Annotated in this window: 51 protein-coding genes (1 of these 51 running past the window's edge); 38 read left to right on the top strand and 13 right to left on the bottom strand. The window is 63.9% G+C overall.

The window, feature by feature from the left end:
- Nucleotides 1-834, top strand: partial view of an SAM hydrolase/SAM-dependent halogenase family protein gene (locus IGS58_RS20585; protein ID WP_230522542.1) — the 3' portion only. The gene continues 90 nt to the left of window position 1, outside the view; the window shows 834 of its 924 coding nt (coding positions 91-924); the start codon falls outside the window, past its left edge; its stop codon occupies nt 832-834.
- A 237-nt stretch (nt 835-1,071) separates the two neighbouring features.
- The gene (locus IGS58_RS20580) at nt 1,072-1,419 is read left to right on the top strand and encodes a hypothetical protein (protein ID WP_230522541.1); all 348 of its coding nucleotides are present in this window, start codon (nt 1,072-1,074) and stop codon (nt 1,417-1,419) included.
- A gap of 92 nt (nt 1,420-1,511) precedes the next feature.
- Here IGS58_RS20580 and IGS58_RS20575 read toward each other — a convergent pair whose 3' ends face one another.
- The 3 genes from IGS58_RS20575 to IGS58_RS20565 all read right to left on the bottom strand — a co-directional run bounded on the left by IGS58_RS20575 (nt 1,512) and on the right by IGS58_RS20565 (nt 6,578).
- Complete coding sequence (locus tag IGS58_RS20575) at nt 1,512-4,733, bottom strand: efflux RND transporter permease subunit (protein WP_070259737.1); 3,222 nt, start codon at nt 4,731-4,733, stop codon at nt 1,512-1,514.
- Between the two features lie 3 nt (nt 4,734-4,736).
- Complete coding sequence (locus IGS58_RS20570) at nt 4,737-5,912, bottom strand: efflux RND transporter periplasmic adaptor subunit (protein ID WP_034785107.1); 1,176 nt, start codon at nt 5,910-5,912, stop codon at nt 4,737-4,739.
- Nucleotides 5,913-6,152: 240 nt separating this feature from the next.
- Nucleotides 6,153-6,578 carry a divergent PAP2 family protein gene (locus IGS58_RS20565; RefSeq protein ID WP_034785408.1) on the bottom strand — a complete coding sequence of 142 codons (426 nt, stop codon included), beginning with the start codon at nt 6,576-6,578 and terminating at the stop codon, nt 6,153-6,155.
- Nucleotides 6,579-6,826: 248 nt separating this feature from the next.
- On the opposite strand from IGS58_RS20565, the gene IGS58_RS20560 reads away from it, so the two are divergent.
- The 11 genes from IGS58_RS20560 (at nt 6,827) to IGS58_RS20510 (ending at nt 17,218) form a co-directional block, all read left to right on the top strand.
- Nucleotides 6,827-7,909, top strand: a complete 1,083-nt coding sequence (locus tag IGS58_RS20560) for a DUF475 domain-containing protein (RefSeq protein WP_230522540.1) — start codon at nt 6,827-6,829, stop codon at nt 7,907-7,909.
- 100 nt (nt 7,910-8,009) lie between these two features.
- Nucleotides 8,010-8,585, top strand: a complete 576-nt coding sequence (locus IGS58_RS20555) for a TerD family protein (RefSeq protein ID WP_034759261.1) — start codon at nt 8,010-8,012, stop codon at nt 8,583-8,585.
- Between the two features lie 64 nt (nt 8,586-8,649).
- Entirely contained in the window at nt 8,650-9,366 is a 717-nt protein-coding gene (locus IGS58_RS20550) for a TIGR00266 family protein (protein WP_035826041.1), read from the top strand.
- 260 nt (nt 9,367-9,626) lie between these two features.
- The gene (locus IGS58_RS20545; protein ID WP_230522539.1) at nt 9,627-10,616 is read left to right on the top strand and encodes an ATP-grasp domain-containing protein; all 990 of its coding nucleotides are present in this window, start codon (nt 9,627-9,629) and stop codon (nt 10,614-10,616) included.
- Nucleotides 10,613-11,770: a phosphoribosyltransferase domain-containing protein gene (locus IGS58_RS20540; RefSeq protein WP_070259731.1), complete on the top strand. Its 1,158-nt coding sequence runs from the start codon at nt 10,613-10,615 to the stop codon at nt 11,768-11,770. Before IGS58_RS20545 ends, IGS58_RS20540 begins: the two co-directional genes overlap by 4 nt.
- The gene (locus IGS58_RS20535; RefSeq protein ID WP_070259729.1) at nt 11,748-12,500 is read left to right on the top strand and encodes an HAD family hydrolase; all 753 of its coding nucleotides are present in this window, start codon (nt 11,748-11,750) and stop codon (nt 12,498-12,500) included. The genes IGS58_RS20540 and IGS58_RS20535 overlap by 23 nt, the downstream gene beginning before the upstream one ends.
- Nucleotides 12,497-13,603 (top strand): cysteine protease StiP family protein, encoded by a 1,107-nt coding sequence (locus IGS58_RS20530; protein ID WP_230522538.1) that lies wholly within the window; start codon nt 12,497-12,499, stop codon nt 13,601-13,603. Before IGS58_RS20535 ends, IGS58_RS20530 begins: the two co-directional genes overlap by 4 nt.
- Complete coding sequence (locus tag IGS58_RS20525) at nt 13,596-14,591, top strand: HpcH/HpaI aldolase/citrate lyase family protein (RefSeq protein ID WP_034785095.1); 996 nt, start codon at nt 13,596-13,598, stop codon at nt 14,589-14,591. Before IGS58_RS20530 ends, IGS58_RS20525 begins: the two co-directional genes overlap by 8 nt.
- Nucleotides 14,588-15,838: a TerD family protein gene (locus tag IGS58_RS20520; RefSeq protein ID WP_230522537.1), complete on the top strand. Its 1,251-nt coding sequence runs from the start codon at nt 14,588-14,590 to the stop codon at nt 15,836-15,838. The genes IGS58_RS20525 and IGS58_RS20520 overlap by 4 nt, the downstream gene beginning before the upstream one ends.
- Before the next feature lie 24 nt (nt 15,839-15,862).
- Complete coding sequence (locus tag IGS58_RS20515; RefSeq protein ID WP_070259721.1) at nt 15,863-16,237, top strand: hypothetical protein; 375 nt, start codon at nt 15,863-15,865, stop codon at nt 16,235-16,237.
- Nucleotides 16,238-16,498: 261 nt separating this feature from the next.
- On the top strand, nt 16,499-17,218 hold the full coding sequence (locus IGS58_RS20510; protein ID WP_230522536.1) for a hypothetical protein: 720 nt from the start codon (nt 16,499-16,501) through the stop codon (nt 17,216-17,218).
- A gap of 316 nt (nt 17,219-17,534) precedes the next feature.
- Here the strand turns inward: IGS58_RS20510 and IGS58_RS20505 are convergent, their stop codons facing one another.
- Nucleotides 17,535-19,976 carry a hypothetical protein gene (locus IGS58_RS20505; protein ID WP_230522535.1) on the bottom strand — a complete coding sequence of 814 codons (2,442 nt, stop codon included), beginning with the start codon at nt 19,974-19,976 and terminating at the stop codon, nt 17,535-17,537.
- A gap of 125 nt (nt 19,977-20,101) precedes the next feature.
- Entirely contained in the window at nt 20,102-21,115 is a 1,014-nt protein-coding gene (locus tag IGS58_RS20500; RefSeq protein ID WP_230522534.1) for a serine/threonine protein kinase, read from the bottom strand.
- A gap of 102 nt (nt 21,116-21,217) precedes the next feature.
- Here IGS58_RS20500 and IGS58_RS20495 point away from each other — a divergent pair, with 102 nt between their 5' ends.
- The 6 genes from IGS58_RS20495 to IGS58_RS20470 all read left to right on the top strand — a co-directional run bounded on the left by IGS58_RS20495 (nt 21,218) and on the right by IGS58_RS20470 (nt 27,520).
- Entirely contained in the window at nt 21,218-21,916 is a 699-nt protein-coding gene (locus IGS58_RS20495; RefSeq protein ID WP_034785080.1) for a UPF0149 family protein, read from the top strand.
- 78 nt (nt 21,917-21,994) lie between these two features.
- Nucleotides 21,995-22,915, top strand: a complete 921-nt coding sequence (locus IGS58_RS20490; RefSeq protein WP_034785078.1) for a LysR family transcriptional regulator — start codon at nt 21,995-21,997, stop codon at nt 22,913-22,915.
- A 116-nt stretch (nt 22,916-23,031) separates the two neighbouring features.
- Nucleotides 23,032-24,555 carry an MFS transporter gene (locus tag IGS58_RS20485; protein ID WP_034785076.1) on the top strand — a complete coding sequence of 508 codons (1,524 nt, stop codon included), beginning with the start codon at nt 23,032-23,034 and terminating at the stop codon, nt 24,553-24,555.
- Nucleotides 24,556-24,582: 27 nt separating this feature from the next.
- Nucleotides 24,583-25,653: an HlyD family secretion protein gene (locus IGS58_RS20480; RefSeq protein ID WP_034785075.1), complete on the top strand. Its 1,071-nt coding sequence runs from the start codon at nt 24,583-24,585 to the stop codon at nt 25,651-25,653.
- Entirely contained in the window at nt 25,650-27,089 is a 1,440-nt protein-coding gene (locus IGS58_RS20475) for an efflux transporter outer membrane subunit (protein ID WP_230522533.1), read from the top strand. Before IGS58_RS20480 ends, IGS58_RS20475 begins: the two co-directional genes overlap by 4 nt.
- The gene (locus IGS58_RS20470; protein ID WP_230522532.1) at nt 27,086-27,520 is read left to right on the top strand and encodes a hypothetical protein; all 435 of its coding nucleotides are present in this window, start codon (nt 27,086-27,088) and stop codon (nt 27,518-27,520) included. Before IGS58_RS20475 ends, IGS58_RS20470 begins: the two co-directional genes overlap by 4 nt.
- A gap of 29 nt (nt 27,521-27,549) precedes the next feature.
- Here the strand turns inward: IGS58_RS20470 and IGS58_RS20465 are convergent, their stop codons facing one another.
- The 5 genes from IGS58_RS20465 to IGS58_RS20445 form a co-directional block, all read right to left on the bottom strand.
- A complete protein-coding gene (locus tag IGS58_RS20465; RefSeq protein ID WP_070259763.1) occupies nt 27,550-28,338 on the bottom strand; it encodes an ATP-binding cassette domain-containing protein in 789 nt (262 codons plus the stop codon).
- 8 nt (nt 28,339-28,346) lie between these two features.
- Complete coding sequence (locus IGS58_RS20460) at nt 28,347-29,399, bottom strand: FecCD family ABC transporter permease (RefSeq protein ID WP_230522531.1); 1,053 nt, start codon at nt 29,397-29,399, stop codon at nt 28,347-28,349.
- The gene (locus tag IGS58_RS20455; RefSeq protein WP_230522530.1) at nt 29,396-30,322 is read right to left on the bottom strand and encodes a heme/hemin ABC transporter substrate-binding protein; all 927 of its coding nucleotides are present in this window, start codon (nt 30,320-30,322) and stop codon (nt 29,396-29,398) included. Before IGS58_RS20455 ends, IGS58_RS20460 begins: the two co-directional genes overlap by 4 nt.
- The gene (locus IGS58_RS20450) at nt 30,310-31,395 is read right to left on the bottom strand and encodes a hemin-degrading factor (protein WP_230522773.1); all 1,086 of its coding nucleotides are present in this window, start codon (nt 31,393-31,395) and stop codon (nt 30,310-30,312) included. Before IGS58_RS20450 ends, IGS58_RS20455 begins: the two co-directional genes overlap by 13 nt.
- 203 nt (nt 31,396-31,598) lie before the next feature.
- Nucleotides 31,599-32,498, bottom strand: a complete 900-nt coding sequence (locus IGS58_RS20445) for a DMT family transporter (RefSeq protein WP_230522529.1) — start codon at nt 32,496-32,498, stop codon at nt 31,599-31,601.
- A gap of 230 nt (nt 32,499-32,728) precedes the next feature.
- Here IGS58_RS20445 and gcvA point away from each other — a divergent pair, with 230 nt between their 5' ends.
- Nucleotides 32,729-33,673: a transcriptional regulator GcvA gene (gcvA, locus tag IGS58_RS20440; protein WP_070259700.1), complete on the top strand. Its 945-nt coding sequence runs from the start codon at nt 32,729-32,731 to the stop codon at nt 33,671-33,673.
- Entirely contained in the window at nt 33,670-34,014 is a 345-nt protein-coding gene (locus tag IGS58_RS20435; RefSeq protein WP_230522528.1) for a hypothetical protein, read from the top strand. Before gcvA ends, IGS58_RS20435 begins: the two co-directional genes overlap by 4 nt.
- 138 nt (nt 34,015-34,152) lie before the next feature.
- Here the strand turns inward: IGS58_RS20435 and orn are convergent, their stop codons facing one another.
- Nucleotides 34,153-34,749, bottom strand: coding sequence for an oligoribonuclease (gene orn / locus IGS58_RS20430; RefSeq protein ID WP_170846480.1), 597 nt, complete (start codon nt 34,747-34,749; stop codon nt 34,153-34,155).
- A gap of 56 nt (nt 34,750-34,805) precedes the next feature.
- On the opposite strand from orn, the gene IGS58_RS20425 reads away from it, so the two are divergent.
- The 15 genes from IGS58_RS20425 to ppnP all read left to right on the top strand — a co-directional run bounded on the left by IGS58_RS20425 (nt 34,806) and on the right by ppnP (nt 52,770).
- Complete coding sequence (locus IGS58_RS20425; protein WP_034785061.1) at nt 34,806-36,086, top strand: M48 family metallopeptidase; 1,281 nt, start codon at nt 34,806-34,808, stop codon at nt 36,084-36,086.
- A complete protein-coding gene (locus IGS58_RS20420; RefSeq protein ID WP_070259695.1) occupies nt 36,083-36,448 on the top strand; it encodes a 4a-hydroxytetrahydrobiopterin dehydratase in 366 nt (121 codons plus the stop codon). The genes IGS58_RS20425 and IGS58_RS20420 overlap by 4 nt, the downstream gene beginning before the upstream one ends.
- A complete protein-coding gene (gene rsgA, locus IGS58_RS20415; protein ID WP_058051032.1) occupies nt 36,445-37,350 on the top strand; it encodes a ribosome small subunit-dependent GTPase A in 906 nt (301 codons plus the stop codon). Before IGS58_RS20420 ends, rsgA begins: the two co-directional genes overlap by 4 nt.
- A gap of 281 nt (nt 37,351-37,631) precedes the next feature.
- The gene (locus tag IGS58_RS20410; RefSeq protein ID WP_070259691.1) at nt 37,632-38,048 is read left to right on the top strand and encodes a hypothetical protein; all 417 of its coding nucleotides are present in this window, start codon (nt 37,632-37,634) and stop codon (nt 38,046-38,048) included.
- Nucleotides 38,049-38,278: 230 nt separating this feature from the next.
- On the top strand, nt 38,279-41,134 hold the full coding sequence (locus tag IGS58_RS20405) for an ATP-binding protein (RefSeq protein WP_070259688.1): 2,856 nt from the start codon (nt 38,279-38,281) through the stop codon (nt 41,132-41,134).
- A gap of 285 nt (nt 41,135-41,419) precedes the next feature.
- Entirely contained in the window at nt 41,420-42,340 is a 921-nt protein-coding gene (gene argF, locus IGS58_RS20400; RefSeq protein WP_034785055.1) for an ornithine carbamoyltransferase, read from the top strand.
- A 69-nt stretch (nt 42,341-42,409) separates the two neighbouring features.
- Nucleotides 42,410-43,645 carry an argininosuccinate synthase gene (locus IGS58_RS20395; protein WP_034759383.1) on the top strand — a complete coding sequence of 412 codons (1,236 nt, stop codon included), beginning with the start codon at nt 42,410-42,412 and terminating at the stop codon, nt 43,643-43,645.
- 186 nt (nt 43,646-43,831) lie between these two features.
- Nucleotides 43,832-45,643, top strand: coding sequence for a methyl-accepting chemotaxis protein (locus tag IGS58_RS20390; RefSeq protein WP_230522527.1), 1,812 nt, complete (start codon nt 43,832-43,834; stop codon nt 45,641-45,643).
- Between the two features lie 4 nt (nt 45,644-45,647).
- Nucleotides 45,648-46,103, top strand: coding sequence for a chemotaxis protein CheW (locus IGS58_RS20385; RefSeq protein WP_070259684.1), 456 nt, complete (start codon nt 45,648-45,650; stop codon nt 46,101-46,103).
- A complete protein-coding gene (locus IGS58_RS20380) occupies nt 46,100-47,350 on the top strand; it encodes a CheR family methyltransferase (RefSeq protein ID WP_230522526.1) in 1,251 nt (416 codons plus the stop codon). Before IGS58_RS20385 ends, IGS58_RS20380 begins: the two co-directional genes overlap by 4 nt.
- A 9-nt stretch (nt 47,351-47,359) precedes the next feature.
- Entirely contained in the window at nt 47,360-48,046 is a 687-nt protein-coding gene (locus IGS58_RS20375; protein ID WP_070259679.1) for a chemotaxis protein CheW, read from the top strand.
- Nucleotides 48,043-50,331 carry a hybrid sensor histidine kinase/response regulator gene (locus IGS58_RS20370; protein ID WP_070259677.1) on the top strand — a complete coding sequence of 763 codons (2,289 nt, stop codon included), beginning with the start codon at nt 48,043-48,045 and terminating at the stop codon, nt 50,329-50,331. The genes IGS58_RS20375 and IGS58_RS20370 overlap by 4 nt, the downstream gene beginning before the upstream one ends.
- Nucleotides 50,332-50,341: 10 nt before the next feature.
- Entirely contained in the window at nt 50,342-51,394 is a 1,053-nt protein-coding gene (cheB, locus tag IGS58_RS20365; protein WP_070259761.1) for a chemotaxis-specific protein-glutamate methyltransferase CheB, read from the top strand.
- Between the two features lie 10 nt (nt 51,395-51,404).
- A complete protein-coding gene (locus tag IGS58_RS20360; protein WP_052140376.1) occupies nt 51,405-52,430 on the top strand; it encodes a diguanylate cyclase in 1,026 nt (341 codons plus the stop codon).
- A 25-nt stretch (nt 52,431-52,455) separates the two neighbouring features.
- Nucleotides 52,456-52,770 carry a pyrimidine/purine nucleoside phosphorylase gene (gene ppnP / locus IGS58_RS20355; protein WP_099390254.1) on the top strand — a complete coding sequence of 105 codons (315 nt, stop codon included), beginning with the start codon at nt 52,456-52,458 and terminating at the stop codon, nt 52,768-52,770.
- Nucleotides 52,771-52,845: 75 nt separating this feature from the next.
- Here ppnP and murB read toward each other — a convergent pair whose 3' ends face one another.
- Entirely contained in the window at nt 52,846-53,874 is a 1,029-nt protein-coding gene (gene murB, locus IGS58_RS20350; RefSeq protein ID WP_070259675.1) for a UDP-N-acetylmuramate dehydrogenase, read from the bottom strand.
- Nucleotides 53,875-54,059: 185 nt separating this feature from the next.
- Between murB and IGS58_RS20345 the strand changes: the two genes are divergently transcribed.
- Both IGS58_RS20345 and IGS58_RS20340 read left to right on the top strand, forming a co-directional pair.
- Entirely contained in the window at nt 54,060-54,545 is a 486-nt protein-coding gene (locus IGS58_RS20345; protein ID WP_034759416.1) for a YajQ family cyclic di-GMP-binding protein, read from the top strand.
- 183 nt (nt 54,546-54,728) lie between these two features.
- Nucleotides 54,729-55,994 carry a nitronate monooxygenase gene (locus tag IGS58_RS20340; protein WP_230522525.1) on the top strand — a complete coding sequence of 422 codons (1,266 nt, stop codon included), beginning with the start codon at nt 54,729-54,731 and terminating at the stop codon, nt 55,992-55,994.
- Nucleotides 55,995-56,048: 54 nt separating this feature from the next.
- On the opposite strand, the gene IGS58_RS20335 is transcribed toward IGS58_RS20340, so the two are convergent.
- A complete protein-coding gene (locus IGS58_RS20335; protein ID WP_230522771.1) occupies nt 56,049-57,347 on the bottom strand; it encodes a leucine-rich repeat-containing protein kinase family protein in 1,299 nt (432 codons plus the stop codon).
- Between the last annotated feature and the right edge of the window lie 177 nt (nt 57,348-57,524).

Here is a 57,524-nt window from a genome sequence, read left to right as displayed (position 1 = left end):
CTGATGACGGACTTCGGCACGGCCGACGGTGCCGTGTCGGCCATGCATGGCGTCGCCTATGGCGTCGATCCCCAGCTCACCATTTCGGACCTGACGCACCAGATTCCCGACTACGACATCTGGCTGGGCGCCTACCGTTTGTACCAGACGGCCAATTACTGGCCGCAAGGCACGGTGTTCGTGTCCGTCATCGACCCGGGCGTGGGCACGGCGCGCAAGTCGGTGGTGCTGAAAACCAAGGGTGGACGCTATTTCGTGGGGCCGGACAATGGCCTGTTCACCCTGATCGCCGAGCGCGATGGCGTGGCGGAACTGCGTGAAATCGATGAAAAGGTCAATCGCCTGGCGGGTTCCGCCGAATCGTACACCTTCCATGGCCGCGACGTGTACGCGTATGTCGGTGCGCGCCTGGCCTCGGGCGCCATCAGCTATGAACAGGTGGGTCCGCAATTGCCGAGCGAATCCGTGGTGAAGATCGCGTATCAAAAACCTGTACGCGACGGCAATACCATCCGCGGCATCGTGCCCGTGCTGGACGTCAAATATGGCAATGTGTGGACGAATATCCCGAAATCCCTGCTCGACGAATTGCAGGTGAAACTGCACGATCCGCTGCAAGTGCGCATCTTGCACAAGGGCAAACAAGTGGCCAAGGTCACGGCGCCATTCGAACACACGTTTGGCGGCGTCGCCAAGGGCAAGCCGCTCGTCTACCTGAACAGCCTGCTCGACGTGGCTGTCGCCATCAGCCAGGGTGACTTTGCTGCCAAGCACCACGTCGAGTCGGGCGTGGATTGGGAAGTGGAAGTGAGCAAGGCCCCTGCCGCCAAATAAACGCTCCTTACGCGGTCAGGGCATCCCGTCCTGGCCCACCTCATATCCCTTCCGGATTTGCGCTGCGTCAAACGCAGCGCGCTCCCCGCCCCCGCCAGCACGGCGCCTGTGCAAGTCCGGTGAACCTGTGCCGGCCCGCCTACTCTAAACCTTGCAAGCGATGCCAGCCTTGTTCCAGATACGCAATCTGGCGAGGCATGCGTTTCCACGACAGTCTTACACTGAAAAGGAACAATCATGACGGCTCCACTCCTGACTACCAGCAAGCTCGTCCTTGGCAGCGCCATCGTCTGCGCGCTGCTGGGCGGTTGCAACAAGCGCAATGACACCAGCACCACTGCCACGCCCGCCGCCACCGAACCGGCAACGCCGCCCGCCACCAGCGGCACGTCCGGCACCACGGGCACGACCAACCCGGACGCCACCACGCCAGCCATGCCAGGAACCACGCCTGGCATGACACCGGGCACCACCACCAACCCCGATGGCACGACCACGCCGCCATCCACCACACCGCCCCCCAACGGCACGACACCGGGAACAGGCACGGGCACAGGGACCACGCCGCCGCCACGCAACAGTTAGCCCCCTGGCCAGACGGGCGGGCAAAAAAAAGAGCCTTCCGCGGAAGGCTCTTGAAATACCACGGCGCAGCGCAAGCTGGCCTTGGCCCGGTATTACTTTTGCAGGCTGACCGACGTCGCTTTCGGCGTGCGGCGTCCCATCAGGAACAGCACGGCCTTTTTCAGCATGCGGTAGACGAAGCGCACCAGCAGCAAGGTCAGCACGCATTCGAGCAAGGTCAATATCATGGCCACGGCTACGGGCATGCGCGCGGCGCGGCGGTGGAACTTGGCCACGGCGCCATCGCGGGCGATCTCGATGCTGTCATAGAAGGTCGGCACGACCAGCAGGGTCAAAATCGTCGAGGTGATGGTGCCGCCGATGATGGCGATCGCCAATGGACGGTAGAACTCGCCACCCTCGCCCAGGCCCAGCGCCACGGGGAACATGCCCGCGATCAGCGCGAACGTCGTCATCAGGATGGGACGCAGACGCATGCGGCCCGCATACATCAGCGCGTCTTCGCGGCCATGGCCCTCTTCCTCGCGCTTGCGCGCCGCGTCCAGCAGCAGGATGGCGTTCTTGGCGACCAGGCCCATCAGCATGATGATGCCGATAAAGCTCATCAGGTTGAGGGTGTTGTTCGTGATCACCAGCGCCACCACCACGCCGATCAGACTCAGCGGCAAGGACATCATCACGGCCACCGGCGCCGTAAATGAACCAAACTGCATCACCAGGATCAAATACATCAGGCCGATACCCATCACCAGCGCGATCAGCATTTCCGTGAACAGCTCTTGCTGGTCCTGGCCAGCGCCGCCCAGCGCCAGGCCATAGCCGGGCGGGAAGTCGATGGAGTTGGCCAGCTTCATGGCGTCGCTCGTCACTTCGCCGTTCGAGCGACCTTGCGCATTGGCCGACACGGTGATCGTGCGCTTGCCATTCTTGTGCTCAATGCCGGACGGGCCCTTGCCCATGGTAATGGTAGCGATCTGGTCGAGCGGCACCATTTGCGACGTGCCCGTCACGCTGATCGGCAGGCGCTCGATGTTTTCCGATGCCACGCGGTCATCGGGATGCAGGCGCACGGCCACGTCGCGCGTCTCGCCCGTCGGATCGACCCAGTCGCCCACTTCCACGCCGGCGAATGCCACGCGCAACGATTGCGCCGCATCATTGACGGAAATACCCATCGAGTTGGCCAGGCCGCGATTGAGCTCGATCTGCAGCTCGTTCTTCGGATCTTGCTCGGACAGGCCCACGTCGACGGCGCCAGGAATGGCGCGCAGCTTGTCCATGTAGGCGTTCGTGATCTCCATGAGTTTGCGCGAATCCGGACCCGTGAATTCCACCTGGATCGGCTTTTGCGAACCATTGCTCAAGTCATCCTGCACCACGTATTCGGCGCCCACCAGGCGCGACATCTTCTCGCGCAGCTCGACGGCGATTTCCTTGGCCGAACGCTTGCGGGTGTTGCGCTTGCCGATGTCGACATATACCCGTCCGCCGCCGGCATTGATGGAGCTGTTGGTATCCTTGGTTTCAGGCAAGGTACGCGCCAGCACGGCCGCCGCTTCCAGTTTCAAACGCGAATACTCGATGCTGCTCGACGATGGCGTGCGCACATTGATCATCAGGTTGCCCGAATCGGATGCCGGCAAGAAACTCGTGCCGCCATGCGTAGAGTGCAGGACAATGGCGCCCACCAGGCTGCCGAAGGCGATGACGGCCATCCAGCGGCGGTGATGCAGAGCCCAGGCGATCACGCGGCCATAGCGGTCGGCCTGATGGTCGAACCAGTGGTTGAATTTTTCCAGCACGCGGCCGATGCCCTTTTTCGGCGCCGAGTGTTCCTCGACCGGGTCGCCCCAGTAGGCCGACAGCATCGGGTCGAGCGTAAACGAGATGCCCAGGCTGACGAGCACCGAGCACGTCACCGTCAAGGCGAATGGACGGAACCATTCGCCAGAGATGCCGGGCATGAAGGCCACGGGAATGAAGACGGCGATGATGGAGAAGGTCGTGGCGGCCACGGCCATGCCGATCTCGGCCGTGCCTTCCAGCGCGGCCGTGCGGCGGTCCTTGCCCATCTGCATGTGGCGCACGATATTTTCGCGCACGACGATGGCGTCATCGATCAGCACGCCGATGGCCAGCGACAGGCCCAGCAAGGTCATGAAGTTCAGGGTAAAGCCGCACAGCCACACGGCAATGAAGGCGGCAATCACGGACGTCGGCAGGCTCAGCGCCGTGATCAGGGTCGAACGCCACGAATTCAGGAAGGCGTAGACGACGAAAATCGTCAGCACGGCGCCCAGCACCAGCGATTCGATCACGTTGTTCAGGCTATGCTGGGCGTTTTCGCCGCCGTCGCGCGTCACTTGCAGGATCGTGCCTTTCGGCAAGGTCTTGTTGATTTCCGCCACCATGTCGCGGATCTTGTTGGCCACGCTGACGGTGGACGCGTCGCGCACGCGGGTGATCGAAATGCCCACGTTCGGCTTGCCGCTGCGCATGCTCAGGCTATTGACTTCGGCAAAGCCATCTTCGATGGTGGCCACTTGCGCCAGGCGCACGATTTCCTCGCCACGCCGCTTGATCACCACTTTCTCGAAGTCGCTTGGAGATTCGATGCGGCCCACCAGACGGATGCTTTTCTCGTCCAGGATACCGCGCACCTTGCCCACGGGCGCATTCGTGTTCTGGTTACGCAAGGCGGTGACGACATCGCTGACGGACACATTGTATTCACGCAATTTCTCCGCCCGCAGCAGCACGGACAGCTCGCGTTTCAGCGAACCGCCCACATTGACCAGCGCCACGCCATCGACGGTGCGGAAGCGGTCCGACAGCACGTCTTCGGCCAGGCGCGAAATTTCCGCATGGCTTTGCGTATTCGACGACAGCGCCAGTTGCATGATGGGCTCGGCAGCCGGGTCGATGCGCTGCAAGATAGGCTCGCGCATTTCCGTCGGCAACTTGTAGCGCACGGCGGCAATCGCATTGCGGATATTGTCGGATGCTTCGATCAGGTTGGTATTGAAGGAAAACTTCAGGAAGATACTGGCCGAACCTTCATTTGAATCGCTGTTGACTTCGGTCACGCCGGAAATGCTTTGCAAGGACTTTTCCAGGCGGTTCACCACTTCGCGCTCGACCGTGTCGGGCGATGCGCCAGGGTAAGGGATGCTGACGACGATGAAGGGCACTTCGACGTCCGGGTTCTGGTTGACGCGCAGTTTCTTGAGCGCCAGCAAGCCGACGCACATCATGGCCAGGATCAGGACGATGGTGGCGGTGGGCCGCTTGATACTGAAATCGGAAAGGAACATGGCTTAGTTTCCTTTACCGGCAACGGCGGTGCTGCTGCTGGCCACGGCGGCGGCTGGCACGGCCTTGGCGGCCGTCAATTCCACTTTCTGACCATCCTTGAAGGTCGAGCCCGGCGTGCGCAGCACGGTGTCGCCGCTGGCCAGGCCGCTTTGCACTTCCCACTGGCCCGTGCGCACGTCGCGCGCGCCGATGCGCAAGTTGACTTTATGCAAAGCCTTGTCCTTGACCTTCCACGTGTAGGTCACGTCGCCCGCCTTCACCAGGGCCGAATCGGGGATCATCAGCGCGCTGACGGTTTCCGTCTCGATGCGCCCTTCCGCGTACAGGCCGGCCACGCGCGGTTGTTCCTTGTCATTGAAATCGACCAGCACGGCCACCTGGCGCGTGACGGCGTTGGCGGCCGGATCGACGCGGCGCACCTTGCCCGCGAAATCCTGTCCCGGATAACCATTGATGCGGAACAGCACGGGCTGGCCCACCTTGACGACGCCGATCTTGTCGGCCGACACCAGGCCTTCGAGGCGCATGCTGGTTGGATCGATGACCTTGATCAATTCCTTGCCGATTTGCGCCGTATCGCCATTCGAAACCTTGCGCTCGCTCACGATGCCGTCGAACGGTGCGCGCACGAGGGTGCGCTGCAGCTGCTGGCGGGCTTGCACAGCGCGGCTTTTCGCGGCGGACAGGTCGCTTTGCGCATTGTTGCGGCGGATTTCCGCGTCTTCCAGCGCCTGCGTCGACGTCATGCCCGAGGCACGCAGGGTTTTCATGCGCTGGAACATGCGTTCGGACTGCTCCAGCACCTGGCTGGCGGCACGGCTGGCTTCCTCGGCCGAATTGAGGCCGTCGCGGATGGACGTTTCGTCCAGGCGCACCAGCACGTCGCCCCGTTTGACCACTTCGCCATTTTCCTTCATGACCTGGATCACCACGGCCGACACTTCGGCGCGCAAGTCCGCATTGCGCTCAGGCTGCACGGAACCGGTGATGACAGGCCCCGATGCCAGCGCATTGCTCTGGATGGTCAGCAGGTCTTCCGGGGATACCAGCAGATTGACGGCAGCGCCCGCCTGTTCCTTGCCCCCCTTGCCAGCGCCTTTGCCAGGATCTTTGGACTCTTTGCCGCAGGCGGCCAGGGCGGAAGCGATTGCCAGAACAAACAGGGTTTTGCGCAACATGGGTAATTCTCCGGATAGATAGCACCACTACCGTTGCTGCGGCCCGGATAGGGCTGCAAGCGATAGCAAGCATAATATTTTTATTAAAACCACAAGCGCCAAAGTATCCATGAGCGTGTCCGGGCATGTCAATCGGCGGCTTCCTGTAATGCTTTAATGAATGGATGAAACGTAGTTTTTACGCCCTGAAACGCAAAACCCCGCCTTCAGGCGGGGTTTTGCGTTTCAGGGGAAGCGAACTTAGCGGGCAAAAACGGTGTTGATCAGGAAACCGATTGCCACGCCCGTGCACAGGCCGCCGGCGATTTCCACCAGGGTATGCCCCATGCGCTCGCGCAACCAGGTGTGCGCCGGGCTGGCCGCTTCCTTGGCCAGGCGGTTGATGGCCGCCGCCTGCTTGCCCACGTGCTGGCGCAGGCTGTTGGCGTCGATGATGACGATGAAGGCCAAGGTCACTGCCACGCCGAAGGCGGGATGGGCTATGCCTTCGCGCAAGGCGATCAGGGTGGCCATGCTGGAAACAACGGCGCTATGGTTGCTGGGAAAGCCGCCATTGCCGACCAGACCGAACGCCCATTGCCGCGTGCGGACACTGTTGATCAGGAATTTGATCGGTCCGACCAGGATCCAGGTGATCAGGGGCGTGACGAGGTAAGCGATATCCACGGGGTATTCCTTCTTATATATGTCTGTCAAGTGTGCGAGGGGCTGCGGCAGCCCGATGGGCGCGCCGCAATTATCGCAGATCATCCGCGCCAGCAGAACTGTCTATCGTCAGCCTATAAAACGCCGCCCCCGGCGGCAACTAATATAAAATCATGGCATATACAACAATTGACGTATATCAACACTGAGTGCGGCGCGCACAGCGGCGCGGATAATCAAACGTCTTTCACACTTGCAACGGGGTCCTCATGCGGCATTTCAGAATTTCCTTCTTAGTCACTTTTATCCTGATGGCAGTGTCAGGCTGGTGGGGGTACAGCCATGGCGGCATGCCGGGCATGATCCAGGCGCTGTGGATCACGGGCGTGCTGGGCATCATGGAAGTGTCGCTGTCGTTCGACAATGCCGTGGTGAATGCCTCGGTCTTGCGTCACTGGAATGAGTTCTGGCAAAAACTGTTCTTGACGGTCGGTATCCTCGTGGCCGTCTTCGGCATGCGGCTGCTGTTTCCGTTGGTCATCGTTTCCGTCGCCACGGGCCTGGGTCTGGTCGATGTCTGGACCATGGCCACCACGACGCCGGACGTGTATGCCAAGCACCTGACGGACAACCATGCGCAAGTGGCGGCCTTCGGCGGCGCCTTCCTGTTGCTGGTGTTCCTGAACTTCCTGTTCGACGATGAGAAGGAGTTGCACTGGCTGGGCTGGGCCGAGGAAAAAGTCAACGCGCTGGGCACCGAAAGCTTGGCCGTGCTGATCACCATGGGCGCCGTGGCCGCCTGCGTGGCGATGGGCCCTGTGGATGAAAAATACAGCGTGCTCGCCTCGGGCATCGTCGGTATCGCCGTCTACATCGGCGTGAACTGGATCAGCGGCTTGCTGGAAGAAGGCGAACCGGACTTGCAGGATGACGCAGAAGAAGGCGCCGCGCCAGCCAAGAACGGCAATGGCGACCTGGTAAAAACGGTGGCGCGCGGCAGTATCGGCGGCTTCCTGTACCTGGAAGTGCTGGATGCCTCGTTCAGCTTTGATGGCGTGATCGGCGCGTTCGCCATCACCAACGACGTCGTCATCATCATGCTGGGCCTGGCCATCGGCGCCATGTTCGTGCGCTCGATGACGGTGTATCTGGTGCACAAGGGTACCCTGGACGAATTCGTCTACCTGGAGCACGGCGCCCATTATGCGATCGGCATCCTGGCCTTGATCATGCTGGCGTCCGTCAAGTACCATATTCCGGAGTGGTTCACGGGCCTGTCGGGCGTGGCCTTCATCCTGGTCTCGCTGTGGTCATCCTTGCGCTATCGCAAACGGCACGCGGCACAAGCTTGAAATCGGGGGTTCCGCCCCCAATTGAGAGAGTAATGGCACGAGCGCCTTGCGCTCATCCCATGAAGGCATGTTTGAGTTATTTATTAAAAAGGAGCACCACATGGCAATCAGTTTGCAAAAAGGCGGCAACGTCAACCTGAGCAAGGAAGCACCGAACCTGAAGAAGATCATCGTCGGCCTCGGCTGGGATCCTCGTTCGACGGACGGCGCCACCTTCGACCTTGACGGCAGCGCTTTCCTCCTGAAAAGCGACGGCAAAGTCCGTGGCGACTCTGACTTCATCTTCTACAACAACCTGAAATCGACCGACGGTTCCGTCGTCCACACGGGCGACAACACCACGGGCGAAGGCGAAGGCGACGATGAGCGCATCGAAATCGACCTGTCGCGCGTGCCGGCCGACATCGACCGCATCAGCGTCACCGTCACCATTCACGACGCCGACGCGCGCCGCCAGAACTTCGGCATGGTGTCGAAAGCCTTCATCCGCTGCCTGAACGCGGAAGGCGAAAAAGAAATCGCCCGCTACGACCTGTCCGAAGACAGCTCGACGGAAACGGCGATGATCTTTGGCGAAATCTACCGCTACAACGGCGAATGGAAATTCAAGGCTATCGGCCAGGGCTTCAACGGCGGCCTGGGCCCCCTCGCACGCTCGTTCGGCGTCAACGCTTGATTTTTTCATGAGCTAAACGCAGCCGCCTGAATATCCTCAGGCGGCTTTTTTTTGGAGATTTATCATGCCAGTATTTAGTGTCACGGGCGACGTCGATCCTTTCCTCCACGTCAGCATGAAACAGGGCGAAACCATCTATTGCGAATCCGACGCGATGGTGATGATGGAAACGGCGCTGGACTTGAAAGGCAAGATGACGGGCGGCCTGGGCAGCGCCATCATGCGCCGCTTCGCGAATGGCGAATCGTTCTTCCAGCAGCATATCGAAGCGGTGCGCGGCAGCGGCGATTGCCTGCTCTCACCCACCCTGCCGGGCGCCATCGAAGTGGTCGACGTGGGCGCGCGCCAGTACCTGCTCAACGACGGCGCCTTTGTCGCCGCCACCTCGGGCACGGAAATGAAGGTGCGCACGCAAAGCATCGGCAACGCCTTGTTCGCCCAGTCGGGCGGCTTCTTCGTCATGGAGACGGCCGGCACGGGACAAGTGGTGGTGTCGGGCTTCGGCTCCATGTTCCAGCTCGACGTCGAGCCGGGCAAGGATGTCGTGATCGACAATTCCCACGTCGTGTGCTGGGACAACAGCCTGAAATACGAGATTTCCGTGACCACGGGCGGCGGTGCCAGCGGCGGCGGCATCGGCGGCTTCCTCGGCAATATCGTCAATAGCGTCACCAGCGGCGAAGGCATCGTGCTGCGCTTTTCCGGCTCGGGCAAGGTGTTCATCTGCTCGCGCAACCGCGACGCATTCCTCAAATGGACAGCCAGCGGCAAGGCTGGCTGATCCTCAAACGCCCGCCAAAACCGTTGCGAGCGGAAGGGGACGTGGCCGAGAAGCGCAGCTGTGCGTATGCACAGTGAGCATCGCAGGCCGCGTCCACGACGCGCAGCAGGTTTGGGCGGGCGTTTTTCTAAGGCCAGGTTAAGTCTGGCTGGTTACACTCCCCGCGCGCGCACCTGCGCGCGGCTTTCCCTATTTCCACCCGGTCCCCGTACATGCAAAGAGTCTGGTTCAACAAAACATTTTCCTCGGTCGGCACTGCCATGCGCCTGATCCGCGAGGCCGATATGGCCGCGACTGGCGGCGCGCCCCGCTACCACATCGTGTGCAGCAATACGAACGCGCACGCGGCCGCCTTTTTGTCGGCCCACGAATACGCGGTCGAACCGTCGGGACTGACGGGCCTCAATTATGTCGAGTGGTGCCTGGAATTCTGCCGCGAGCGGGGCATCACGATTTTCTGGCCCGGCAAGGAAGCGGGCCTGATCGGCAGCGCCAGCGCGCGCTTCGCCGCCATCGGCACGCGCGTGCTCAGCGTGGCCAGCGAAGACACCCTGAATTTGATGCACGACAAGGCGCGCTTCTGCGACGGACTCGATCTGCCCATGGCGCGCCCGGCCGACTACCGCGCCGTCACCACGATCGCAGAATACGACGCCGCCTACGCCGAACTGCGCCCGCTGCATCGCAAGCTGTGCATCAAGCCGTCCGAATCCGTGTATGCCCTGGGCTTTGCCATTCTCGATGAAGAGCGCACCAGCGCCCAGCTGCTGCTGGCCGGCGCCGCCTACCAGATCAATGCGCAAGAGCTGCGCAGCGGCCTGGCGCAGATGGCATCGTTCAAGACCCTGCTGCTGATGGAATACCTCGACGGCCACGAATACAGCGCCGACTGCGTCGCCGACCAGGGCAAGCTCGTTTGCGCCGTGCCGCGCAAGAAGCTGCACGGGGGCGGCAGCGGCCAGCTGATCGAACTGCGCGACGACTTGCTGGCAGCCTGCGACAAACTGGCGCGCGACTACCGCCTGAATGGCGTCTTCAACATCCAGTTCCGCGAAGGCGCGAATGGCCTGGCGCTGCTGGAAATCAACCCGCGCATGTCGGGCGGCATCGGCATGGCTTGCGCTGCCGGCCCGAACCTGCCCTACCTGGCGCTGGCCGGTTTCGACCAGGGCTTTGACAAGCTCACCGTGCCCGCCATCCACGAAGGCATGCGCGTGGGCGAAGCCGCCTACGCCGTGGAGCTGCCATGAACATCGTCAAGCAGCAGATGCCCACGGGCGAGCTGACCTTGAAAGTGGACGAGGCGCGCTTTCCGCTGGACTGGCTGATCGGCTTTGCCGCGCGCGCCAACGCCAAGCGGGGCTTTTTGTTCCTGTCCAAGGTGCTGGGCAAGCACTGGCCCGTCACGCCGCGCGCCATGCAAGCCATCCACGACGACCTGGCCGCGCAGATCCCCCCCAGCCTGCCCGGCCCCGTGGTCTTCATCGCCATGGCGGAAACGGCCGTCGGCCTGGGCCAGGGCGTGTTCGAGGCATGGCTGCGCGCCAACCCGCATGGGAAAGCCCTGTTTTTGCACAGCTCGCGCTACCGCGTGGGCACGGTGCCCTTCTTCGAATTCGAGGAATCGCACAGCCACGCGCCGCGCCAGTTCCTGCACCTGTCGGACGCGGCCAGCGCGCTGTTTTCCACGGCCCGCAGCCTGGTGCTGATCGACGATGAAGCGTCGACCGGCAACACCTTCGCCAATCTGGTGCAAGTGTGCCGCGCGCGCTATCCGCAGCTGGAAAAGCTGCACCTGGGCGTGATCACCAATTTCATGGGCCAGGCCGCCAACGCGGGCTTGAGCGAGCGTTTCGGCCTGCCCACCAGCATCGGCGCGGCGCTCTCCGGCCAGTACGCCTTCCAGGCCGGCGATGCGCCTGCTCCGGTAGCGGCCAGTGCGCAGCGCTTCGAGGCGAATGCGGAACGGGGCGCCAGCCCCGCGTTTGGCCGCATCGGCGTAGGCCGCGCCCTGGCGCCGCCGCAAGGCCTGGCGGTGCAGCTGGCGCAGGAAATCGGCGCCGGCGACTCCGTACTGGTGCTGGGCACGGGCGAATTCATGCACCCGTCGTTCTTGCTGGCGCGCGAGCTGGAAGCGCTGGGCAAGAACGTGGTGGTGCAATCGACCACGCGCTCGCCCATCCTGTCGTGGGGCTCCGTCGGCCACATCGTCAACTGCGACGACAACTACGGCGAAGGCATCGCCAATTACCTGTACAACGTGGCGCCTGGCCAGTACCAGCACGTTTTCATCTGCCATGAAACCCCGGCCAGCCCGGCCCTCATGCAACTCGCCGGCCAGTTGAATGGCCGCCTGTTCCACTTTCAGTCAGAGACCAAAATTGAAGAAATTCCTGTTTGTTGATCTGGACGACACACTGTTCCAGACCCCGAAAAAATGCCCGGGCGAGACCGACCTGCAGCCGGCCGCCTATCTGAAAAATGGCGACGCCTGCTCGTTTACGACGGCGCGCCAGCGCGCCTTCTTTGAATTCGCGCACAGCGGCATGACCCTGATTCCCGCCACGGCGAGAAATGGCGACGCCTTCCGCCGGGTCGACCTGCCGTTTACCAGCTACAGCGTGCTCGATTACGGCGGCATCGTGCTGCAGCCGGGCGGCGCGCTCGACGCGGGCTGGCTGGCCCTGATGCAGGACGACATGCAGACGGCCTTGCCCGGCCTGCGGGAAGCCATGCGCATCATCGACGATTTCCAGGCCAAGACGGGCATGCCTTCGCGCGCGCGCCTGATCGAGGACTACAACACGCCGTTCTACATCGTCGTCAAGGACCACGAAGCGCGCGGCGAACGCCTGGCCGATATCGAAGAGCAGGTGCTGCAGCAGTGGATCGCCACCGAAGGCAGCGACTACTTCATCCACCGCAACGGCAACAACCTGGCCGTGCTGCCGAAAACCCTGAACAAGGCACGCGCAGTCGCTTACCTGCGCGCGGAGCTGGAAGCCGAACATGGCCCCATCGTCAGCTTCGGCATGGGCGACAGCCGTTCGGACGCCCGCTTCATGGCCGCCTGCGACTACGCCATCATCCCCAACGGCACCCAGCTGGCGGCACTCACGGTGGCGGCGCTATGACCGACGGCACGCAGCATTTCAGCGGCAGCTACCGCCAGGAAGACGTGGAGTTTCTGCTCACGCCGATGGCGCTCGAGCCCATCCTCGACCTGGCCGAAAAAGAGCGCTTGATCCAGTCGGGCCAGCGCCACTACAGCGAAATGCTGTCGCCCGAATCCCTGCCCTCGCCCGCCTACCTGGCCCTGTTCCGGAGCGCGTTTGCAGCCAACCGCCTGCAGATGGCGCGCGACTGCCTGCGCCTGGCCGCCCTGATCGCGGCGCGGCGCACGGGCCCCATCACGCTGGTCTCGCTGGCGCGCGCCGGCACGCCCGTGGGCGTCATCCTGGGCCACTTGCTGCGCCAGGTGTTCCAGCGCGAATGCAGCCATTATTCCGTCTCCATCATCCGCGACCGCGGCATCGACGCCAATGCCCTGCAGCACATCCTGGCGCACGGCCATGCGGCCGAATCCCTCGTCTTCGTCGACGGCTGGACGGGCAAGGGCGTGATTTCGCGCGAACTGCGCCAGACGGTCAACGACTTCAACGCGGCGCATGGCACGGCCATCGACGGCGGCCTGTTCGTGCTGTCCGACCTGGCCGGCACGGCGGCCTGCGCCGCATCGGCCAGCGACTACCTGATCCCGTCAAGCATTCTGAATGCCACGGTCTCGGGCCTGGTCAGCCGCTCCGTGTTGAATGATGCCATCGGCCCGGACGACTTCCATGGCTGCGTGTACTACGCGCAGTTCGAAGCGCACGACCAGTCGCGCGATTTCGCCGACGGCCTGGTGGCCGACGCCGTGGCGATTGCCGCCAGCAGCGGCATCCCGCTGGCCGAAGCGAGCGATGCGCCAGCCATGGCGGCCCGCTCGCAAGCCTACATGGCCGCGGCGCAGCAGCAATACGGCATCAGCGACATCAACCTGATCAAGCCAGGCATCGGCGAAGCGACGCGCGTGCTGCTGCGCCGCGTGCCCGAGCGCCTGATCGTGCGCGACACGAATGCGCCGGACGTGGCACATTTGCTGCTTCTGGCGCAGGAAAAAGCCATACCCGTCACAGTAGAACCGGCGCTGCCTTACCAGGCGGTCGCCCTTATCAGGAGCGCAGTCGATGGATAACAACTCCCTACACCCGCAAAGCGAACATAAAGCGGCGCTTGGCGCCTCCATGTATGTGCCGACCACGCACAAGGACTTGCTGGCGATCGCCAATGGCGACAAATTCAGCCATTTGCGTTCGGTCATACTTTGCACCGAAGACGCCATCGCGGAACGCGACCTCAGTTACGCGATGTTCAACCTGTCGCTGGCGCTGCAAAACATGTGCGACGAATCGGATACCTTGCGCTTCGTGCGCGTGCGCAATCTCGACGTGCTGGCGCGCGTGCTGGCCATGCCCGGCGCCGACAAATTGAGCGGCTTCGTGCTGCCGAAATCCACGCGCCACAATTTCGCCGCCTACTTCGAGCTGGTGCGCCACACGCACCATCTGCTGATGCCGACCCTGGAAACGGCCGAAGTGTTCGACGACGAGGAAATGAAGCAGTTCCGCATCATCCTGTCGGCGCCGGAAGTGCGGCGCCGCATCCTGGCCCTGCGCATCGGCGGCAACGATCTGCTGGCATTACTCGGCTTGCGCCGCCCCACCAGCGGCACCATTTATTCAACGCCGCTGGGCCAGGTCATCGGCCGCCTGGTGACGATCTTCAAGCCGCACGGCTTCCAGCTGACGGCGCCCGTCTTCGAGCACCTGTCGCAGGGCAGCTGGCTCGACGCCGAAGTGGCGCAGGACATGGCGCACGGCATGATCGCCAAGACGGCCATCCACCCGGACCAGGTACCGCAGATCGAACGCCACTACCAGGTGGCGCAGTCGGACATCGAACTGGCGCTGCGCATCATCGATCCGGACAGCCCGGCCGTGTTCCGCATGCAGGAATCGATGTGCGAAGTGGCCACGCACAGCAGCTGGGCGCTGCGCATCATCGAGCAGGCGCGCCTGTTCGGCATCCGCCATGCGGCCGATGGCGCCGCGGCGCCCGCCCCCCATTTGCACCACTCCTTGAATACTCAACTCTCCAGCGACGAAGGGACTGCACGACCATGACCAATTTCACACGCGGACAAAAAGGCAAACTGGCTGACCTGGGCTTGAATGGCCCGTTTGCCGTCACACTCGATATCGTTTCGGGCTCGATGGAAGTGGACGTCAGCTGCTTCGGCGTCGATGCGGCCGGCAAGCTGTCGGACGACCGCTACATGGTGTTCTTCAACCAGAAAAGCGCGCCGGACAACGCCATCACGGTGGACTTGAACGGCCCCCGCTCCACCTTCCAGGTCGACCTTTCCCGCCTGCCCGCCTCGATCGACAAGCTGGTGTTCACGGCGGCGACGGAACAGGGCAGCATGCGCGCGCTGGGCAATTCCAGCATGGCGCTGGGCCAGGCGGCCACGTTTGCCTTCACGGGCAATGACTTCCAGGATGAAAAAGCCGTCATCATCGGCGAACTGTATCGCCGCGACGGCAGCTGGCGCTTCGGCGCCGTGGGCCAGGGTTTCGCCGGCGGCCTGGCGGCCCTGCTGAAGCACTTTGGCGGCAGCGAAGCGGGGGCATCCTCACCGGCGCCGGCGCCGGCGCCGGCTTCCGTGCCCACGCCGGCGGCCCCGCCGCCGGCGAATAAAATCTCGCTGTCGAAGATCCGCCTGGAAAAACGCGGCGACAAGATTTCGCTCGACAAGCGCGACAGCGGCGGCTATGGCCGCATCCGCGTCAACCTGAACTGGAACCAGAACGCGTCGCAAGGCCAGGCACCCGCTTCGAAGCTGGACACGGGCTTCCTCGGCAAGCTGTTCAACAAACCGGCCGGCCGTGCGGGCGGCATCGACCTCGACATCGGCTGCCTGTTCGAAATGAGCAATGGCAGCAAAAGCGCCGTGCAGGCGCTGGGCAACAGCTGGGGCGCCTACGACCGTCCGCCGTACATCCACCTGGAAGGCGACGACCGCACGGGCAGCATCAGCAGCGGCGAAAACATCTTCATCAACGGCACCCATTTCGACCAGATCAAGCGCGTGCTCGTGTACGCCTTCATCTACGAAGGCGTGCCGAACTGGGCCGCCACCGATGGCGTCGTGACGATCGAGATTCCCGGCCAGCCGACGGTGGAAGTGCGCCTCGACAGCGACAGCCAGCACGCCATGTGCGCCATCGCCATGCTGGAAAACCACGGCGGCAACCTGCAGGTGACAAAGTTGGTGGAATACTTCGGCGGCCAAGGTAAAATCACGGCGCACCAGGCCATGGACGAGCGATACAGCTTTGGCCTGAACTGGAAAGCCGGCCGCAAGGACTGATCCTTTTACCTAGACAACCCTACCATGACCCCTACGACCAAAAAAGTCACCTTCGCCTTCGCCATCTTCCTCGTGGCCGGCTTCCTGCTGCTGGCCGCCTACACGTGGATGGCCCTCAGCTTCTCGTACTCGGAAGGCGAACGGGCGGGCTACCTGCAAAAGTTCTCCAAGCGGGGCTGGATCTGCAAGACATGGGAAGGTGAATTGCTGTTGACGGCACTGCCCGGCACCATCCCGGAAAAATTCCAGTTCAGCGTGCGCGATGAAGACGTGGCCAGGCAATTGTCGGCCGCGGCCGGCAAGCGCATTCTCGTCACCTACAGCCAGCACAAGGGCGTGCCCACGCAATGCTTCGGCGAGACGGAATATTTTGCCGATAAAGTCGTATTGAGCCAGTAATAAGACAGCAATACGACCGCAAGTCCAGCAGTCCCGCGCCGGCCAGCCCCTTCAGGCCGGCGCCTCCCCTCCCGCCCGCCACCGATGTATTTTCAACAAGAAAACATTGGCACGCATCACGCATTCCCGCTTTCTTATACACTTGTGACAAGTCCTGGCTAAACAGTTTACAAATGTAGTCAATGTGCAAGATTCTTGCGCAATCGCATGGCACTTCGCCAGCCTATCGTTAGCGTGTATTCACCCATCAATGGAAACGTCATGCGCATACCATTCACCGTCCTGGCCCTGCTGGCCGCCTCGCTCCCCCTGTCCATCCACGCACAGGACTTGGCCGGCATGGCCGGTTCCCTGAAAGTCAACTCGACCAACGAGCGCACCTTTGTCGGCGCCATCAGCTACACGCAGCCGGTGGGCAATTACAACGCGGTGAGCCTGTCGTATATCAACGAGGGGCATCCGGAAGACCATCACCGCGACGGCATGGCGGGCCAGGTGTGGCTGCGCACGAAAAATGTGGAACAGGGCCTGATGCTGGGCGCCGGCATCGGCCGCTACTTCTTCTTCGACACGGCCAAGACGGACGAGGCACCGCACAATTTCGACAATGACCATGGCTGGGGCTCCATCGCCAGCCTGCAGGCGCGCTGGCAATTCGACAACCGCTGGTATGCCTTGGCCCAGGTCAACCGCATCCGCCCCAGCGGCAAGGACACTACCACGCACCTGCTGATCGGCGCCGGCTACCGCTATGACGGCGTGCCGGGCGCCAAGCTGCACTTGCAGAACTGGGCGCACGACGACACCCTGACCTTATCGACAGGCCACACCATCGTCAACAGCTTCCGCTCCGAGTCCTCGCGCCCGTTCACCGTGGAATACCGGCGCGCGGCGGGAAAATACGTGGACTGGAGCGCCACGCTCATCGACGAAGGCAGCACGGCGCTGGCGCACCGGCGCGGCGCGGCCGCCCAGCTGTAGCTGATCCGTTCGCTCAACGAAAAAGTGGAATTCGGCATGGGCGCCGGCCCGTACGTGGCATGGGACGGCCGCGACACGCAAGGCCACAGCACGCGCCTGACAGGCTTGCTGTCAGCCGTAGGCCGCTACCACGTCAACCGCCGCTGGGTGGCGCAAGCGGCGTGGAACCGGGTGGTGACGGATTACCACCGCGATGCGGATGTGTTGCTGGTGGGGGTGGGACGGAAGTTTTGGGCGAGATGCAGACGTAACCCAAACCTAGGACTGGGGTCGGACCTTAAGGTCCGACCCCGGGTGTTATCGGGTTTTCAGGCCTTCAACGTGAGCGCCAGACGGCTCCCGCGTCGTTCGGCTGCGTCAAGCGCTCGATCACCTCACGCGTCAAACTGGCCGAGCTGACCTGTTCTGCTTTCGCGCGGGCGGCGGTCAGGGAACTGGAAAACGCGCTTTGCGGCTGCTCCAGGCTGGCGCGCAAGGCGGCCAGTTCGCGCTCTTGCTGCTGCGCGCGCGCCGTTTCCAGGTCCAGCAATTGCTGCCTGGCGGCGGCCATCGCGCGTGTCGTCTCGGCCGCCTTGCGCTGCAGGGCGGCATGAGCCTGGGCACTGGCCAGCAAGGCTTGCTGCGCGGCGAGCTTCTCGCTGGCCGCCTGCTGCGCGGCCAGTTCCAGCTGCTCGCGCTGGCGCATGGCTTCCAGCGCCTGCTGTTCCATGGCAGCACGCGTTTCCGCTGCCGCCGTCGCCTGTTTTTCCGCTTCCAGGCGGCCGGCGATAGCTTGCGAGGCGCGCTCTTCGGCACTGCTGGTCTGGCGCTGCTGCACCAGCTTCTGCGCGATCAGGGCCAGCGACTCGCGCTCGGCCGCGACGAAATCGCGCTCGGACGCCAGCAGCGCATCTGCCGCTTGCGCCTTGTCTTCTTCCACGCGGGCACGCTCGCCATGCACTTGTCCCAGTTCCACGGCCAGGCGCGCCTGTGCCTGTACGGCTTGCGCGGCAGCGGCTTTCTGCTCGCCTTCGACCAGGGCCTGATCCATCAAAATACGGATGGCGTCCGCTTCTTTTTGCGCCGCTTCCGTCAAGGCCAGTTCGGCCGCCTGCTGGCCGCGCAGCAGTTCCGCTTGCGCGCCTTCGGCGGCGATGCGTTCCTGCGCCGCGTTGAACGCCAGCGCTTCCGCTTCCAGTTTTTCTTTCAAGGCGGCGATGGCAGCTTGTTCGGCGGCCAGGCGCTCCTGCTCCGCCTGCAGCAGCTGCTCTGCCTGCTGCGCTTTTTCCTGTGCCAGTTGCGACGCCTGTTCCTGCGCGGCCAATGTCGCCCGGCCGGCATCGACCTCGGCCTGCTCGGCTTCATTCTGGCTGGCGGTCAGTTCCGCGGCCTGGCGCGCCAGTTCGGCCCTTTCGTGCGCCAGGCTGGCGGCGCGCTGCTGCTCTTCCAGTTCGCGGGCTGCCGCCACGGCGGCGGCCTGCTCGGCCGCTTCGCGTGCCTTGGTTTCTTCGAGGGCCGCCGTTTCCGCTTCCAGCTTGGCGTGGCCGGCGATTTCCGCATCCTGTTCGGCGGCGACGCGGGCCAGCGCCACGGCGCGCAGCTGGCGGTCTACCTCGATGCGTGCTTCGGTGGCGGCCAGGATGCGCACGTCCGCATCGCGGCGCGCCTGCGCGCTGGCCACGGCGACCATTTCCAGGCGCTCGCGGTGGATGGCCGCGTCGCGCAATTCCTTTTCCGTCTGCAGGCGCAAACGCAGCGATTGCGCCGCATGGCGTTCCGATTCCGCCTGCGCCAGGGCGATGGCTTCGCGTTCCTGCTCCAGGTGCGCCAGCGCGCGCGCTTCTTCCAGCGCGCGCACTTCGGCGGCGGCCCGGTTGAAGGCCGATTCCAGCGCGATCTGGTCGGCGCGCTCGCGCTGCACCGTCAAGTCCAGCGCTTCGCTTTCCGCCTCGGCCAGCATCTGCGCCGTCTGGCGCGCACCGTGCGCATGGCGCTCGCGCTCACGCGCCAGCACGGCAACTCTTGCATCGGCCGAGGCGATGCCCACCATTTCTTCCTTGGCTGCCTGCACGGCGGCGACGCGCTCGACGGCCTGCAGGCGCGCCTGCTCCGTCTGCACCTGCAATTCTTCGGCGGCGCGGGCGGCCTGTTCGGCCAGTTCCGACTGCACGGCCACCTGCTCGCTGGCGCGCAAGCGGCTTTCCTGTTCCGCGCGCGAACGCTGTTCGGCGGCCAGGCGGATTTCATTGTCCGACTCCACGCGGGCGCGCAATTCCGCCGTCTCCTGCTTGACGGCTTCCAGGCGGGCCACGCTGGCTTGCGCGGCGGCGCGCATGGTGTCGAGACGTTCACGGTTGGCGGCAATCGCTTCTTCGGCTGCCTGGGCATTTTGCTGTGCGGCGGCGGCGGCGGCGGCGTCGATGGCGGCGCGGTCCTCGGCCAGCGAGCGCACGCGCGCCTCGGCCAGCGCGCGGCTTTCGGCGGCGCAGGTGGCCTTCGCTTCCGCTTCCACGCGGGCGATCGCCTCGTGGATGGCTTTCAATTCCATTTTCTGGCGTTCGGCGGCCGGTGCCTTGCCATCAACGTCGGCTGACGGCCCGGCTTGCGGCTCGGGCATCGTGGCGACAGGAGCGGCAGGAAGCGGCGCTGGCGCATCGGCCTTGCGCTCCAGGTCCTTGAAATCATGCAGCGAGACCATGCTGTCCTGGTCGAACTCGTCGTCGGCGGAATACGCGACGGTGAGGGAGGCGGCCTGGCGCTGATTTTGCTGTGCTTGCATGATTTCTCGCTTATTCGGGTGAATTCCGTTGCTTATGGGAATTTGTTAGCACCATTATCGAACAGGCATGCGCAAATCAGCGCGGCAAGAAGAGGGGCGTTTACCACCCTTTTCCCGCGTTTAGGTCAAATGGGCCAGAGCGGCGCCTCATCCATCAGGGCCACCTGCTCCCTGAGTTCCAGGATGCGGTCCTGCCAGTAGCGCTGCGTGTTAAACCACGGGAAGGCGATGGGGAAGGCGGGATCGTCCCAGCGGCGCGCCAGCCAGGCCGAATAATGGATCAGGCGCAGGGTGCGCAGCGCTTCGACCAGATACAGCTGGCGCGGGTCGAAATCGCAAAAGTCTTCATAACCGGCCAGGATGTCGCTCATCTGGCGCACCATGTCGCCCCGCTCCCCCGACAGCATCATCCACAGGTCCTGGATGGCCGGGCCCATGCGGCTATCGTCGAAATCGACGAAATGGGGGCCGGCATCCGTCCACAGCACGTTGCCGCCATGGCAATCGCCGTGCGTGCGCAGCATGGCCACGTCGCCCGCGCGGTCATAGCAGCGTTTGACGCCATCGAGCGCCTGTTGCGCCACGCTGGAATAGGCGGCCAGCAGTTCGGGCGGCAGGAAATTGCCCTCCAGCAAAAATTCGCGCGGCTCGACGCCGAACGTCTGGTGGTCGAGCGCCGGACGCTCCTTGTACGTGGACAGCGCGCCGACGGCGTGGATGCGGCCGATGAAGCGCCCTATCCACTCCAGCGTCGCCGGGTCGTCCAGCTCGGGCGCGCGGCCTCCGTGGCGGGGAAAGACGGCAAAGCGGAAGCCCTGGTACTGGTGCAGGGTGCTGCCGTTGATTTCCAGCGCCGGCACCACCTGGATTTCGCGCTCGACCAGCTCGGACACGAACGCGTGCTCTTCCAGGATGGCCGTATCGCTCCAGCGCTCGGGACGGTAGAACTTGGCCACTAGGGGCGCGCTGTCTTCGATACCCACCTGGTAGACGCGGTTTTCATAGCTGTTCAGGGCCAGCAGACGGCCATCGCCGCGCAGCCCCACGCTGTCGAGGGCGTCGAGCACGCAATCGGGGCTCAGGGCGGAAAAGGGATGGACGGGCCGGTCGTCCTCGTGCGGCTGGTTTTCATTGTGCATAAGCGACATTGTAAGGCGCGCGCGGGCCGCCGGTGCAAACACTTAGGTGAGGAAGCGCCGCTAGGCGTATACTGTCTGCTTACATTCAATAAAGAGCAAGCCATGCAACTCGAACAGCCATTATCAGAAAAAGAATTCGACGAATTAGACCAATTCCTGTTGTCGGAGCGCTGCTCCGAAGACGCGATGACCATGGATATGCTGCACGGCTATCTGACGGCCGTCGCCATCGGCCCGGAACCGATCATGCCGGCCGAGTGGTTGCCGCGCGTGTGGGGCGAAGATGCCGAAGATGCGCCGAAATTCAAGAACAGCAAGGAAGAAGAGCGCATCGTCAACCTGATCATGCGATTCATGAACGAAGTGCTGGTGACGTTTGAAGTGGCGCCGAAGGAATTCGAAGCCCTGTTCGTCGAGCACGACTACGAAGGCCAGACCCTGATCGACGCCGAAGCCTGGTGCTGGGGCTTCTGGGACGGCATGGAGCTGCGTCCTGGCTCGTGGAACGAAATCTGGGATTCCGAAGTGGCCGAGCTGATGCAGCCGATCTACCTGCTGGGCGCCGACGAAATCAAGGAAGAAGAGCTGAAACTGGTGGAAGACCCGGTCAAGGCGCACAAGCTGGCGCAGGAACTGGAAGCGAACCTGCCGGCCATCCACCGTTTCTGGGTCCCGCGCCGCAAGGCTCCCGTGCAGACCATGAAGCGCGAAGAGCCGAAAGTGGGCCGCAACGACGACTGCCCTTGCGGCAGCGGCAAGAAGTTCAAGAAATGCTGCGGAGCCGAGCCGGCAGCCGAGTAATCCCGCAGTAGCATCACTCGCTGCGCCGGCGTCCTGCCGGCGCAGCGCTGGCGCTGGCCCCCGGGCTATAATCGCCGCATGAAACTCCCTGACCTGAACCTGCTCGTCGCCCTCGACATCCTGCTCGAGGAAGGCAGCGCCGTGGCCGCCGCGCGGCGCATGAATTTGAGCGCGCCGGCCATGAGCCGCACCCTGGCGCGCATCCGCGACGCCATCGGCGACCCCGTCTTCGTGCGCTCCGGGCGCGGTCTGGCGCCCACCCCGCGCGCGCTGGAATTGCGCGAGCAGGTGCGCGGCGTGGTGGAACAGGCGCACGCCATCTTCACGTCGGGCCGCGAAGTGGACTTGCGCACGCTGGAACGCACCTTCAGCCTGTGCGCCAACGACGTGTTTGTCGGTTCCTACGGCGGCAAGCTGCGCGACCTGCTGGCCCGCCATGCGCCGCACACGGTGCTGCGCTTCGTGCCAGAGGGCGATGGCGCCACGGAAAACGACGCCCTGCACGCTGGCCGCATCGACCTGTACATCAGCGCGCGGCGCGCCTTCGCGCCCGACATCAAGCTGCAGCAGCTGTTTACCACCGGCTTTGTCGGCATCGCCCGCAGCGACCACCCGATCTTCGACGGCCCCATCAACCTCGACAGTTTTACCGAATACGAACATATCAGCGTCTCGCGGCGCGGCCTGGCGCGCGGTCCCTTCGACACCATCCTGGCCGAGCGGGGCTACACGCGCCGGGTCTCGCTGATCAGCCCCAACTTCCAGTCCGCCATCTTCGCCGTGGCCGATTCGCGCCTGCTGCTGCCGCTGATGCCCACGCCCCTGCTGGCCATCGTCGAGCGCCTGGGCTTGAAGCTGCGCACCTTCCAGCTGCCCATCCCCGTCGACAGCGTGGAAGTCTTCCAGGCCTGGCACCCGCGCCTCGACCACGACCATGCGCACCGCTGGCTGCGCCGCATGATCAAGGAGCTGTGCGACGGCACGCCACCCGACGCTTAGGGTCTGAGCCCACAATCATTGCGCCAGACGCAATTCAGAATTCATTAATTATCAATTTTCACAAGATTGACGGCTACCTATACTGCGTGGACTGATCCTCATCCACGGAGTTCCCTGTGTCTGCTGTACCCCTTCCTGGCGCCGCCCCCGCGGCCGCGCCGCCCGCGCCTCCCATCTTCGGACTGCGCCTGGCCACGGGCCTGGCTGGCGTGCTGCTGGCCGTGCTGGTATCCGGCCTGAATGAAAACATCACCAAGGTCGCGCTGGCCGACATCCGCGGCGCCATGGGCATCGCGCGCGACGACGCCAGTTGGCTCGTCGCCCTGTATGCGGCCGCCTCGGTCTCGGCCATGGCGTTCGCGCCGTGGTGCTCCGTCACCTTTTCGCTGCGCCGGCTGACGGCCACCGCCATCATCGTCTGCATGGCCGCCGGCGTGCTATGCCCGTTCGCGCCGAACCTGTCCGTGCTGATGGTCCTGCGCGTGGTGCAGGGCGCGGCCGGCGGCGCCCTACCGCCCATGCTGATGACGGTGGCGCTGCGCTTCCTGCCGCCGAACATCAAGCTGTATGGCCTGGGCGGCTATGCGCTGAGCGCCACCTTCGGTCCCAGCCTGGGCACGCCGCTGGCCGCCTTCTGGACCGAATACCTGGGCTGGCAATGGGCCTTCTGGCAAGTCGTCCCGGGCAGCATCGTCGCCTTGCTGATGGTGTCCTGGGGCTTGCCGCAAGACCCGCTGCGCCTGGAGCGCTTGCGCCAGTTCGACTGGCGCGGCCTGCTGCTTGGCCTGCCCGCCATCAGCATGCTGGTGGTGGGATTGCTGCAGGGTGAACGCCTGGCGTGGTTCGCCTCGCCGCTGATCTGCGTGCTGCTGGGCGGCGGTCTGTTGCTGCTGGTGCTGTTCTTCATCAACGAGTGGTCGCACCCGCTGCCGTTCTTCAAGCTGCAGCTGCTGTCGCGGCGCAATCTCAGCCATGCCCTGCTGACCCTGGGCGGCGTGCTGTTCGTGCTGCTGGCCGTGATCCTGATTCCCTCGTCCTACCTGGCGCAGGTGCACGCTTACCGCCCGCTGCAAACGGCGCCCGTGATGCTGATGGTGGCGCTGCCGCAGTTGATCGCCCTGCCGCTGGTGGCCGCCCTGTGCAACATCCGCGCCGTCGACTGCCGCTGGGTGCTGGCCATCGGCCTGGCCCTGCTGGCCCTGTCCTGCGTGCTGGGCGCGCGCATGTCGCCGGACTGGATACGCACGCATTTCTACCTGCTGCAAGCGGTGCAGATCTTCGCGCAACCGATGGCCGTGATTCCCTTGCTGCTGCTGGCCACCACGGGCCTGGCGCCGCAGGATGGCCCGTTCGCCTCGGCCTGGTTCAACACCATCAAGGGCATGTCGGCCGTCGTCGCCACCGGCGTGCTCGATGCGCTGATCACGCGCCGCAACCATTTTCATTCGACGGTGCTCAGCGAACGCCTGGGCAATCTGCCAGCCGGCGTGGACATGGCGGGAATTGCGCAGCGCATGCATGCGCAAGTCGTCACCCTGACCTCGTCCGACCTGTACCTCACCGTGGCCGCCATCGCGCTGGCCATGATTGTGATCATTCCCATCCTGCCGACGCGCGTATTCCCTCCGCGCGCCGCCTGATTTCCATTTTTACGAAAGAGCTTCACCATGCAAACACCCATACTGCGCTCGCGCGCATTTCTTCTCGGCCTGGCCCTGCTGGCCTGCGCCCTCGCCTTTTGCGCCTGGCAACTGCTGTTCGCCCGTGGCGACGAACAAGCCACCGACGACGCCTTTGTCAGCGCCGACTACACCGTGCTTTCCCCCAAGGTGGGCGGCATCGTGCGGGAAGTGCTGGTGGAAGACAACCAGACTGTCAAGGCGGGTCAGCTGCTGGCGCGCATCGACGACCGCGACTACCAGGCCGCCGCCGCCTCGGCCCGTGCCGAGGTAGCCGGCGCCGAAGCGCAACTGGCGAATGCCCGCGCCACCTTGCAGCGCCAGCAATCGGTGATCGAACAAGCCAGCACCCTGGTCGACGCCAACCAGGCGGAAGACAAACTGGCGCAGCAGGAACTGGCCCGCTCGCAGCACCTGGCTGGCCAGGGCGCGGGCAGCGTGCAGAACGCGCAGCAGGCGCAATCGCGCTTCGACGTGAGCCGCGCGCGCCTGGCGCAAAACCGCGCCGCCCTCGTCGCCACCCGCAAGCAGACGGAAATTTTGCAAGCGCAGCAAGGCGCGGCCGAAGCGGCCTTGCTGCGCGCCAGCGCCAGCCTGCAACGGGCCGAACTGGACCTGTCGCATACGCAGCTGCGCGCCCCCATCGACGGCATCGTCGGACGCCGCATCGTGCGCGTCGGCGCCCTGGTGGCTCCCGGCGCCAGCCTGATGGCCGTGGTGCCCCTGAACCGCAGCTTTGTCGTCGCCAACCTGCAGGAAACCCAGCTGACCCACGTGCGCCAGGGCCAGCGCGCCAGCATCGCCGTCGACGCCTATCCGGGCGTGCTCCTGCACGGCACGGTACACAGTATCGCTCCCGCCACGGGCGTGACGTTTGCCGCCATCGCGCCGGAAAACGCCACCGGCAACTTCACCAAGGTGGTGCAGCGCATTCCCGTCAGGATCGCGCTCGATCCGGGCCAGGATGGCGACGCCCGCCTGCGCGTGGGCATGTCGGCCGAAGTGCGCATCGATACGGCCATGCGCCGTCAACATCTGCAACAGGTGAGCGCGCGATGAAAGCATGGATACTCTTCACGGCCCTGGGCCTGGCCGGCTGCGGCAGCGTCGGCAGCGATTTCCAGCGCCCGCACCACGAGCTGGGACAGCAATGGCGCCAGGTGCAGGATGCCCGTTTCGCCGCACAGCAGGATGGCGCCATCGAGCAGCGCTGGTGGGACAGCTTTGGCGATACCACCCTGTCGTCACTGCTGCAGCGTGCCGCCGGCGCCAACCTCGACGTGCTGGCGGCCGCCAGCCGGCTGGAGCAAAGCCGCGCCGCGCGCGGAGTCATCGGCGCCGCGCAAGGCCCGTCGCTGGGTGCGAATGGCGGCTACAGCCGCGCGCGCAACAGCGAACAGGGATTGAGCGACCCGTCGCGCAACAATGGCCAGTCCGCCTACAACCTGTGGCAAAGCAACCTTGACGCAGCCTGGGAACTGGACCTGTGGGGCCGCGTGCGGCGCGAAGTGGAAGCGGCCGATGCGCGCGTCGACGTGGCAGTGGAAACGCAGCGCGGCGTGCTGCTGGCCGTGCTGGCCGAAACGGCGCGCGACTACATCGAGCTGCGCGGCGCGCAGCAGACGCTGGCCATCACGCAGCAGCTGCTCGATATCGCCCGCCATACCTTGAACCTGACCCGCATCCGCCTGCGCGAAGGCGCGGCGACGCAGCTCGACGAAGCCGAGGCGGCGGCCCATGTCGCCACCATCGAAGCGCGCCTGCCGCCGCTGCAGCAGCGCGAAGCGCGCCTGGGCAATGCCCTCGCCCTCCTGCTGGCGCTGCCGCCGCAAGGCTTGCGGGCGAAACTGGCGGCGGGCAAGGACATTCCCGCCATGACCATGCAGGTGCAGCTGGGCGTGCCGAGCAGCCTGGCCGAGCGGCGGCCCGACATCCGCCGCGCCGAAGCGCAGCTGCACGCGGCCACGGCCGCCATCGGCGTGGCGCAGGGCGATTTTTATCCACGCATTACGCTCTCGGGCAGCGTCGGCCTGCAAGCGATGCAGCTGTCCGACATCGGCTGGGACGCCAGGCGCTTTGCCTTCGGCCCCGGCTTCAGCGTGCCCCTGTTCGATGGCGGCCGCCTGCGCGGCAACCTGCAATTGCGCGAGGCGCAGCAGCAGGAAGCGGCCATCGCCTACCGCCAGACGGTGCTGGCCGCCTGGCACGAGGTGGAAGATGCGCTATCTGGCTACCAGGCCAACGCCCGCCGCCAGGCCAGCCTCGATGAAGCCGTCAAGCAGGGACGGCGGGCGCTGGGCAGCGCGGAACTGCAGTACCGCCAGGGCGGCACGGACCTGATCAACGTGCTGCATGTGCAAAACACCTTATTGAACAACGAAGCGGCGCTGGTCGACAGCCGTGCCACCGCGTCGCTGTCGCTGGTCCAGGTCTACAAGGCGCTGGGCGGCGGCTGGCAAGCATTTTCAACCACCTCGCAAGGAAGCACGCCATGAAACCGAATCCCGCACATTTCTCCATCCACGACGTCAGCGACTTTCCCGTCGTGCGCTTTCTCCCTGAAACGGCCGTTCCCGGCTATGCCCCGCTGTGGGAAAACGACATGGACGCCCTGCTGCGCCATGGCGAACCGTTCGTCATGCTGTTCGAAGAGGAACGCAGCGATGAAGCGCACATCGACCGCAAGCGGCGCGGCCTTTGGCTCAAGCACAACAAGGTAGCGCTGGCCGCCATTTGCCGGGGCCTCGTATCGGTCGAGGCGGACGCGGAACAGCGCGCGCGCCTGCAGGCGATGGCGGCCGGCGCCATGAAAGCCTTCGGTATCCTGCAAGAGGTGGCGGCCACGCGCGAACAGGCCGAGGCCCTGATGGTATGGCTGCTGGGCAGCGGCCAGATGGCGCGGCCGCGCACGGCGGACGTGTGGTGATGAATTGATTCAGCGAGTGAGTGTATCCGTCAGGCGACCCTGCGGACGGCGCTTCTGGCAGGGATGACGCACACGTCGCCATCGCTGCTGGTCGCCGTCGTCAGGGCGATGCCGTACAGCGCGGCCAGGGCCGGCACGGCGCCGGCATCGCTGGCGATATCGGCCACCAGCTGGCCCGAACGCACCAGCAGCAGCCGCTCGAAGCCCAGCAAGGCGTGATTGATGTCGTGCAGGATGGCGATGACGGCGTGGCCGCGCGCGGCGCAAAACTGCCGCAGGCTATCGAGCAAATCGAACTGCAGGCCGGGATCGAGCGCCGCCAGCGGTTCGTCGACGAGTATCAAGCCATCCTGTACGTCCCACATCTGCGCGAAGATGCGCGCCAGCTGCACCCTGGCCTGCTCGCCGCCGGACAGGGTATCCAGGCGGCGGCCCAGCAAATGCCCGGCGTGCGCCAGGGTAGCCGCGTCCTGCACGATCCGCCCCAGCTGCGGGTCGACCAGGCGCGCCACCCGTCCCAGGCCGATCACCAGTTCGCACTGCAGTCCGAAGGCCACGTTCGAGCCCTGCGGCAGGACGGCGCGGCGCCGCGCCAGGTCAGCCAGCGGCCACTGCGCCAGCGGCCTGCCGGCGAACGCCACCTGGCCCGCCTGCGGGTGCAGTTCGCGCGCCATCAATTTGAGCAGGGTCGACTTGCCCGCGCCGCTGGGGCCAAGGATGGCGACGCGCTCGCCGGCCGCGATCCGCAGATTGAACGGGCCGAAATACTGCTGGCCCAGTTGTGTGGTGGCGAAGGAGAGTTCCAGCAGGGGCGTCATGTTCACCTCTAGGCTGTGCCGTGGCGGAAGCGCCGCAACAGCATCAGGAAAAATGGCCCGCCCAGCAAGGCCGTGAAAATGCCGACGGGGACTTCCGCCGGGATGGCGACCGTGCGCGCCAGCGTGTCGGCCAACAGCAGCAACAAGCCGCCGGCCAGCATCGCCAGGGGCAGGACGCGGCGCTGGTCGGCGCCCAGCCAGGTGCGCACCAGGTGCGGCGCGATCAGGCCGATGAAGCCGATGCCGCCGCACCAGGCGACGGCAAAACCCGTCAGCACGGCCACCAGCACGATGACCTGCGTGCGCAGCCGGCCCACATCGATACCCACGTACAGCGCCTGCGCCTCGCCCAGCGCCAGCGCATTCAATGAGCGCATCAGGAAGCGCGTGGCCCACAGCGCGCCGGCCAGCACAATCAGCAAAGCCGCCACCTGGCGCCAGCTGCCGGCCGAGAGCGAACCGAGGGTCCAGAAAGTCAGGGTGCGCAACTGATCGTCGCTGGCCAGGTAGATGCACAAGCCCATGACGGCCACCGTGATGGCGTTCAGCGCCACGCCCGTCAGCAGCAAGCCGACGATGGAGCCGGGGGTGGCCCAGCGCGCAACCCGGTCAAGCAGCACGCAGATCAGCATGGCGCCGGCAAACGCGGCGGCCGGCAGCAGCCACACGCGCAGCTCCGGCGCCACGTGCAGGCTGGCCGCGAAGACGATGGTGGCCGCGCCCGCGCAGGCGGCGCCGCTGCTCACGCCCAGCAGCCCCGGATCGGCCAGCGGATTGCGGAACAGCCCTTGCGTCAGGCCGCCGGCCAGCGCCAGCGCGGCGCCGATCAGGATGGCAAACAGGGCGCGCGGCAAACGGATATGCCACAGCACATACGCGCCGCCGGACAGCGTCTCCTCGCCAGATTGAAACGGTGCCAGCCAGTCGGCCAGGGTCACCGGCACGGCGCCCGCCTGCACGGCGATGATCAAGCCGACAAACAGCGCCACGGCCAGCAACCCGCCAGCGCCCCAGCGTGGCCAGCGCCACGGGGCGACAGACGCCAGGGAGGCCACGTTCATGCCGTCATGGCTTTGGCGAAGGCGGCGTCGAGTTCGCCCAGCGCCTGCGGCATGCGCGGGCCAAAGCCCAGCAGCAGCATGGCTTCCAGCGACACGATGCGGTGCTTGCGCCCGGCCGGCGTCTGCGCCAGGCCTGGCAGTTTCAAGATGCCGTCCACGCCGCCCGATGCCTTCAGCCCCTGGTCCGTGACGAGCACGATGTCGGGCCGCGCGGCGATCACGGCTTCCGGCGTGAGCGGCTTGTAGCCGGCAAAACCGGCCGGTCCCCCCATCACGTTGACGGCACCCGCATACGCGAGCATGGCGTCGGCGCCCGTCTCGCGCCCGCCCACCATCACCTGGTTGGGCGCATGGGCGAGGATGAACAGCACGCGCACAGGAGCGTGGCTGCGCAGGCGCACCTTGCCCAGGACGCCGTCCCACTGCTGCTGCAAGGCTTGCGCCAGGCGCGCGGCGGGGTCGGCACGTCCCGTGATCTGGCCCACCTGTTTCACCCGTTCGAGCAAGCCTTCGAATTTGTTATTCGCGTTCAGCACCGCCACCGGCACGCCCGCGTCGCGCACCTGGCGCAGCACCGTTTGCGGTCCCGCTTCCTCGGTGGCGATCAGCTGCGTGGGCGCCAGCGACAGCACGCCCTCGGCCGACAAGGTGCGCGCATAGCCCACCTGCGGCAGCTGTTGCGCCACGGCCGGATACAGCGAGGTGGTATCGACGCCCACCAGTTCCCCCTGCGCTTCGAGCGCATAGACGATTTCCGTCAACGCGCCGCCCACGCTGACGATGCGCCGCGCCTTGACCATCGGCTTGGACGCGTCGCTGACGGCGGCCAGCACCTGCATCGGCGCGGCCAGCGCCAGCGCTCCCGCCCCCATTTTTTTCAGCGCGATGCGGCGCGCCACGCTGGCGGCGATCATGCGGCGCATAGTTCGCCCTCCTGCAGCACCCGCTCGACGACGTTGCGCCATTCGCACAGTTCGTGCACGCCCGGCTTGCGTTCGCCGAAGAACATGACGATGGTGTCGCCCTTGGCGTCGAACAGTTCCACCGATGTCACCAGGCCATCGACGGTCGGCTTTTTCACCACCCAGGCGCTGGCGATATGGTCTTCGCGCAAATGCAGGTTGAAGCGCTGGTCCAGGACATTGATCCACGGCCCCATCACGGCGATCTTGTGCACGGGCCCCGAATGGATCTGGATCATGCCGGCATTGCCGACGAAGGCCATGATGGCCACCTTTTCGAGGGCGGCATTATTGAGCAGGTCGAGCACGCAGGATTTGTCGAGCTGCTGCACGAAACGCGCCTCGGCCAGGCGCAGGCCTTGCAGGCGCGAGACCGAATATTTTTTCAGCACGGTGAAAAATTCATGCGTGTCGCGCAAGTCGGCCCAGGCGGCGCGAAAGCCGGCCACGTCGATCTGCGCGTCGGGCAGTTCCGCCGGCGGCGGCGCCGGCGCCGTCACGGCAATGCCGGCCGCCTGATCCGCATCGGCGAAGCGCGCCACCAGCGCGTCGTAGGCGGCCAGGTCGCTTTGCGGCTTGAGGAAAATCTTGTGCACGGCATGGCCGGCCGCATCGAAAAACTGCAGGCTGCGCTGCACTTCCTTCTCGCCCATCTCGCGAACGGCAAAACCATGCGCCCACTGGCGGTAAAACACGCGCAGGTCGATATCGCCACCGAGCACCAGGCCCACGTGGTTGTTGTGGCTGGCTTTTCGATACACGCCCGTCTTTTCATGCACGCACGAGGCGTTGCGCGTCAGCGCCATGACTTCGCCCAGCGGTTCCAGGGCGGCGATGATGGCGGGCCAGTCGGCCTGCAGGCGCTCGGCGCCCAGCAAGGCGTCATCGGCCAGCGACAGGCCGGCGTGCGCGGCGATCAGCTCGCCTTCGGAAATGGCCAGTTCCTCGGCGATATCGCGGTGGCGGGCTTTCTTTTCGCGACGCAGGCGGGCAAATTCGCCGGCGACCAGCTCGGTATTGCAAATAGGGGGCATGCTCGTCACGGTGTCTCCTTTCAAGGCGAACACTGGCTGGCATGGGCTGGCTGGTGGTGGGGGAATCTTGAAATCAATTATAAATGAGAATCATTCGCAATCAAGTGTTATTTGTGCGCGGCCAAAAAAAAGCGCCGCGGCAGGAAACCCGTCGCGGCGCAAAGGAGACCGATCGGTATTGCCGATCAGTTCAGGAAAAAAGTTCAGGCGTTGGCTTGCACGCCAGGCATGGAAACCGGCTTGGCACTGGGCCGCTGTGCCAGCAAGACCACGGCGGCCAGCACCATGGCACCGCCCAGCAATTGCGTGCCGCTGACGGATTCCTTCAGCAAGGTCACGCCGAACGCCATCGTGATGACGGGTTCAAACGTGGAAATGATGGATGCCTTGGCCGCGCCGATCTGCGCCACGCCGGCAAAGAAGGCGGCAATCGCGATGGCCGTCGAGAACAGCGCGATGGCGCTGACGGCCAGCCAGCCCGTCGCCGTGCCCGGCAAGGACACGCCTTGCCACAAAGCAATCGCGCTGTTCGACAGGCCGGCCGTGCCCAGGATCACCACACAGGCGGCCAATGGGTGAATATTCTCGCGGCTTTTCGACAGGCTGTTGCCAAACAGGATGTACACGGCGTACACGCCGGCGGCCATCAATGCCAGCGCGATGCCGATGGGCTGGCCCTGCAGCTTGCCGCCCAGGGTGATGGCCATGCCGGCAATGGCCAGCGCCATCAGCACCAGCATGCGCCGGTCCAGCTTTTCCCAGCCCAGCGCCAGCGCGAGGATGGTCACCAGCACGGGATACACGTACAGCAGCATGCCGCACAGGCCGCTGCTGGCATACATGAGCGCATTGAAATAGCCTTGCGACTGGGCCGTGTACATCAGGCCCATCAGCATGTAGCCGGCCAGCAGGCGGCCGCGCGGCAAGCGCCAGCCACCGAGCCACACGAGCGGCAGCAACAGCATGGCGGCGATGACGAAACGCAAGGCCAGCATGGTCGACGGGTTGACCCCGGACGCATATGCCGCCTTGGCAAACACTGCGGAACTGCCGAATCCGGCGGCCGACAGCAACACCAGCGCAACAGCGCGGCGATCAGACATGACTAACCTCTTTGAGTACACCCGGGCAAACCTGCTGCGCATCGCGACGGTTTTCCCAGGCGTTGTAAATATAAATGCCAAGCAAGGCTGGTAGATGATTCATGCGTGAATCATATTGCGGGTCACTTCACGCATAGCCGGCATCATATTCGCTTGCGCAAAATGAAACAAACCAATATTCTTCACGGATAGGCCAAATAATACTGAGGCTCAATTCTCTTGAGAATGCCATGTCACGTCCCCTGCCCCCACTTGCCGCCCTGCACGCCTTCGAGGCCGCCGCCCGCCACGAAGGCTTCCAGCGCGCGGGCGAAGAATTGCACGTCTCGGCCGGCGCCATCGGCCATCATGTGAAACAGCTGGAAGCGTGGCTCGGCATCGTGCTGTTCCAGCGCCTGCCGCGCGGCGTGGTGCTCACCAGCGCCGGGCAGCGCTATGCGGCCTCGCTGGGGCCGATACTCAACCAGCTGGCCGACGTCTCCGAGCAGGCGCGGCGCCAGGGCGATGACAAGGTGGTGACGGTGACGGCCACCAGCTCGCTCGTCTCGCGCTGGCTGATGCCGCGCCTGGGACGCTTGCGCGACCGCTATCCGCAGATTGAACTGCGCGTGCTGGCCTCGATGCACCCGGTCGACCTGGCGCGCGATGGCGTGGACGTGGCCATCCGCCTGGGACCGGGCCGCTATCCGGGCCTGAAAGTGGATTTATTGATGGAAGAATGGTTTTCCGCCGTCTGCAGCCCCGATTTCCGCGCCAACGCGGCCAGCCTGCGCCAGCCCGCCGACCTGCTGCGCTACCCGCTGCTGCACGACGAGCCGGAAGTGCACCTGCCCGGCGAAATCGACTGGACGCGCTGGCTGCACAGCTGCGGCGTGCATTACAGCGGCAATAGCGGCAACAGCGGCGCGCGCTTTTCGCACACGTATCTGTGCCTGGACGCGGCCGCCAGCGGCCAGGGCGTGGCCATCGCCGCCAGCCCCCTGATCGGCGACGATCTCCGCTCGGGCCGCCTGGTGCGCGTGTTCGAACATACCGTGCGCGGCCCCCACTGCTATTATCTGCTGCGTTCGCCCCAGGCGGAAACGCGCCCCCTCGTGCACGCCTTCTGCGAATGGCTGATCGCCGAGGCGCGCGCCGACCAGGAAACCGTCTGGCCCACCGTGGAGACAGCATGACGAGCAGGGAACTGGCGCGCAGCGCCCAATATATTGTCCAGCATGAATATGAACACGCCAAGGTGACGGCGGCCGATGGCCGGCAAGCCAGCCTGGGCGAGTTCTATGGCGACCCGGCCGTGGCCTTGATCGATGTCCATGAGCAATGGTGCGCCGTGGCGGGCGAGGGATTGGTGCTGTGCCGGCTGGGACAGCCGTTCGGTCAGTGCGTAGAGTATTTTCGCCAGCCGGGCGAAGTGCGCTGGATCACGGCTTTACGGCAAACGGGAGAGTTTGCGCTGGAGTGGCAGGATGAAGACGGCGTTTGGCACACCCTCGATTTTGACTTTGATACGATGTAACAGAACCTTCGCGACGCCTCACAAAACCGTAGCGAGCGGAAGGGAGAGGTGGCTAAGAAGCGCAACCGTACTCTAGTACGGTGAGCATCGCAGGCCACCTATACCGACGCGCAGTAGGTTTTGTGAGGCGTTTTCAACTTACAATTTGATGAAGTGCTCGCGGTAGTACTTCAGCTCTTCGATCGACTCGAGGATATCGGCCAGCGCAGTGTGCTTCTGGTGCTTCTTGAAACCGGTGGCGATTTCCGGCTTCCAGCGCTTGCACAGCTCTTTCAGTGTCGACACGTCAACATTGCGGTAGTGGAAGAATGCTTCCAGCTTCGGCATGCCGCGTACCATGAAGCGGCGGTCCTGGCCGATGGTGTTGCCGCACATGGGCGACTTGCCTGCCGGCACGTATTTCTTCAGGAAGGCGATCAGTTCCGCTTCCGCCTGGGCTTCCGTCACGGTCGACGCCTTGACCTTGTCGATCAAGCCCGAGCGGCCGTGCGTGCCCTTGTTCCAAGCATCCATCTTGTTCAGGGTTTCATCCGACTGGTGAATCACGAACACGGGGCCTTCGGCCAGCAGGTTCAAGTGCATGTCCGTCACCACTACCGCCACCTCGATGATGCGGTCGGTATCGGGCTCCAGACCCGTCATTTCCATGTCGACCCAGACCAGGTTCATCTCATTTGGACGTGCGGGCACCGCGGGTGCGGGGGTGGATGCAGTTAAGTCGGTCGCTTGTGACATAATTCTCTCTTGGCCTAATCAAACTAAATAATCAGCCATTTTCTCACAGGCACAGAATGTATTCACTCGCGTTTTCGATTTTGTTTGTATCCGTCCTCGTTTTGACTCTCGCCGTGCGCTTCTGGCTCGCTTCGCGGCAGATTCGCCACGTGCTGGCGCACCGCGCCGTTGTCCCGCCCGAATTTGCGGAAAAAATCCCGCTGGCCGCGCACCAGAAGGCGGCCGACTACACGGTGGCAAAGACCAAGTTCGGCTTGCTGACCTTGCTGATCAACTATGCCGTGCTGATCGGTTTTACCTTGCTGGGCGGCCTGCAATGGCTGGCGCTGCACCTGAATGAATGGATGGGTCCCGGCTCGCCCATGTTGTACCAGATCGGCCTGATCGCCGCCTTTGCCGCCATTTCCGGCCTGATCGACCTGCCCTTCGACTATTACCGCCAGTTCGTGCTGGAGCAGCGCTTCGGCTTCAACACCATGGCGCGCAAGCTGTTTTTCACGGACATGCTCAAGGGCGTGGGCCTGGGCGCCGTCATCGGCTTGCCGCTGATCTGGGTCGTGCTGACCCTGATGGCCAAGTCGGGCGACCTGTGGTGGCTGTACGCGTGGTTCGTCTGGAGCGGCTTCCAGCTGCTGATGATGGTGCTGTTCCCAACCGTCATTGCCCCGCTGTTCAACAAATTCACGCCGCTGGCCGACGAAGCGCTGAAAAGCCGCATCGAAGGCTTGATGCAGCGCGTCGGCTTCGCTTCGAAAGGCTTGTTCGTCATGGATGGCTCGAAGCGCAGCGCCCACGGCAATGCGTATTTCTCGGGCTTTGGCGCCAACAAGCGCATCGTCTTCTTCGATACCCTGCTGTCGCGCCTGGCGCCACAGGAAATCGAAGCCGTGCTGGCGCATGAACTGGGCCACTTCAAGCTCAAGCACATCGTCAAGCGCATCGCCATGATGTTCGTCATCTCGCTGGGTTTCCTCGCGCTGCTGGGCTTCCTGAAGACGCAGCCGTGGTTTTACGCGGGACTGGGCGTCGATCCCGTGGCGCTGGCGCTGACGGGCCAGCCGACGGACGCGCTGGCGCTGCTGCTGTTCATGCTGGCCTTGCCCGTCTTCACTTTCCTGCTGGGGCCGTTGACGTCGCTCAGCTCGCGCAAGCACGAATTCGAAGCCGACGCCTTTGCCGCCACGCACACGCAGGCGGACGACCTGGTGTCGGCGCTCGTCAAAATGTATGAAGACAATGCGTCGACCCTGACGCCCGACCCGCTGCACTCGGCCTTCTATGACTCGCATCCGCCGGCCAGCGTGCGCATCCGCCACCTGAAAGGGGCTTCCGCATGAATACGCCATCCACTTCGCAAGACCTGGCCCAACTGAGCTGCACGCCGCGCCAGCAGGCGCTGGGCGACACGGATATCGCCACCCTGCACGCCCTGCTGCCCCAGTGGACGGTGCAAAACGGCAAGCTGTGCCGCGACTTCGGCTTCAAGAATTACTACCAGACCCTGGCGTTCGTGAACGCCCTGGCCTATATGACCCATACGCAAGACCACCATCCGGAGCTCATCATTACTTACAAAACCTGCGCCGTGCGCTACGACACGCACTCGGTCAACCAGGGTGCCGGCGGCCTGTCCGAAAACGACTTCATCTGCGCCGCCAAGGCAGACCTTATCTACCAGAGCAGCCAGGTGGCCCCATGAGCGAAGGCAAGTTGACGGGCGTTATCATCGCCGCCCATGGCCGCCATTACCTGGCCGACGTGGACGGCGCCAAGCTGCAATGCGTAACGCGCGGCAAGAAAACCAATGTGGCCGTGGGCGACATCGTGCACCTGACGCGCACTTCCAACGACCAAGCCGTCATCGACCGCATCGAGGAGCGCAAGACCTTGCTGTACCGCTCGGACCAGTACAAGTCGAAATTGCTGGCCGCCAACCTGACGCAGCTGTTCATCGTCGTGGCGACGGAACCGGGCTTTGCCGACGACCTGATCTCGCGCTCGCTGGTGGCGGCCGACGCGGCCGGCATCGAAGCGCGCATCATCCTCAACAAGACAGACGTGACCGCTTCGCTGGAGCGCGCGCGCGAACGCCTGCTGCCGTATTCCTCGATGGGCTATCCCGTCGATGAAGTGTCGGCGCGCGCCGAACCGGAGCACGCCGTGGCCACCCTGGCGCCCCTGCTGGCGGGCCAGTCGTCGATCCTCATCGGCCAGTCGGGCATGGGCAAGTCGTCCCTGATCAACCTGCTGGTGCCAGACGCGGACATCGCCGTGCGCGAAATCTCGGCCGCGCTCGACACGGGCAAGCACACGACCACCTTTACGCGCCTGTACAAGCTCGACGAACTGGGCGCGAACAGCTCCATCATCGATTCGCCCGGCTTCCAGGAATTCGGCCTGTACCACTTATCCGAGGGCATGCTGGAACGGGCCTTCCGCGAATTCCAGCCCTACCTGGGCGGCTGCAAGTTCTATAACTGCCGCCACCTGATCGAGCCGCAGTGCGCCATCCTGCAAGCCTTGTCCGAAGGAAAAATCTCCAAGATGCGCCATACCCTGTACGGCCAGCTGCTGCACGAATCGGCGCAAACGCTGTATTAACGCGCCTGGCGCCCGCCATCGGAGCGGGCGCCAAACCGACAAAAACATTATCAACGCGAATTAAACAGAATTAAATTCTGCCGCTCAGCCCGCTTTCCTGCATTCATTCCAAAACCATCCATCGTCCGATTTCGCGTTTCAGCGCCGAATTCCTGCGTTTCATCGCTTTGCGCTGGCATCGCGCAGGTCCGATTGCTACCTTGGCATTGTCCCCGCCAGCGAACCTGCTGGAGACAACATTGGTCTAACTCCAACCAGCATTTTGATCACAAGGTGAAATCATGAAAGCATCGTTCTCGCGTACCCTCGCCCTCGGTAGCGCCGCCCTCGTCCTCGGCCTTTCTTGCCTCAGCGCCAGCGCGCTGGAAATCGGCGATCAGGACAAGGTCCAGATCTCCGGCAAGGTCTATAAACTGGCCCCGCAGGAATTCAGCCAGTACGGCAATCGCTACCAGCTCGACACGGGCGATACCTTGCTGCTGCGCCAGCAAGTCAACCGTTACTTCACGCAAATCAAGGGACAGCCCGAAATAGAGCTGTTCGGCCGCGCGCCCGGCGTCTTTGAAACGGCCAGCGGCACCCGCATGGAATTTCGCAACGATGGCGACGTCATCGCCATTACCGGACTGAACAATATTCCGGGCGCCATCGCCAAGGCTGGCGAAACAGCCAGCACCGTGCACTTCGCCGGCCGCTAGCACAAGCAGTACGGTACAGGCGGCACGGCCATCGCCAGGCTGTCCACGGGGCGTGCATCAGCCGGCAGGGGCTGATGCACGCCCCGCCTGCTTTGCGCCGCCTGAAATGGCGCGCGCAAAAAAATACTGTCGAGTCGGCCAAACAACTGCATCCGAATGCAGCTTACAATGCGATCCAATAAGGTGTCACTGGCCGCGGGCCAACACCATCGCCTTGCGGGAGATTTCGGATGGAAATGTTCGCCCTCGAACATGACATTGCACAGTGGGAAGACACACTGCGACCATTGCGCGCCCTGGAGCGCTTGCCCTTGCTGATGTTGCTGGCATGGCATTTGCGCCAGCGTAACTGCGCACAGGCGCTGCACCATGCAGACGAAGCGGCAACCTTGTTGCCCCAGGCCCAACTGCCGGCCCACGCCCTGGCCATGGCGCAGGCGCGCCTGCAACTGGTGCAGGCGGAAGTGGCCTGGCTGCAAGGTGCGCTCGATGCGGCCGAAAGCCTGGCCATGGCGGCGCACGCCATCCTGTGCGCGCATGGCGACGGCGCCGCTTGCGCCGATGCGCACTGGCTGCTGTCCTCGATTGCCGTCGACCGGGGCGACCATGCCCGCTGCGATGCCGAACTGCTGGCCGCTGCCGAACAGGCGCGCAGCGCCGGCGATGCGATGCGCGCCAGCCTGGCCGACGCGGCCACGGCGCGCTGGGCCGTGCTGCGCGATGCGCCGGCCGCCCAAGCGCGCTGGGGCAGCCACTTCCAGGCCGACGGCGCCAGCGGCAAGCTGCCCGCGCCGCTGGCTGCCTGGGTGCATGATTTCCGCGGCTTGCTGGCGCACACTTCGCGCGACCTGGGCACGGCCGCCGGCCACTACATGCAAAGCTACGAAGCGGCGCTGGAAAGCGGCCAGCTGCGCGGCGCCATCACGGCCGCCATCAATATCGGCGACTGCTTCGCCAGTCTCAACGACAACGAATCGGCCCTCGAATGGATGCAGTGTGCGCTGGACCTGGCGCGCCCCACCGGCTGGCCCCGCAGCATCGGCGCCTGCCAGACGCATACGGCCGAAACCATGCGCAAGCTGGGGCGGCTGGCCGCGGCCGAAGACTTGCTGCGCCAGGCGCTGCTCATCCTGGCCCCCGTGGCAGGCGCGCGCACCTATGCCAACGCCCTATTCCACCTGGGTGAACTGAGCCTGGACAAGGGCGACTACGACACGGCGCTCGACGCTTTCAGCCGGCTGGCGCAGCGCGCCGAAGCGCTGGGCCAGGCCGATTTCCGCAGCATGGCGCAGCGCGGCAGCGCGCACGCGCTGTCCTACCTGGATCGCCCCGATGAAGCGCTGCAGGCGGCCGAACGGGCTTGCCAGCTGGCCACCGCGCAAGGCGACGCCATGCATCAGGTGGCGGCGCTGCGCGTCCTGTCCATGCTGCATGCGCGCCACGAGCTGCCGCCGCCCGCAGGCATGCAGGAACGCAATCCCGCCCTGCATTTCCTGCACCAGGCGCTGCAGGTGGCCGCCTCCATCGAAGGCTATTCGCCGCCCGGCGAACTGCTCGATGCGCTGGCGCGCGAATACGCGCATGCGGGCGACTATGCGCGCGCCTACGATATCGCCCTCGATGCGGGCATGGCGCGTGAAAAAAGCCACACCCAGCAGGCGAGCAACCGCGCTACCGCCATGCAGGTCTACCACCAGACGGAACATGCGCGCTCGGAAGGCTATCACCACCGCGAACTGGCCGCCTCCGAAGCGCGCCGCGCCGAAGTGCTGCAACAGACCAGCGACACCCTGGAACGGCTGTCGGCCATCGGCCAGGAAATCACCACCCACCTGGACGCCAGCGCCGTATTCCAGGTGCTGGACCGCCATGTGCACGCCTTGCTGCCAGTCAACACCTTCGCCGTCTACATGCTCGATCCGGCTGGCACGGCGCTGCGCCGCGCGCACGGCATGGAAGCGGGCCGTCCCCTGCCCGACAACGCCATTCCACTGAGCAATCCACGCGCCTACTCCGTGCGCTGCCTGCTGGGCCGGCGCGAAGTGTATATCGACCAGGTACCGCCGCGCCGCCATGCCTACACGGTGCCCGGCACCCTGCATAACCAGAGCGTGCTGTACGTGCCGCTGATGGTGGGCGAACGCGTTCTGGGCGTGATGACGGTGCAAGCTTGCCATGCCAACGCGTATGGCGAACGCGAGCGGCTGATCTTCCGTACCCTGTGCGCGTATGGCGCCATCGCGCTCGACAACGCCAGCGCCTACCGGCAATTGCAAGATGCCCAGGCGCAACTGGTATCGCAGGAAAAACTGGCTGCCCTCGGTTCGCTGATGGCCGGCGTGGCGCATGAACTGAATACCCCGATCGGCAACAGTTTATTAATCGCCAGTACCATGCAGCAAAAGACGGAAGACGTGGAACGCCTGATGAACGGCCCCGGCCTGCGCCGCTCGGACCTGGCCGCCTTCATCGACGATGCGAACAAGGCGTCGGCGCTGGTGATGCGCGGCCTGCGCAGCGCGGCCGACCTGGTCAACAGTTTCAAGCAGGTGGCCGTCGACCGCACCACCGAGCAGCGGCGCCGGTTTGACTTGCAACAAGTAAGCAATGAAATCATCGCCACCGTCATGAACCGCATCCGCAGCTCGGGCCACCGCATCGAAGTGGAGATAGCCTTCGGCATCGCCATGGACAGCTATCCTGGCCCGTTCGGCCAGGTGATCACCAACCTGATCAACAATGCCCTGCTGCACGCCTTCCCCCCCGCGCCCAACGATGGTGGCGCCGGCACGGGCTGCATGCGTTTGTCCGCCACGATGGAGGCGGCGCGCGTGCAGATCGTCTTCGAAGACAATGGCGGCGGCATCGCCGAACAGCATTTGTCGCGCATCTTCGACCCCTTCTTTACCACCAAGCTGGGCCAGGGTGGCAGCGGCCTGGGTTTGTCGATCAGCTACAACATCGTCACGGCCCTGCTGGGCGGCACCATCCAGGTGGCCAGCAGCCCTGCCGGCACCCGCTTCACCCTGGACTTGCCCCTGGTGGCGCCGCAGCTGGACGGCGCTGCGCCCGCCAGCATCTATTAATCCACCGCCCCGTTGCCCGGGCGCAGGCTTGCCTATACAAGTACGCGCCCGGCCAGTCTTTCCAATCTAAAAGCAAAACCCTTATAATTGAACGGCTGAAGTACTTGCCATTGCATTATTTTCAACTTGGCAAACCGCATCGTACCGCGCGACAGGCGTCGCGCTGGCACCGATCAACACAGCAGCGCGCCGGGCGAGGCAGTCATCAGACGAGATGTTTTACGCTGATGCAACCCGGCGGGAAAGGCACGCCGCCGGCGGCCTGCGCATCTTCAAGTGGTCATTATGTCGACAAAAAAACCGATCAAGCACTACCTCCAGTTCTCCGATTTCACGTTGGAAGAGTACGAATATGTGATCGAACGCGCCCATCTGATCAAGCGCAAGTTCAAGAACTACGAAATCTACCATCCCCTGATCGACCGCACCCTGGTGATGGTCTTTGAAAAGAACTCGACCCGCACGCGATTGTCGTTCGAAGCCGGCATGCACCAGCTGGGCGGCGCCGCCATCTACCTGAACACGCGCGACTCCCAATTGGGCCGCGGCGAGCCGGTGGAAGACGCGGGCCAGGTCATGTCGCGCATGTGCGACATCATCATGGTGCGCACCTTCGGCCAGGAAATCATCGAGCGTTTCGCCGCCAATTCGCGCGTGCCGGTGATCAATGGCCTGACCAATGAACACCACCCGTGCCAGGTCTTTGCCGACATCTTCACCTACATCGAACACCGCGGCTCGATCGCCGGCAAGGTCGTCGCCTGGATCGGCGACGCCAACAACATGCTGTACTCGTGGCTGCAGGCGGCCGAGGTGTTCGGCTTCCACGTCAACGTGTCGACGCCGAAGGGCTACGACATCGACCTGTCGCAAGTCAAGACCGAGCGCTACACCTTCTTCGCCAACCCGTCCGACGCCTGCGAAGGCGCGCACCTGGTCAACACGGACGTGTGGACCAGCATGGGCTACGAAGCGGAAAACGCGGCTCGCATCGCCGCCTTCGACGGCTGGATCGTCGATGGCGCGAAGATGGCCCGCGCGGCGCCCGACGCGCTGTTCATGCACTGCCTGCCCGCCCACCGCGGCGAGGAAGTAGCCGCCGAAGTGATCGACGGCCCGCAATCGGTGGTGTGGGACGAAGCGGAAAACCGTTTGCACGTGCAAAAAGCGCTGATCGAATACCTGTTACTGGGTAAAATCAACTAATTGGCCTGGAACTGCAGAACTCCCGGCAGCATCGCAACACATATATCGACAACGACAACTGGAAGCAATATGAGCGACATTAAAAAAGTAGTCCTGGCCTATTCCGGCGGACTCGACACCTCCGTCATCCTGAAATGGCTGCAAGATAACTACCAGTGCGAAATCGTCACCTTCACGGCCGACCTGGGCCAGGGCGAAGAACTGGAACCGGCGCGCGCCAAGGCCATCAAGTTCGGCATCAAGCCGGAAAACATCCATATCGAAGATGTACGCGAAGAATTCGTGCGCGATTTCGTCTTCCCGATGTTCCGCGCCAATACCGTCTACGAAGGCGAATACCTGCTGGGCACCTCGATCGCCCGTCCTTTGATCGCCAAGCGCCTGATCGAAATCGCCAACGCCACAGGCGCCGACGCCATTTCGCACGGCGCGACCGGCAAGGGCAACGACCAGGTGCGTTTCGAGCTGGGCGCCTACGCGCTGAAGCCAGGCGTGAAAATCATCGCTCCATGGCGCGAGTGGGATCTGCTGTCGCGCGAAAAACTGCTGAAGTACGCGGAAGACGCCGGCATCGAAATCGACATGAAGCACAAGAACGGCGGCGCGCCGTACTCGATGGATGCCAACTTGCTGCACATCAGCTTTGAAGGCCGCCACCTGGAAAACCCGAGCGCCGAAGCGGAAGAAACAATGTGGCGCTGGACCGTCAGCCCGGAAAAGGCCCCGGACGAAGCGGAATACCTGGACATCGAATACGAAAAAGGCGACATCGTCGCCATCAACGGCGTGCGCATGTCGCCTGCCACCGTGCTGGCCGAACTGAACAAGGTTGGCGGCAAGCATGGCGTGGGTCGCCTGGACCTGGTGGAAAACCGCTACGTCGGCATGAAATCGCGCGGCTGCTATGAAACCCCGGGCGGCACTATCATGCTGAAAGCCCACCGCGCCATCGAATCGATCACCCTGGACCGCGAAGTGGCCCACCTGAAAGATGACCTGATGCCGCGCTACGCATCGATGATCTACAACGGCTACTGGTGGGCGCCTGAGCGCGTTGCCCTGCAAACCCTGATCGACCACACGCAGGAAACCGTGAACGGCTGGGTACGCATCAAGCTGTACAAAGGCAATGTCATCGTCGTCTCGCGCGATTCGAAGACGGATTCGCTGTTCGACATGAACATCGCCACCTTCGACGAAGACGGCGGCGCCTACAACCAGGCCGACGCAGGCGGCTTCATCAAGCTGAACGCCTTGCGCATGCGCATCGCCGCCATCGCCCGCGAAAAGCGCGGCCAGAAGTAATTAGTTGCCGGGAGGCACTGCCGCCCGCAGCTGCCTGAGCCGCCCACGGGCGGCTTTTTTGCGTCTGGAGCGCACTCTGCCGCAAATTACGCCCCGCCACGTCCCGAGATCGCCCCCATTTTGCTGTCCGCATGGCAAAATGCTACAGTGCAATTGTGCTGACCTTCCCGCTTCCGGAGCCCTCCCATGTTCAAAGACCTGAGTATCAAGAATAAACTGTACCTGGGCTTCGGCTCCATCGTGGCCATCATCCTGATCCTGCTGGGCGTGGCCTACAACAGCTTTTCGCGCCTGTCGGAAGCCAATGCATGGGACCGCCACACGATGGAAGTGCTGGTCGAGATCGACAGGATTCACAATTCCATCCTGCAAATCCAGGTGGAAGCACGCGGTTTCATCCTCACAGGCAACGAAGCCTCGCTGAACCCTGGAACGGACGAGATGGCGGTGCTGAGCCAGCACACGCAAAAAGCCATCGCCATGACGGTCGACAACAAGGTACAGTCGGAACGCTTCCGCAAGATCGACGCGCTGACCACCACCTGGGTCAAGGAGTGGATCAATCCCCTGATCGAGAAGCGCCGCGCGCTGGGCAACGCGCCGGGCGCCACGGAAGCGGTGGCGCGCACCATGCCGCCGACCGGCTATCCGGCCGTCGCGCAAGCGAACAAGCTGCTTGACGAAGTCGCTGCCGAAGAATCCCGCTTGCTGGTCGAACGCACGGCCACCACGACAAAATTGCAGGAAACCATGCTGCTGACCCTGGCGCTGGGCGGCCTGCTGTGCGTGGTGCTGGCGCTGGGCATTTCCTACCTGCTGGGCCGTTCCATCCTCGGCCCGCTGAACAGCCTGACGGACGCCGTCGGACGCATCGCCGGCGGCGAGCAGGGCGCGCGCGCCGCCATCATCTCGCGCGACGAGCTGGGCAAGGTGACGGAAGAATTCAACCGCATGGCGCAAACCATCCAGGACAACCAGGCTAACGAACTGGCCGCGACGAATAGCTTGCGGGCCAAGGTCGATTCCCTGCTGGAAGTGGTGTCGAAGGCGGCCTCGGGCGATCTGACGGGCAAGGTCGGCATCACGGGCAATGACGCCATCGGCCAGCTGGGCAACGGCCTGGCGAAGATGTTCGAAAATCTGCGCAGCTTGCTCAACAATGTGCAAAAAGCCGGCATCCAGGTGACGACCTCGGCCACGGAAATCGCCGCCTCGGCACGCCAGCAGGAAGCCACGGGCATCGAACAGGCGCAAACCAGCGTGGAAATTCTCAGCACCACCAAGGAAATCTCGGCCAACACGAGCCAGTTGCTGAAAACCATGGAAGACGCCACCGCCGTGGCCGACTACACGACGAATGCCACGGCCGAAGCACAAAACAACCTCAAGCGCATGGACTCGACCATGCAGCACATGGTCTCGGCGACCGATTCCATCAATGCCAAGCTGGCCGCCCTGTCGGAAAAAGCCAGCAATATCAATAGCGTGCTGATCACCATCACCAAGGTGGCCGACCAGACCAACATCCTGTCGCTGAACGCCGCCATCGAGGCGGAAAAAGCGGGCGAAGCGGGCCGCGGCTTTTCCGTGGTGGCGACGGAAATCCGCCGCCTGGCCGACCAGACGTCCGTCTCCACTTGGGATATCGAGCAAATGCTCAAGGAAATGCAGTCGGCCGTTTCGGCCAGCGTGATGGGCATGGATAAATTCTCGGAAGAAATTCGCCGCAGCGTGGGCGAGGTGCGCCAAGTGGCGGAACAATTGTCGTCCGTGATGGACCAGGTGCAGAAACTCACGCCGCAATTCGATGCCGTTCTGCAAGGCATGCAATCGCAGGCCATCGGCGCCTCGCAGATTTCCGATACCATGATGCAGCTCAACGATGCCACGCAGCAGACGGTGGAATCGCTGAAAGCCACCAGCGAAGCGGTGCACCAGTTGCAATATGCGGCGGGCGACCTGCAGTCGAGCGTATCGACCTTCGCCGTCACCATCTGATCCCATGAAAGTACTGCTCTTTCACATCGGACGCGACCGCTATGGCCTGCCCCTGGCCGGCATCGTGCGCGTCTTGCCGCTGCTGGAGCTGAAACAGTTGCCGCTCACGCCAGACTACGTGGCCGGCCTGATGGACTTGCACGGCACGCCCGTGCCCGTGATCGACCTGTCGCGCCTGGCCGGGCTGCCTGCCGCCGCCGCGCAGTTCGACACGCGCATCGTCATCGTCGACTACCGCGCGCCCGGCGGCGCCACGCATGCGCTGGGCTTGCTGGCCTCGCAGGTGCGCGGCATCGCCGACATCGATGCGGAAAAGCTCGACGACAGCGGCGTGACGACGGCGCCCTTCCTGGGCCAGGTGGCCAGCGACGCCGACGGCATCGTGCAACTGGTGGAACTCGAGCACCTGCTGCCGCCCGACGTGCGCGCGCTGCTGTTTCAAGACGCGGGCGCGGCATGACGGCACAAGCCCTGCTGCGCCGCGCGACCGGCCTGTCCGTCTCCAAAGCCGTGGCCGAACGGGCCGTCGGCCAGCGCATGGAGCAAACGGGCTTCAGCGATAGCGAAGCCTACCTGCAGGCGCTCACGCCGGCCGAAATGACGCAATTGATCGAGCTGGTGGTGGTGCCGGAATCGTGGCTGTTCCGCGACCCGCAGGCGTTCTACGCCACCGTCGAACTGGTGCAGGAACGCTGGGCACGGGGGCGCGCCACGCGCATCCTGTCGATTCCCTGCGCGGGCGGCGAGGAACCGTATTCGATGGCCATGGCGCTGCGCGACGGCGGCGTGCCGAAACAGGCGTTCAGCATCGACGCGTATGACCTGAGTCCCGGCTGCATCGAGCGTGCGCAAGCCGGCGTGTATGGCCGCAATGCCTTCCGCGCGCAGGACGTGGCCTTCCGCGACCGCTATTTCACGCACGTGGCCGACGACGCCTACCGCATCATCGACTCCCTGCGCGAACAGGTGACCTTCAGGCAGGGCAATTTACTGCAGTTCGATACCGCCACCTACAGCCGCCATTACGACGTCATCTTCTGCCGCAACCTCTTGATTTACTTCGACAAGCCGACCACGCGCGCGGCCATCCACAACCTGTCCGCCCTGCTGGCCGACGACGGCATGCTGCTGGCCGGCTATGCGGAAGTGCCGTCGTTCTGCCAGAACGGCTTTGCGCCGCTGCAGTTCCGCCAGGCCTTCGCCCTGAAGAAGGAGACGGCGGCGCCGGCCAGCCCCGTGCAAGTGGCGCCGCTGCCGGCCGCGCGCCCCCTGCGCAGCGTGCCGCCCGCGCCAAGGCGCGCCGCCGCAGCCGCCCCTGCCGCCGCGACAGCGCCGCGCACGCGCCCCGTGTCCGTGCCATCGCCGGCGCCGGCCGCGCAAGCCGCGCAGGCCGATTTGCTGGCCGAGGCGCGCCTGCTGGCCGACCGTGGCCAGCTGCGCGAGGCCGGCGAAAAATGCCACGCCCACCTGGCCAGAGTGCCCGAGGCGGCGGAAGCGTATTTCATGCTGGGCATCATCAATGAACTGGCCGGCAAGATGGACCTGGCCGACGATTACTGGCGCCGCTGCATCTACCTGCAGCCCGACCATTACGAAGCGCTGTGCCACCTGTCCCTGCTGGCCGAACGCAATGGCAACCACACGGCCGCCGCCACCCTGAAGGCGCGTGCGGCGCGCATCTACCAGCGCCGCCAGGCGTCCAACTAAGGGGCAAGCATGACCAACCTCATCGCCACCGAGTCCCCCGCCGCCATCGACGACTGCTGGAACCATATCGGCGTGGTCGGCGACCAGAGCTGCCCCAAGCTGCCGGCCAATGTGCATTGCCGCAACTGCGACGTGTATGCGGGTGCCGCGCAGCGCAACCTGCAGCGGCCCGTGGATGAACACTACCAGCGCGACTGGGCCAGCCACTTCCGCCAGATCGATGCGGGCGGCGAAGTGCGCGACAGCTCGGTGCTGGTGTTTCGCATCGGCCGCGAATGGCTGGCGCTGCCCACGCGCGTGTTCGACTCCGTGGCGCCGCAGGCCAAGCCGCACGTGCTGCCGCACCGCGGCGGGCGCGGCCTGGCGGGCATCGTCAATATCGGCGGCAAGCTGTATCCATGCATGTCGCTGGCCAGTTTGCTGGGCATCGACGAACAGGGCGCGCCGCCGGCCAAGGGTCGCCACACGTTCGCGCGCCTGCTGCTGATGCGCTGGGAAGAGCAGGCCTACGCCCTGCCCGTGGCCGACCTGCACGGCATCGTGCGCTATGCATCAAGCACCGTGCAGGCGCCGGCGGCCACCATCAACAAGGGCCTGTCGCGCTATCTGTCCTGTGTCATCACCGAAGGCGACATGCGCATCGGCTGCCTCGACACGGCGCTGATCGGCTTTCAACTTGCGAGACTATTACGATGAGCCAGGACCAGCACGGCGACCTGAGTGCCTTTTCCATGCTGGACCTGTTCCGCATGGAGGCGGACAGCCAGACCCAGATTCTCACCGACGGCTTGCTGGCGATGGAGCGCCATGCGGGCGACGCGGCCGCCGTCGAAGCGATGATGCGCGCGGCGCACTCGATCAAGGGCGCGGCCGCCATCGTCGGCCTGCAGGTGGTGGTGCAGCTGGCGCACGGCATGGAAGACAGCTTTGTCGCCGCCCAGCATGGCCGACTGAAGCTCACGCCGGAGCGGGTCGACGTGCTGCTCTCGGGCGTCGACCTGATCGTGCAGCTGTCGCGCCTGGACGACGCGGGCGCCGAAGCATGGCTGGCCGCGAATGCGGCGCAGATCGACCAGACCCTGAACGCCATCGCCGGCATCGCCGAGCTGCCCGAATTGCCGGCCCTGCCCTCGGCGCCTGCGCCCATGCCGGCGCCGGCAGCGGCCACACCACAGGCTCCCGTGGCCAGCGGCCTGGCGGTAGAGGAGCCGGAAGCGGCCGCGCCTGCGCCGCGCACGGGGGCCGCACCAGCCAAGGCCCCGGCGCAAAACTTCGACAAATTGCTGTCGCTGGCCAGCGAATCGCGCATCAACGCGCACCAGATGCACCCGTTCATCGGCGCGCTGCAGCGCTTCAAACGCAACCAGAGCAGCCTGTTTTCCGCCATCGAGCACCTGCACGAAGCCATTGCCCGCGCGGGCGACGCGGGCCTGATGGAAAAGTCGCTGCTGGCGCTGCAAAAGACGCAGCCCCTGAAGCAGTTCATGCTCGAGCACATCGCCGACATCGAAACCTATGAACGGCGCCTGCTGGCCGTCTCGCAAGGCATGGTCGACGAAGTGCTGGCCCTGCGCATGCGCCCCTTCCGCGACGGCATCCATGCATTTCCCCGCATGGTGCGCGACCTGGCGCGCAGCCTGGGCAAGGAAGTGCAGCTGGAGATCGAGGGCGAAGACACCCTGGTCGACCGCGACATCCTGGCGAAGATCGAAAGCCCGCTGAACCACATGCTGAGGAATGCCATCGACCATGGCATGGAAGGCCCGTACGAGCGCATCGACGCGGGCAAGGAAGCGCTGGGCACGATACGCATGGAGGCGCGCCACCGCGCCGGCATGCTGAGCATCGAAATCAGCGACGACGGCCGTGGCGTCGACCTGGAAAAAATCCGCCAGTCCGTCATCGAGCGCAAGATGGCCAGCCCCGTCATGGCCGCCGCGCTGTCGCCGGGCGAGCTGCTGGAATTCTTGTTCCTGCCCGCCTTCAGCCTGAAGGAAAAGGCGAATCAATTGTCCGGCCGCGGCGTGGGCCTCGATATCGTGCACGAGACGATACGCCAGCAAAACGGCACGGTGCGCCTGGAATCGGAGCCGGGCCGGGGTTTCCGCGCCCTCATCACCCTGCCGCTGACGCAATCGATCGTGCGCGCGCTGGTGATCGATATCCAGGGTGAAGCCTACGCCATCCCCATCGTCAAGGTGGAAAGCGTGGTGCGCGTGCCGCAAGCGGCCATCCATACCCTGGAAAACAAGCAGTTCTTCGAACTCAAGGGCGAGCATCTGGGCCTGGTCTCGGCGGCGCAGGTGCTGGAACTGGGCGAAGCGGCGAACCAGGCCGAGGACTTGCCGGTGGTGGTGATCGGGCGCGGCAAGCAAAGCTATGCGCTGGTGGTCGACGCCATCCGCGGCGAGCAAAGCCTGGCGGTGCAGGCCATCGATCCGATTTTCGGCAAGATGCGCGACATTTCCGCCGCCGCCCTGCTGGACGACGGCGAACCGGTGCTGATCCTCGACGTGCCCGATTTGCTGCTGTCGATCGACAAGCTGCTGCACGAGGGCGGCCTGCACCAGCTGGCGCAGGCGGGCCACGCGCAGCAGCGCCGCGCCAAGCGCATCCTCGTCGTCGACGATTCGCTGACGGTGCGCGAAATGGAGCGCAAGCTGCTGCTGGCGCGCGGCTTCGAAGTCGACGTGGCCATCGACGGCATCGACGGCTGGAACGTGGTGCGCAGCGGCGAGTACGACCTGGTGATCACCGACGTCGACATGCCGCGCATGGATGGCATCGAACTGGTATCGCTGATCAAGAAGGACCTGCACCTGCACAAGCTGCCGGTGATGATCGTCTCGTACAAGGACCGTCCGGAAGACCGCGCGCGCGGCCTGTCCGCCGGCGCCGACTATTATCTGACCAAAGGCAGCTTCCACGACGAGACCTTGCTCGACGCGGTGGCCGACCTGATAGGAGATGCCCGCTTATGAGTTGTACTTCATGAAAATTGCCATTGCCAACGATGTCGCCATGGCTGCCGAGGCCCTGCGCCGCGTGGTGGCCAGCACGCAGGAACACCAGGTGCTGTGGATCGCCCGCACGGGGCTCGAAGCCGTGCGCATGTGCGAAGGCAACCGCCCCGACCTGATCCTGATGGACCTGAACATGCCGGAGATGGATGGCGTCGAGGCGACGCGCCTGATCATGGAGCAAAGCCCGTGCGCCATCCTGGTGGTCACGGGCCGCCCGCAAGACAATGTCAACCAGGTCTTCCGCGCACTGGGCGCGGGCGCGCTCGACGTCACGGCCACCCCCGTGCTGCAGGGACAAGTGGGCGGCGACAGCGAGCTGCTGGCCAAGATCAAGACCATCGGCAAGCTGATACGCCACAGCGCAGAACCTCCGCCGCCGCGCCAGGCGAACGGCAATGGCGGCGAACGGGGCGATGGCCAGGTATCGACCCTGGTGGCCATCGGCGCCTCGACGGGTGGCCCTTCGGCCGTGGCCAGGGTGCTGTCCGGCTGGACGGCGCCGCCCGGCTGCGCCATCGTGGTGGTGCAGCACATCGATGAAACCTTTGCCTCGCACTTCGCCAAATGGCTCGATGACCAGCTCAGCATGCCTGTGCGCGTGATTGCCGAAGGCGACGAACTGGTGTCCGGCACGGTACTGATCGCCAAGACCAATGATCACCTGCTGCTAGATCAAAATTATCGTTTGGGTTACGATGCAGCACCACGCGAGTATGTTTACCGTCCTTCCGTCGATGTATTCTTCAACTGCGTGGCGGAGCACTGGCGCGGCGACGCCATCGGTGTATTGCTCACAGGCATGGGGCGCGACGGCGGCGATGGCTTGCTGGCCATGCGTCGCGCCGGCAAGACGACCATCGCGCAAGACCAGGCCAGCAGCGCCGTGTACGGCATGCCGCGCGCGGCGGCCGAACTCGATGCGGCGCAGCACATCCTGCCATTGGATAGAATTGGCGCCAGCCTGCGCAGCCGCCTGGGCGCCAAACTCAACAATGGGTGGGAGCCCTCCCCTAACATCTGAAAAGAATGCAATGCCAGAATTTTCCTCCAGCTTCATCCAGCAAGAACCCGCATTGACCGAATTCAAGGTCAGCGTCCTGCTGGTGGACGACCAGTTGATTATTGCTGAGGCAATCCGGCGCATGCTGAGCGATCAGCAGGATATCGAGTTTCACTATATGACCGACGCCACCCAGGCGCTGGACACGGCGCTGCGTTTGCAACCGACCGTCATCCTGCAGGATCTGGTGATGCCGGGCATCGACGGCTTCGCCTTGATCAAGCTGTACCGCGAAAACGAGGCGCTGGCGCATGTGCCGGTGATCGTGATGTCGGCCAAGGATGACCCGAAGCTGAAGGCGCACAGCTTTGCCGTCGGCGCCAACGATTACGTGGTGAAACTGCCAGACCGCCTGGAGTTGCTGGCGCGCATACGCTATCACTCGGCGGCCCACATCAGCCGCTTGCAGCGCGACCAGGCTTTTCGTTTCCTGCGAGAAAGTCAAAAAAACCTGGCCGACGCGAATATCGAGCTGCAGAAACTGGCCGCCCTCGATGGCTTGACGGGCATCGCCAACCGCCGCCGCTTCGATGAAACCCTGCAATTCGAATGGCAGCGTGGCCAGCGCGACAAAACACCGCTGAGCTTGCTATTCTGCGATATCGACCATTTTAAAAGCTATAACGATCACTTTGGCCACCTGGCGGGCGACCTGGGCCTGAAAAAAGTCGCCGCCGTGCTGACGGAACATTTGAAACGCCCGGCCGACCTGGCCGCCCGTTACGGCGGCGAAGAATTCGCCCTGATCCTGCCGGAAACGAATCCGGCCGGCGCGCTGCTGATCGCCGAAGCGTGCCGGCGCCATCTGGAAGGCTTGCAGATCGAGAATCCGGCGGCAAGCACGGGCATCGTCACCATCTCGATCGGCGTGGCCACCATCGTGCCGTCACCGGACTCGACGGTGGAGCAACTGATCAACCGCGCCGACCAGGCCCTGTACGCGGCCAAGCGCGGCGGACGCAACAGCGTGCTGAGCGCCGCTGACGTCCAGGACTGATTTTTAACAGCAAGGAAAGTGAAGCATGAGCACACAACTGGACAATGTCAGCGTCGTCAAGAAGTCGAATATCTACTTTGACGGCAAATGCGTCTCGCATAACGTCATCCTGGCCGATGGCACGAAGAAAAGCGTGGGCGTGATTTTCGCGTCATCGTTGCGCTTCAATACGGGCGCGCCGGAAATCATGGAAATCGTCAGCGGCCTGTGCAAGGTGCGCCTGGCCGACGCGACAGAATGGAACAGCTATGCCGCGGGCACGCAATTCAAGGTGCCGGGCAATAGCTATTTTGATATTGAAACGGTCGAGACCGTCGACTACGTCTGCCATTTCGGATAATCCACGCAGAAAAAACGTCCATGGCTGCGTTGCACTGCCTTGCCCTGAACATTTTTTCAAGCGCGGATTGACTATTTAGATAAACACAGGCTCGGGCGACAGGCGCACGCCATATTTCGCCTCTACATCATCCTGTATTGCTGCCGCCAGCCGGGTAATGTCCGCGCCACGAGCGCCGCCATTATTCACCAGAACCAGAGCCTGCTTGGGATACACTCCCGCGGGCCCCAGGTTTTTCCCCTTCCAGCCACACTGATCGATCAGCCAGCCGGCCGCCAGCTTTTCCGTGCCATCGGGCTGCGCATGGTGCACGAGGGTCGGGAAACGTTCCAGCAAAGCAAGACATTGCTCGCGCGACACCACGGGATTCTTGAAGAAGCTGCCCGCATTGCCGATCACGGCCGGATCGGGCAATTTTCTCCGGCGGATCGCCATCACCGTCTCGGCTACCTGTTGTGCTGTCGGCTCGGCAAGATTGCGCTCGGCCACGGCCTGCGCCAGTTCCGCATAGCGCAAGTTCGGCTGCCACTCAGCCGGCAAGGCAAACGTGACTTCCAGCACGATCAGCTCGCGCCCGTCCGCCTGCTTGAATATGCTGTCGCGGTAAGCGAAGCGGCAAGCATCGCGGTCCATATCGAAGACGATGCCGCTGGCGCTGTGCATGACGCTCACGCTATGCAGATAATCCTTGATTTCAACGCCATACGCGCCAATATTCTGGATAGGCGCCGCACCCACCGTGCCGGGAATCAGGGACAGGTTTTCCAGCCCGCCCACGCCCTGCGCCAGGGTCCACTGCACGAAATCGTGCCAGTTTTCGCCGGCCGCGGCCGTGACGAGTACCGTCTCGAAATCCGCCTGCGCCAGGCGCATGCCGCGCGTAGCCATGTGCAACACGGCGCCGGGAAAGTCGCCCGTCAGCACGATGTTGCTGCCGCCGCCCAGTATCAGGCGCGGCATGGCGGACAGGGCGGGATCTTGCAGCGCGGCGTGCAATTCGGCCTGCGAGGTGATGCGTACGTAGGCGGCCGCGTTGGCCGTGATGCCGAAGGTATTCAGGCGCTGGAGGGAGTAATTGTGTTCGATGGTGAGCTCTGCAGACATGGGATAGGGAAATTTTGCTCGATTATAGAGCGAAAGCGACAAAAAACCACCTCAGGACAAGGGCGACTTGCCCGTTGTCCGTTAAAATGTCGCATCTTTAACAGGGCCGTCCCATGGCGCAGAATCAGCCGCCAAGGCCCAGCGCGCCGAGCGTGCGCTCGCTTTAACAAGAAAAGGAACAGACCATGCCGTCATTTGATGTAGTCTCCGAAGCCGATATGATCGAAGTCAAGAATGCAGTCGAGCAATCCAACAAGGAAATCACGACCCGCTTCGACTTCAAGGGCAGCGACGCCCGCGTCGAGCACAAGGAAAACGAATTGACCGCGTTTGCGGACTCGGAATTCCAGCTCAGCCAGGTGCGCGACGTGCTGACCAACAAATTGACCAAACGCAAGGTCGATGTGCGCTTCCTCGACGAAGGTGACATCAAGAAGATCGGCGGCGACAAGGTCAAGCAGATCATCAAGATCAAGAATGGCATCGAATCGGATGATGCGAAGAAAATCGTGCGTGTCATCAAGGACAGCAAGATGAAGGTGCAAGCGAGCATCCAGGGCGAAGCCGTGCGCGTCACGGGCGCCAAGCGCGACGACCTGCAGGCGGCCATGGCCATGCTGCGCAAGGACGTGCCCGACATGCCGCTGGAATTTAACAATTTCCGCGATTAATTTCGATGATGCGCACGCTCCGGCCTGCGCTTGCACCGGCATGGCGGCAAGCTGCCTCGGAGCGCCTGCCCGCTTGGGGTAGAATTGAAGCTGCGCGCAGCTACATGCGCCCGCGCGCCTGACCGGCGGCGGGCTTGACCGTACATCTGGCTCAGTGATAACCACGGTAGTCTAAGGATAGCAATGAAACGTGTTGATGATTTCCGCCTGCGATTTGGCAAAAAAGAATATGTGCCCATCATGATAGGCGGAATGGGTGTGGATATTTCCACGTCGGAGCTGGCCCTGGAAGCGGCCCGGCTGAACGGTATCGGGCATATCTCCGATGCCATGGTGGAAGACGTGTCGGATCGCCGTTTCGACACCACCTTCGTCAAAGACAAGACGAAACTGTACAAGTTCAACATCAATAACAGCGACAAGGCCGTGGTGCAATTCGACCTGGGCCGTCTGGCGGAAGCGCAGCGGTTGCATATTGGCCGCACCATGGAAGCAAAAAAAGGCGATGGTTTGATCTTCGTCAATTGCATGGAAAAGCTGACCATGAATGGCCCGCGTGAAACCTTGCGCGTGCGTCTGAATGCGGCGCTGGACGCAGGCATCGACGGCATCACCCTGTCCGCCGGTTTGCACTTCGGCTCGTTCGCCCTGATGGCCGACCATCCGCGTTTCCGTGATGCCAAACTGGGCATCATCGTCTCGTCCGTACGCGCCCTGCAGATTTTCCTGCGCAAGAACGCCAAGCTCGACCGTTTGCCCGACTTTATCATCGTCGAGGGGCCATTGGCCGGCGGCCACCTTGGTTTCGGCATGGACTGGGCCAATTACGACCTGCACACGATCACGGCGGAACTGCTGACCTACCTGAAGGCCGAACAGCTGGACATCCCGCTGATCGCCGCTGGCGGCATTTTCACGGGCAGCGACGCCGTTTCCTTCCTGGAAGCGGGCGCGGCTGGCGTGCAAGTGGCGACGCGCTTTACCGTCACCAAGGAATGCGGCTTGCCAAACAAGGTCAAGCAGGAATACTACAAGGCTTCGGAAGAAGACATCATCGTCAATGGCGTCTCGCCGACGGGCTACCCGATGCGCATGCTGAAGAACACGCCCGCCATCGGCGCCGGCATCCGCCCAGGCTGCGAATCGTATGGCTACCTGCTCGACGCGACGGGCAACTGCGCGTACATCAACTCGTACAACCGCGAAGTGGCGGCCCATCCGGAGCAAAAAACCGTCGTCGTGATGGACAAGACGTGCCTGTGCACCCACATGCGCAACTTCAACTGCTGGACCTGCGGCCATTACACGTATCGCCTGAAGGACACCACGCATAAGCTCGACAACGGCGAATACCAGATCCTGACGGCCGAACACGTCTTCAAGGATTACCAGTTCAGCGTCGACAACCAGATCGCCCTGCCGGAAAAAGAAATCCTGGTGGCAAGCTGAATCTTGCCAGCCTGAAATGAAAATGGCGCAGCCTGCGAAGGCTGCGCCATTTTTTTATGCGGGGAGCATGTCCCGCAAGGCCCGTTCGATCACATTAAAGCTGGGCCGCTGCAATGCTTCTTCCTGCAGGCAAGCGTCCATCATGACTTGCAGGGCCGGCAAAGGCGTCGCACAATGCGCGATCAGTTCGCCCAGCAGCACGCCAAAGGCACGCGCCTCTATGCCCTGCAGCAAGTCCCCGCGCGGCGAGCCCGGCACAAACATGGACGCCGCGCCAAAGTCGCCCAGCAGGGAGGTACCAGCGTCCGCATGCAGGATATTGTGTGCATACAAGTCGCCATGCACGATGCCGCGCGCGTGCAGCTGGCACACGGCCGAAGCGATGCCATGGGCAATGGCCAGCGCTTGCGGAGGGGTAAAGCGCGCGTCATCGGCATACACGTCGCGCGTGCACGATTCCAGGCTCGGCGGTCCCGCCAGGTTGCGAAAGGCCGCGTCGATGAGCGGCATGACGAGTCCCATTGCCCCTTGCGGATGCGCATCGAGCGTCCCGAGGATGGGAATCAGGCCCGGGTGCGCACCGGCGCCGACGCAGGCGGCCATTTCACTGCGCGGCAAGCCGTCGCTGGTCATGGCCCCCTTGAACACTTTGACGGCGACATCATCCGCGCCATCCAGACAGGCACGGTAAATCACCCCCGATGCGCCCTCGCCCAGCTGCTGCGCCAGTTCCAGGCGCTGCCATGCCACGCCTGCCGCAGCCGTACCGGCCAAGGCCGCCAGTTCCCGCGCTTCCGTGCAGGGATTGCCCGCATACGCGAGCCAGCTCAGGCGTGGCAGGGACAGCAGGCAGTCGGGCAGCGCCGTAAAACGGTTGGCGGCGATACGTACCAGTTCCAGACGGCGGCAGTTCGTCAACGAAGCGGGCAAGCTGTCCAGGCAATTTCCTGCCAACATGAGTTTCTGCAGCTCACTGCACTTGCCCAGTTCGTCCGGCAAGGCTTCGATGGCATTGTCGGTCAGGGTCAGCCAGCGCAGCCTGGATGGCAAGGCGGCAGCAGACACGTGGCGTATCCGGTTCGCCTTGAAACCGATCATTTCCAGCGCAGGACAGGAACCAAGCACAGCCGGCAAGGTGGTGAACAGGTTGTCCGAGCAAAAAATGATGCGCAGCTTGTGCAGGCGTGGCAGGTCGTCGGGCAGCGTGGACAGCGCATTGCCCGAGAGGTCGAGGATTTCCAGGCTGGCGGCCAGGTCCAAGATTTCGCGGGGGAAGTCCGTCAAGCCGCAGGATAGCTTCAGGCGGCGCAGGCCGGCCAGTTGGCCAGCCCGTAATTGCTCCAGTGTATGCACAGCAGACAAGACATCCCTTTCAAAAACCCGGCAATCGCTGGTGCAGTTAAAACCAGCGGACGTAAAAAAACCCCAACCGGATCACCGGAAGGGGTTTTTTCGAATAACAAGCCTGACGATAACCTACTTTCACACTGGTTGCAGCACTATCATCGGCGCAAAGTTGTTTCACGGTCC

It is taken from the genome of Janthinobacterium sp. EB271-G4-7A (genome assembly GCF_020858075.1).
In the GTDB taxonomy this organism is placed as follows: domain Bacteria; phylum Pseudomonadota; class Gammaproteobacteria; order Burkholderiales; family Burkholderiaceae_D; genus Janthinobacterium; species Janthinobacterium lividum.
Note: the sequence above shows the minus strand (reverse complement) of the source record. Positions and strands in the feature narration are given on the sequence as shown.

Bases quoted from the DNA above. Each gene is read 5' to 3' on its own strand.
- IGS58_RS20450 (WP_230522773.1), bottom strand. From the start codon at position 31,395: ATGCCCCCTATTTGCAATACCGAGCTGGTCGCCGGCGAATTTGCCCGC.
- IGS58_RS20560 (WP_230522540.1), top strand. From the start codon at position 6,827: ATGCGGCATTTCAGAATTTCCTTCTTAGTCACTTTTATCCTGATGGCA.
- IGS58_RS20370 (WP_070259677.1), top strand. From the start codon at position 48,043: ATGAGCCAGGACCAGCACGGCGACCTGAGTGCCTTTTCCATGCTGGAC.
- IGS58_RS20425 (WP_034785061.1), top strand. From the start codon at position 34,806: ATGTATTCACTCGCGTTTTCGATTTTGTTTGTATCCGTCCTCGTTTTG.
- IGS58_RS20390 (WP_230522527.1), top strand. From the start codon at position 43,832: ATGTTCAAAGACCTGAGTATCAAGAATAAACTGTACCTGGGCTTCGGC.
- IGS58_RS20505 (WP_230522535.1), bottom strand. From the start codon at position 19,976: ATGCAAGCACAGCAAAATCAGCGCCAGGCCGCCTCCCTCACCGTCGCG.
- IGS58_RS20530 (WP_230522538.1), top strand. From the start codon at position 12,497: ATGACCGACGGCACGCAGCATTTCAGCGGCAGCTACCGCCAGGAAGAC.
- IGS58_RS20580 (WP_230522541.1), top strand. From the start codon at position 1,072: ATGACGGCTCCACTCCTGACTACCAGCAAGCTCGTCCTTGGCAGCGCC.
- murB (WP_070259675.1), bottom strand. From the start codon at position 53,874: ATGTCTGCAGAGCTCACCATCGAACACAATTACTCCCTCCAGCGCCTG.
- IGS58_RS20410 (WP_070259691.1), top strand. From the start codon at position 37,632: ATGAAAGCATCGTTCTCGCGTACCCTCGCCCTCGGTAGCGCCGCCCTC.
- IGS58_RS20470 (WP_230522532.1), top strand. From the start codon at position 27,086: ATGAAACCGAATCCCGCACATTTCTCCATCCACGACGTCAGCGACTTT.
- IGS58_RS20380 (WP_230522526.1), top strand. From the start codon at position 46,100: ATGACGGCACAAGCCCTGCTGCGCCGCGCGACCGGCCTGTCCGTCTCC.
- IGS58_RS20490 (WP_034785078.1), top strand. From the start codon at position 21,995: ATGAAACTCCCTGACCTGAACCTGCTCGTCGCCCTCGACATCCTGCTC.
- IGS58_RS20500 (WP_230522534.1), bottom strand. From the start codon at position 21,115: ATGCACAATGAAAACCAGCCGCACGAGGACGACCGGCCCGTCCATCCC.
- IGS58_RS20510 (WP_230522536.1), top strand. From the start codon at position 16,499: ATGCGCATACCATTCACCGTCCTGGCCCTGCTGGCCGCCTCGCTCCCC.
- cheB (WP_070259761.1), top strand. From the start codon at position 50,342: ATGAAAATTGCCATTGCCAACGATGTCGCCATGGCTGCCGAGGCCCTG.
- IGS58_RS20545 (WP_230522539.1), top strand. From the start codon at position 9,627: ATGCGCCTGATCCGCGAGGCCGATATGGCCGCGACTGGCGGCGCGCCC.
- IGS58_RS20475 (WP_230522533.1), top strand. From the start codon at position 25,650: ATGAAAGCATGGATACTCTTCACGGCCCTGGGCCTGGCCGGCTGCGGC.
- orn (WP_170846480.1), bottom strand. From the start codon at position 34,749: ATGTCACAAGCGACCGACTTAACTGCATCCACCCCCGCACCCGCGGTG.
- IGS58_RS20345 (WP_034759416.1), top strand. From the start codon at position 54,060: ATGCCGTCATTTGATGTAGTCTCCGAAGCCGATATGATCGAAGTCAAG.
- IGS58_RS20480 (WP_034785075.1), top strand. From the start codon at position 24,583: ATGCAAACACCCATACTGCGCTCGCGCGCATTTCTTCTCGGCCTGGCC.
- IGS58_RS20465 (WP_070259763.1), bottom strand. From the start codon at position 28,338: ATGACGCCCCTGCTGGAACTCTCCTTCGCCACCACACAACTGGGCCAG.
- IGS58_RS20520 (WP_230522537.1), top strand. From the start codon at position 14,588: ATGACCAATTTCACACGCGGACAAAAAGGCAAACTGGCTGACCTGGGC.
- ppnP (WP_099390254.1), top strand. From the start codon at position 52,456: ATGAGCACACAACTGGACAATGTCAGCGTCGTCAAGAAGTCGAATATC.
- IGS58_RS20515 (WP_070259721.1), top strand. From the start codon at position 15,863: ATGACCCCTACGACCAAAAAAGTCACCTTCGCCTTCGCCATCTTCCTC.
- IGS58_RS20575 (WP_070259737.1), bottom strand. From the start codon at position 4,733: ATGTTCCTTTCCGATTTCAGTATCAAGCGGCCCACCGCCACCATCGTC.
- argF (WP_034785055.1), top strand. From the start codon at position 41,420: ATGTCGACAAAAAAACCGATCAAGCACTACCTCCAGTTCTCCGATTTC.
- gcvA (WP_070259700.1), top strand. From the start codon at position 32,729: ATGTCACGTCCCCTGCCCCCACTTGCCGCCCTGCACGCCTTCGAGGCC.
- IGS58_RS20555 (WP_034759261.1), top strand. From the start codon at position 8,010: ATGGCAATCAGTTTGCAAAAAGGCGGCAACGTCAACCTGAGCAAGGAA.
- IGS58_RS20435 (WP_230522528.1), top strand. From the start codon at position 33,670: ATGACGAGCAGGGAACTGGCGCGCAGCGCCCAATATATTGTCCAGCAT.
- IGS58_RS20495 (WP_034785080.1), top strand. From the start codon at position 21,218: ATGCAACTCGAACAGCCATTATCAGAAAAAGAATTCGACGAATTAGAC.
- IGS58_RS20340 (WP_230522525.1), top strand. From the start codon at position 54,729: ATGAAACGTGTTGATGATTTCCGCCTGCGATTTGGCAAAAAAGAATAT.
- IGS58_RS20405 (WP_070259688.1), top strand. From the start codon at position 38,279: ATGGAAATGTTCGCCCTCGAACATGACATTGCACAGTGGGAAGACACA.
- IGS58_RS20460 (WP_230522531.1), bottom strand. From the start codon at position 29,399: ATGAACGTGGCCTCCCTGGCGTCTGTCGCCCCGTGGCGCTGGCCACGC.
- IGS58_RS20360 (WP_052140376.1), top strand. From the start codon at position 51,405: ATGCCAGAATTTTCCTCCAGCTTCATCCAGCAAGAACCCGCATTGACC.
- IGS58_RS20540 (WP_070259731.1), top strand. From the start codon at position 10,613: ATGAACATCGTCAAGCAGCAGATGCCCACGGGCGAGCTGACCTTGAAA.
- rsgA (WP_058051032.1), top strand. From the start codon at position 36,445: ATGAGCGAAGGCAAGTTGACGGGCGTTATCATCGCCGCCCATGGCCGC.
- IGS58_RS20420 (WP_070259695.1), top strand. From the start codon at position 36,083: ATGAATACGCCATCCACTTCGCAAGACCTGGCCCAACTGAGCTGCACG.
- IGS58_RS20385 (WP_070259684.1), top strand. From the start codon at position 45,648: ATGAAAGTACTGCTCTTTCACATCGGACGCGACCGCTATGGCCTGCCC.
- IGS58_RS20395 (WP_034759383.1), top strand. From the start codon at position 42,410: ATGAGCGACATTAAAAAAGTAGTCCTGGCCTATTCCGGCGGACTCGAC.
- IGS58_RS20570 (WP_034785107.1), bottom strand. From the start codon at position 5,912: ATGTTGCGCAAAACCCTGTTTGTTCTGGCAATCGCTTCCGCCCTGGCC.
- IGS58_RS20375 (WP_070259679.1), top strand. From the start codon at position 47,360: ATGACCAACCTCATCGCCACCGAGTCCCCCGCCGCCATCGACGACTGC.
- IGS58_RS20455 (WP_230522530.1), bottom strand. From the start codon at position 30,322: ATGCGCCGCATGATCGCCGCCAGCGTGGCGCGCCGCATCGCGCTGAAA.
- IGS58_RS20525 (WP_034785095.1), top strand. From the start codon at position 13,596: ATGGATAACAACTCCCTACACCCGCAAAGCGAACATAAAGCGGCGCTT.
- IGS58_RS20550 (WP_035826041.1), top strand. From the start codon at position 8,650: ATGCCAGTATTTAGTGTCACGGGCGACGTCGATCCTTTCCTCCACGTC.
- IGS58_RS20445 (WP_230522529.1), bottom strand. From the start codon at position 32,498: ATGTCTGATCGCCGCGCTGTTGCGCTGGTGTTGCTGTCGGCCGCCGGA.